This window comes from Tenacibaculum sp. Bg11-29 (genome assembly GCF_002836595.1).
Taxonomy (GTDB): domain Bacteria; phylum Bacteroidota; class Bacteroidia; order Flavobacteriales; family Flavobacteriaceae; genus Polaribacter.
Genome location: NZ_PJBB01000003.1, coordinates 4,052,843 through 4,110,513, shown reverse-complemented (window position 1 = coordinate 4,110,513; position 57,671 = coordinate 4,052,843). Strand labels below are relative to the sequence as shown.

General features: G+C 29.0%; 50 protein-coding genes (2 of these 50 running past the window's edge). 16 read left to right on the top strand and 34 right to left on the bottom strand.

Going from position 1 to position 57,671, the window contains the following annotated elements; all coding sequences use genetic code 11:
• Window positions 1-964, top strand: partial view of a ribosomal protection-like ABC-F family protein gene (gene abc-f / locus CXF68_RS18505; protein WP_101046593.1) — the 3' portion only. It extends 668 nt beyond the left edge of the window; only the last 964 of its 1,632 coding nucleotides appear in the window; its start codon lies beyond the left edge, outside the window; the stop codon is at window positions 962-964.
• A 79-nt stretch (window positions 965-1,043) separates the two neighbouring features.
• On the opposite strand, the gene CXF68_RS18500 is transcribed toward abc-f, so the two are convergent.
• From CXF68_RS18500 to CXF68_RS18485, 4 genes are all read right to left on the bottom strand, one after another.
• Window positions 1,044-2,264 (bottom strand): glycosyl hydrolase family 18 protein, encoded by a 1,221-nt coding sequence (locus CXF68_RS18500; RefSeq protein ID WP_101046591.1) that lies wholly within the window; start codon window positions 2,262-2,264, stop codon window positions 1,044-1,046.
• 61 nt (window positions 2,265-2,325) lie between these two features.
• Window positions 2,326-3,198, bottom strand: coding sequence for a zinc-dependent peptidase (locus CXF68_RS18495; RefSeq protein ID WP_101046589.1), 873 nt, complete (start codon window positions 3,196-3,198; stop codon window positions 2,326-2,328).
• An 18-nt stretch (window positions 3,199-3,216) separates the two neighbouring features.
• The gene (locus CXF68_RS18490) at window positions 3,217-3,783 is read right to left on the bottom strand and encodes a nucleotidyltransferase family protein (RefSeq protein WP_101046587.1); all 567 of its coding nucleotides are present in this window, start codon (window positions 3,781-3,783) and stop codon (window positions 3,217-3,219) included.
• A 96-nt stretch (window positions 3,784-3,879) separates the two neighbouring features.
• A complete protein-coding gene (locus CXF68_RS18485) occupies window positions 3,880-5,019 on the bottom strand; it encodes a geranylgeranyl reductase family protein (protein WP_101046585.1) in 1,140 nt (379 codons plus the stop codon).
• A gap of 530 nt (window positions 5,020-5,549) precedes the next feature.
• On the opposite strand from CXF68_RS18485, the gene CXF68_RS18480 reads away from it, so the two are divergent.
• From CXF68_RS18480 to CXF68_RS18475, 3 genes are read left to right on the top strand one after another with little or no spacing between them, the layout of a single operon-like run.
• Window positions 5,550-7,997 (top strand): GNAT family N-acetyltransferase, encoded by a 2,448-nt coding sequence (locus tag CXF68_RS18480; protein WP_101046583.1) that lies wholly within the window; start codon window positions 5,550-5,552, stop codon window positions 7,995-7,997.
• A gap of 2 nt (window positions 7,998-7,999) precedes the next feature.
• Complete coding sequence (locus CXF68_RS21065) at window positions 8,000-8,107, top strand: lysine N(6)-hydroxylase/L-ornithine N(5)-oxygenase family protein (RefSeq protein WP_232771684.1); 108 nt, start codon at window positions 8,000-8,002, stop codon at window positions 8,105-8,107.
• Window positions 8,100-9,320, top strand: a complete 1,221-nt coding sequence (locus CXF68_RS18475) for an MFS transporter (protein WP_101046581.1) — start codon at window positions 8,100-8,102, stop codon at window positions 9,318-9,320. The genes CXF68_RS21065 and CXF68_RS18475 overlap by 8 nt, the downstream gene beginning before the upstream one ends.
• A 160-nt stretch (window positions 9,321-9,480) precedes the next feature.
• On the opposite strand, the gene CXF68_RS18470 is transcribed toward CXF68_RS18475, so the two are convergent.
• From CXF68_RS18470 to CXF68_RS18440, 7 genes are all read right to left on the bottom strand, one after another.
• A complete protein-coding gene (locus CXF68_RS18470; RefSeq protein ID WP_101046579.1) occupies window positions 9,481-10,494 on the bottom strand; it encodes an endonuclease/exonuclease/phosphatase family protein in 1,014 nt (337 codons plus the stop codon).
• Window positions 10,495-10,498: 4 nt separating this feature from the next.
• Window positions 10,499-11,371 carry a rhomboid family intramembrane serine protease gene (locus CXF68_RS18465; RefSeq protein WP_101046577.1) on the bottom strand — a complete coding sequence of 291 codons (873 nt, stop codon included), beginning with the start codon at window positions 11,369-11,371 and terminating at the stop codon, window positions 10,499-10,501.
• Between the two features lie 20 nt (window positions 11,372-11,391).
• On the bottom strand, window positions 11,392-12,117 hold the full coding sequence (locus CXF68_RS18460; RefSeq protein ID WP_101046575.1) for a rhomboid family intramembrane serine protease: 726 nt from the start codon (window positions 12,115-12,117) through the stop codon (window positions 11,392-11,394).
• An 8-nt stretch (window positions 12,118-12,125) separates the two neighbouring features.
• The gene (mutL, locus tag CXF68_RS18455) at window positions 12,126-13,970 is read right to left on the bottom strand and encodes a DNA mismatch repair endonuclease MutL (RefSeq protein ID WP_101046573.1); all 1,845 of its coding nucleotides are present in this window, start codon (window positions 13,968-13,970) and stop codon (window positions 12,126-12,128) included.
• Window positions 13,970-14,254: a riboflavin synthase subunit beta gene (locus CXF68_RS18450; RefSeq protein WP_101046571.1), complete on the bottom strand. Its 285-nt coding sequence runs from the start codon at window positions 14,252-14,254 to the stop codon at window positions 13,970-13,972. Before CXF68_RS18450 ends, mutL begins: the two co-directional genes overlap by 1 nt.
• 179 nt (window positions 14,255-14,433) lie before the next feature.
• A complete protein-coding gene (gene ribH, locus CXF68_RS18445) occupies window positions 14,434-14,940 on the bottom strand; it encodes a 6,7-dimethyl-8-ribityllumazine synthase (protein ID WP_101046569.1) in 507 nt (168 codons plus the stop codon).
• Window positions 14,941-15,033: 93 nt separating this feature from the next.
• Window positions 15,034-15,819, bottom strand: coding sequence for a tetratricopeptide repeat protein (locus CXF68_RS18440; RefSeq protein WP_101046568.1), 786 nt, complete (start codon window positions 15,817-15,819; stop codon window positions 15,034-15,036).
• 114 nt (window positions 15,820-15,933) lie between these two features.
• Between CXF68_RS18440 and CXF68_RS18435 the strand changes: the two genes are divergently transcribed.
• Window positions 15,934-17,013 carry a DNA replication/repair protein RecF gene (locus tag CXF68_RS18435; RefSeq protein WP_101046567.1) on the top strand — a complete coding sequence of 360 codons (1,080 nt, stop codon included), beginning with the start codon at window positions 15,934-15,936 and terminating at the stop codon, window positions 17,011-17,013.
• 80 nt (window positions 17,014-17,093) lie between these two features.
• Complete coding sequence (locus tag CXF68_RS18430) at window positions 17,094-17,390, top strand: DUF721 domain-containing protein (protein ID WP_101046566.1); 297 nt, start codon at window positions 17,094-17,096, stop codon at window positions 17,388-17,390.
• Window positions 17,391-17,863: 473 nt separating this feature from the next.
• On the opposite strand, the gene CXF68_RS18425 is transcribed toward CXF68_RS18430, so the two are convergent.
• The 5 genes from CXF68_RS18425 to CXF68_RS18405 form a co-directional block, all read right to left on the bottom strand.
• Window positions 17,864-20,032 (bottom strand): PepSY domain-containing protein, encoded by a 2,169-nt coding sequence (locus CXF68_RS18425; RefSeq protein ID WP_101046565.1) that lies wholly within the window; start codon window positions 20,030-20,032, stop codon window positions 17,864-17,866.
• A gap of 132 nt (window positions 20,033-20,164) precedes the next feature.
• Window positions 20,165-20,638, bottom strand: a complete 474-nt coding sequence (locus CXF68_RS18420; RefSeq protein WP_101046564.1) for a DUF2271 domain-containing protein — start codon at window positions 20,636-20,638, stop codon at window positions 20,165-20,167.
• A 78-nt stretch (window positions 20,639-20,716) separates the two neighbouring features.
• Window positions 20,717-22,201 (bottom strand): ankyrin repeat domain-containing protein, encoded by a 1,485-nt coding sequence (locus CXF68_RS18415; protein WP_101046563.1) that lies wholly within the window; start codon window positions 22,199-22,201, stop codon window positions 20,717-20,719.
• Between the two features lie 4 nt (window positions 22,202-22,205).
• Window positions 22,206-24,629, bottom strand: coding sequence for a TonB-dependent receptor (locus CXF68_RS18410; RefSeq protein ID WP_101046562.1), 2,424 nt, complete (start codon window positions 24,627-24,629; stop codon window positions 22,206-22,208).
• A gap of 29 nt (window positions 24,630-24,658) precedes the next feature.
• A complete protein-coding gene (locus CXF68_RS18405; RefSeq protein ID WP_101046561.1) occupies window positions 24,659-25,555 on the bottom strand; it encodes a DUF6607 family protein in 897 nt (298 codons plus the stop codon).
• A 99-nt stretch (window positions 25,556-25,654) separates the two neighbouring features.
• On the opposite strand from CXF68_RS18405, the gene CXF68_RS18400 reads away from it, so the two are divergent.
• Together CXF68_RS18400 and CXF68_RS18395 are read left to right on the top strand one after the other, a co-directional pair.
• Window positions 25,655-27,781: a TonB-dependent siderophore receptor gene (locus tag CXF68_RS18400; RefSeq protein WP_101046560.1), complete on the top strand. Its 2,127-nt coding sequence runs from the start codon at window positions 25,655-25,657 to the stop codon at window positions 27,779-27,781.
• Window position 27,782: 1 nt separating this feature from the next.
• Entirely contained in the window at window positions 27,783-28,862 is a 1,080-nt protein-coding gene (locus CXF68_RS18395; RefSeq protein WP_101046559.1) for an HmuY family protein, read from the top strand.
• Between the two features lie 125 nt (window positions 28,863-28,987).
• On the opposite strand, the gene uvrA is transcribed toward CXF68_RS18395, so the two are convergent.
• Window positions 28,988-31,774, bottom strand: a complete 2,787-nt coding sequence (gene uvrA, locus CXF68_RS18390) for an excinuclease ABC subunit UvrA (RefSeq protein WP_101046558.1) — start codon at window positions 31,772-31,774, stop codon at window positions 28,988-28,990.
• Between the two features lie 370 nt (window positions 31,775-32,144).
• Between uvrA and CXF68_RS18385 the strand changes: the two genes are divergently transcribed.
• Window positions 32,145-33,371, top strand: a complete 1,227-nt coding sequence (locus CXF68_RS18385) for a glycoside hydrolase family 5 protein (RefSeq protein WP_101046557.1) — start codon at window positions 32,145-32,147, stop codon at window positions 33,369-33,371.
• 123 nt (window positions 33,372-33,494) lie between these two features.
• Here CXF68_RS18385 and CXF68_RS18380 read toward each other — a convergent pair whose 3' ends face one another.
• Entirely contained in the window at window positions 33,495-34,355 is an 861-nt protein-coding gene (locus CXF68_RS18380; RefSeq protein WP_101046556.1) for an AraC family transcriptional regulator, read from the bottom strand.
• A 374-nt stretch (window positions 34,356-34,729) separates the two neighbouring features.
• Between CXF68_RS18380 and CXF68_RS18375 the strand changes: the two genes are divergently transcribed.
• The 6 genes from CXF68_RS18375 (at window position 34,730) to CXF68_RS18350 (ending at window position 40,752) form a co-directional block, all read left to right on the top strand.
• Complete coding sequence (locus CXF68_RS18375) at window positions 34,730-35,767, top strand: SMP-30/gluconolactonase/LRE family protein (protein WP_101046555.1); 1,038 nt, start codon at window positions 34,730-34,732, stop codon at window positions 35,765-35,767.
• A gap of 12 nt (window positions 35,768-35,779) precedes the next feature.
• Complete coding sequence (locus CXF68_RS18370; RefSeq protein ID WP_101046554.1) at window positions 35,780-36,232, top strand: GNAT family N-acetyltransferase; 453 nt, start codon at window positions 35,780-35,782, stop codon at window positions 36,230-36,232.
• Between the two features lie 288 nt (window positions 36,233-36,520).
• The gene (locus CXF68_RS18365; RefSeq protein WP_101046553.1) at window positions 36,521-37,567 is read left to right on the top strand and encodes an L-dopachrome tautomerase-related protein; all 1,047 of its coding nucleotides are present in this window, start codon (window positions 36,521-36,523) and stop codon (window positions 37,565-37,567) included.
• A 14-nt stretch (window positions 37,568-37,581) separates the two neighbouring features.
• Window positions 37,582-38,403, top strand: a complete 822-nt coding sequence (locus CXF68_RS18360; RefSeq protein ID WP_101046552.1) for an acetolactate decarboxylase — start codon at window positions 37,582-37,584, stop codon at window positions 38,401-38,403.
• Window positions 38,404-38,407: 4 nt separating this feature from the next.
• Window positions 38,408-39,712 carry a cupin domain-containing protein gene (locus tag CXF68_RS18355; RefSeq protein ID WP_101046551.1) on the top strand — a complete coding sequence of 435 codons (1,305 nt, stop codon included), beginning with the start codon at window positions 38,408-38,410 and terminating at the stop codon, window positions 39,710-39,712.
• 20 nt (window positions 39,713-39,732) lie between these two features.
• On the top strand, window positions 39,733-40,752 hold the full coding sequence (locus tag CXF68_RS18350) for an SMP-30/gluconolactonase/LRE family protein (protein ID WP_101046550.1): 1,020 nt from the start codon (window positions 39,733-39,735) through the stop codon (window positions 40,750-40,752).
• 84 nt (window positions 40,753-40,836) lie between these two features.
• On the opposite strand, the gene CXF68_RS18345 is transcribed toward CXF68_RS18350, so the two are convergent.
• The 15 genes from CXF68_RS18345 to CXF68_RS18275 all read right to left on the bottom strand — a co-directional run bounded on the left by CXF68_RS18345 (window position 40,837) and on the right by CXF68_RS18275 (window position 56,272).
• Window positions 40,837-41,730 carry an IS1595 family transposase gene (locus CXF68_RS18345; RefSeq protein ID WP_101043257.1) on the bottom strand — a complete coding sequence of 298 codons (894 nt, stop codon included), beginning with the start codon at window positions 41,728-41,730 and terminating at the stop codon, window positions 40,837-40,839.
• 86 nt (window positions 41,731-41,816) lie between these two features.
• Window positions 41,817-42,077, bottom strand: coding sequence for a hypothetical protein (locus tag CXF68_RS18340; protein WP_101046549.1), 261 nt, complete (start codon window positions 42,075-42,077; stop codon window positions 41,817-41,819).
• 525 nt (window positions 42,078-42,602) lie between these two features.
• The gene (locus CXF68_RS18335) at window positions 42,603-44,216 is read right to left on the bottom strand and encodes an alkaline phosphatase family protein (RefSeq protein ID WP_101046548.1); all 1,614 of its coding nucleotides are present in this window, start codon (window positions 44,214-44,216) and stop codon (window positions 42,603-42,605) included.
• Window positions 44,217-44,313: 97 nt separating this feature from the next.
• Window positions 44,314-44,667 (bottom strand): hypothetical protein, encoded by a 354-nt coding sequence (locus tag CXF68_RS18330; RefSeq protein ID WP_101046547.1) that lies wholly within the window; start codon window positions 44,665-44,667, stop codon window positions 44,314-44,316.
• A gap of 33 nt (window positions 44,668-44,700) precedes the next feature.
• Window positions 44,701-45,792, bottom strand: coding sequence for a linear amide C-N hydrolase (locus tag CXF68_RS18325; RefSeq protein WP_101046546.1), 1,092 nt, complete (start codon window positions 45,790-45,792; stop codon window positions 44,701-44,703).
• A 15-nt stretch (window positions 45,793-45,807) separates the two neighbouring features.
• A complete protein-coding gene (locus tag CXF68_RS18320) occupies window positions 45,808-46,338 on the bottom strand; it encodes a hypothetical protein (RefSeq protein WP_101046545.1) in 531 nt (176 codons plus the stop codon).
• Between the two features lie 345 nt (window positions 46,339-46,683).
• Window positions 46,684-47,073, bottom strand: coding sequence for a hypothetical protein (locus tag CXF68_RS18315; protein ID WP_101046544.1), 390 nt, complete (start codon window positions 47,071-47,073; stop codon window positions 46,684-46,686).
• A gap of 292 nt (window positions 47,074-47,365) precedes the next feature.
• Window positions 47,366-48,076, bottom strand: coding sequence for a hypothetical protein (locus CXF68_RS18310; RefSeq protein ID WP_101046543.1), 711 nt, complete (start codon window positions 48,074-48,076; stop codon window positions 47,366-47,368).
• Window positions 48,077-48,840: 764 nt separating this feature from the next.
• Window positions 48,841-49,344 (bottom strand): hypothetical protein, encoded by a 504-nt coding sequence (locus CXF68_RS18305; RefSeq protein WP_101046542.1) that lies wholly within the window; start codon window positions 49,342-49,344, stop codon window positions 48,841-48,843.
• Window positions 49,345-49,455: 111 nt separating this feature from the next.
• A complete protein-coding gene (locus CXF68_RS18300) occupies window positions 49,456-51,441 on the bottom strand; it encodes an amidohydrolase (RefSeq protein ID WP_101046541.1) in 1,986 nt (661 codons plus the stop codon).
• A 575-nt stretch (window positions 51,442-52,016) separates the two neighbouring features.
• Window positions 52,017-52,436 carry a hypothetical protein gene (locus tag CXF68_RS18295; RefSeq protein ID WP_101046540.1) on the bottom strand — a complete coding sequence of 140 codons (420 nt, stop codon included), beginning with the start codon at window positions 52,434-52,436 and terminating at the stop codon, window positions 52,017-52,019.
• Between the two features lie 176 nt (window positions 52,437-52,612).
• Entirely contained in the window at window positions 52,613-52,999 is a 387-nt protein-coding gene (locus CXF68_RS18290) for a hypothetical protein (protein WP_101046539.1), read from the bottom strand.
• 259 nt (window positions 53,000-53,258) lie between these two features.
• Window positions 53,259-54,005: a LytTR family DNA-binding domain-containing protein gene (locus CXF68_RS18285; protein WP_101046538.1), complete on the bottom strand. Its 747-nt coding sequence runs from the start codon at window positions 54,003-54,005 to the stop codon at window positions 53,259-53,261.
• A 2-nt stretch (window positions 54,006-54,007) separates the two neighbouring features.
• Window positions 54,008-55,468, bottom strand: a complete 1,461-nt coding sequence (locus CXF68_RS18280; RefSeq protein ID WP_232771683.1) for a HAMP domain-containing sensor histidine kinase — start codon at window positions 55,466-55,468, stop codon at window positions 54,008-54,010.
• Between the two features lie 300 nt (window positions 55,469-55,768).
• Window positions 55,769-56,272: a hypothetical protein gene (locus CXF68_RS18275; RefSeq protein WP_101046537.1), complete on the bottom strand. Its 504-nt coding sequence runs from the start codon at window positions 56,270-56,272 to the stop codon at window positions 55,769-55,771.
• Window positions 56,273-56,538: 266 nt separating this feature from the next.
• Between CXF68_RS18275 and CXF68_RS18270 the strand changes: the two genes are divergently transcribed.
• Window positions 56,539-57,126 (top strand): RNA polymerase sigma factor, encoded by a 588-nt coding sequence (locus CXF68_RS18270; protein ID WP_101046536.1) that lies wholly within the window; start codon window positions 56,539-56,541, stop codon window positions 57,124-57,126.
• 244 nt (window positions 57,127-57,370) lie between these two features.
• On the opposite strand, the gene nth is transcribed toward CXF68_RS18270, so the two are convergent.
• A protein-coding gene (gene nth, locus CXF68_RS18265; RefSeq protein ID WP_101046535.1) for an endonuclease III crosses the window boundary here: on the bottom strand, window positions 57,371-57,671 show its final stretch. 350 nt of this gene lie beyond the right edge of the window; the window shows 301 of its 651 coding nt (coding positions 351-651); its start codon lies off the right edge, out of view; the stop codon is at window positions 57,371-57,373.

The window sequence follows — 57,671 nt, the reverse complement described above, 5'->3', positions numbered from 1 at the left end:
TGATAATATTACCAATAGAACTGTTGAGGTTACTATGGGGACGATACATGATTATAAAGCGAATTATTCACATTATTTAGAGCTACGTAAAGAGCGTCGTTCGCATCAAATAAAAGCCTACCAAGAGCAACAAAAAACAATTGCTGATATTAAAGGGTTTATAGAGCGTTTTAAAGGAACATATTCAAAAACAAACCAAGTAGCATCGCGTGTTCGAATGTTAGAGAAAATTGTACCTATTGAAATAGATGAGGTGGATACTACTTCTTTAAAATTGCGTTTTCCACCATCGCCACGTTCTGGTGATTATCCTGTAAAAGTGGAGGGTTTAACCAAAAAATACGGAGACTTAACAGTATTTGAAGATGCTAGTTTTTCAATTGCTCGTGGAGAAAAAGTATCGTTTGTAGGACGTAACGGAGAAGGGAAATCGACCATGATAAAAGCTATTATGGGGGAAATAGATTTTGATGGCGAATGTGGTTTAGGGCATAATGCCAAGGTTGGGTATTTTGCACAGAATCAGGCGTCATTATTAGATCCTGAATTAACTGTTTTTCAAACGGTAGATGAGGTTGCTGAAGGTGATGTTCGTACGCAAATTAAAAATATTTTAGGTCGTTTTATGTTTGCTGGTGATGATATTGAAAAGAAAGTAAAAGTACTTTCTGGTGGAGAGAAAACACGTTTAGCAATGGTTAAATTATTATTAGAACCTGTAAATGTGTTGATTTTAGATGAGCCTACAAATCACTTAGATTTACGATCGAAAGATGTAATTAAAGAAGCTTTATTACATTTTGACGGAACGTTAATTTTAGTATCTCACGATCGTGATTTCTTACAAGGTTTATCAGAAAAAGTATTCGAATTTAAAGAGCAACGTGTTATTGAACACTTTGAAACGATTGATGCATTCTTAGAAAGAAATAAAATTAAAGCATTAAAAGAAATCGACTTATAAATGTCCGTTTGAGTGCAGTCGATAACTACTGGTTGTCAAAAACAATCTCGACTGTACTCAACCAGATATAATTGGTTATTTATTCTGAAAACTTATCAGCTAAAAGATTCCATAATTCAAGATAGCCATCATCGTAACCTAAAGCCCAAATACCAACACCGCCAATATTGTTCTTTTTTATCCAATCGTATTTTATGGCTAAAGATTTGCTGTCTTCAAACCAAATTTCTTTATATGCGTTACCGTCTTTAAAACTAAGATAAGTTGAGGCACTTTCTATATCAAACTGTAACGGTATTTTTAAAGAGTCGATGTAAATTCTTTTAATAGTTTTATAAGCTGGGTGAGATTTAAACTTTTTTACTTTTGAAGGTGTTTTTTCATTAGAGGTATACCATTCCGCCCCATAATAAGGCAATCCAATAATTAGCTTTTGTGCTTTTACACCTTTTTTTAAGTAATTATTTACTGAATTTTCTAATCCGTTACCAAATTTTTTGCTGTTTTTTAATGGTGTTACAGGACCCGCATGAGAGCTAAAACTTCCATAATAATCATAGCCCATTAAAGTGTAAAAATCAATGAAAGGGTTCAGTTTTTTAATATTAAAAACTTTATTCCAGTCATTGGCATACAAACACAAAGAAACCATATAAGTAGGATTCGCTTTTTTTAGTCTTTTTGAAATTAGAGAAACAAAGGAGCTAAGTTGTTTTCTGTCTTTTCTAGCAATACCTTCAAAATCAATATTAATTCCATCAGCTTTTCTGTAAGCTAGTAAATCAATTAAGTTATTTATTAAAGTTTCTTGAGATTTTATATTATTTAAAAAAGTACTGTTATTTTTTCTTCCGAAGTTAGACACCGAAAGAAAAACTTTGCAGTTGTGTACTTTTGCACTATCAATTAACGCAGTCGTTTTCCATTGATGAATGTTTTTATAACCACCAGTCTCTGGCTTAACAACATATGAGAAATATGAAATTCCCCAAAGTATTTTAAAATTATAGTTTTTATAAGAAGAACCATTTGAGTAAAGATGCCAACCAAAGGTTTTGTATTTTGAATTTAGCTTTCCTTTTTTATGTATCGTCTTTTTGTTAGAAATGTGATTAAGACTGTCCCATTTAGTTTCACTAAAGCTCTTCGTGTTTTTAAAATGTAAACTTCGTGAACTGGTTATATTTATATGCTCTTTTTGATATTCACAGCTAAGTAATAGATTAAATAATAGCAATATAATTGCTGTTTTATTTACTAAAACTATATTTCTTTTAAGATTGAAAGTGTTTAGATACATTTAATGATAATATAGTTTCTGTAAATATATAAGATTTATGTTCGTTTAATAGTAGTACTGTTTAATTAAGGCTACAACATTTTTTATATTTAAGTCCGCTGTTGCAAGGGCAGGGATCGTTTCTAGAAGCATCAACTCGTTTTAAATGTAAGTTTTTATCATCCATATCTTGCTTAAATATTTTTTCTAAAAGAAGATATAATTCAGGGTGTTTTCTTGCTAACAATTTAGGACGTTCAAAAAAATATTCACTAGTTACTGAAAAAAATTCTGCTTTATTAGTACCGCCATAAGGATTAATGTCAGAAGTTTCATTGTAAATTTCTTCCATTTTTTTGTTTATTAGATCTATCCAGGGAATAGTATATTGTTTTTCTAACAATACGTTCGGTACGCCATCTATGTTACCATCGAGCTTATCGATTAAATGTACAAATTCATGAATGGCTGTGTTTTTTTTATCTGATTCATTGTCAAAACCTAAATGTAAAGCTGGTTTCGATAAAATCATTTTTCCCTCTAAATAACCATTACCAACCATTCCTAAGACCCTACGGTTGTCTCCTTCGGTTTCAAGTTGTTCGTTAAACATTGTTGGGTATAGTATAACTTCTGTAATATTTGGATATCTCCATTCAGGAAAGTTAAAAATCGGAATTACTGCGCTCGAGGCTATTAAAAGTTTGTCAGTAATTGTAACGGAGGTATCTACACCAACAATATTACAGTTTAGTATAAATTCATGTACTTTATATTCAAACAGTTTTTTTTCATTAACAGACAACGCATTATAAAAAGCAACTTTGTTAGTTAAAGTAATTGTCCATTCATTAGAAAAGGAAGCACTTGGTATTGTGTGCTTAGGAGTTTTTTTGTTGTTTTTTGTAATTAAAAAAATAATTATAACAAGTAGTAAAAAGGAAAATAAGATCATTTATAAAGCGTGCAATTTTTAATTTATTATTTTGTAATCGGTATTTATTTTTAAATTAGGCCATTTAGCAATCCAATTTTTATTTTCAATTCTAGTTTTGTAAACGGCTAAGTTAAAATTAGGTGTTGGTATAACCAAAAGGTTAAATAAATTGTCTAAACCATAAGGAGCAATATATTCAATTTTATTTTCTGAATTTAATCTTACTGCTATTGCAGTTGCCGTTTCTGGCCAAAAATAAATAGCATCATTACAATTTAGATATTGCTTGTGTTTGTTTCTTACGTGCATTCTAGCTTGATTCTTTACAGACCAATTTAGATTAGGACTCTTTTTTTTTAAGATGTTTTGAAGTGTTATATCGTACGTTTTGATAATGTTATTTTTGTTAAAGTGTATAACATCTATATCATTAAGTATTGTTCTGGGTTTTTGGTGTTTTTCGTCCCAAACCTTATTTCTAACAAAACCAGCACCAATCCAACAATCATTAAGGTTTAAATTACTAACAGTTTTTAAAACGGCAAGCATCCATTCATCACTTTTAATAATTTGTATAAGCTTGTTTTCTAATAGCTGATTCATTTCTTTTAGACAACGGTGGTTTGTATTTTTAATTGACAGATAAATTAGGTTCAAAGTAAAAAAACAATTTAGATGGACTAAATTGTTTTTTATTTTTTATGAGACTAGTGATTTTATTTTGTTTGCTAAAGATTTTTTTATGTCTTTAGGGTATGAACGTTTACCATGAAAAACATCAGCCATAGCTTCACTAAAGTGCTGTCCATATTTTTTTAAGACCATGTTACGAAGCGTTTTTTGTTCGTAAAACCATTTAGATAAAAATAGCCCTGTTTCTAATTCTGGTACTAATTTTTCATTTAGTTTTTCTAAGTACAATTCTTCTGCTTTTGCACTATCTAAATTAGCTTCAACAATTGCATCTGCAACTAATTTACCACTGTAAATAGCATTCGAAATACCTTCTGCAGTAATAGGATCTGCAAATCCAGCTGCATCACCAATTAAAAAGACGTTATTTTTTACAAAACCATCTGTTCTTGGCGATACAGGTATTTGAAAACCGTGTTGTGATTCACTAAGAATAGTTGTAATTCCTATTGTTTTTAAATATTCGTTATAATATTCTTTTAAATTTATTTTTGTTCTACGAGCAGAAGCAACACCAACCGATAAGTGATTTTTCTTAGGGAAGTTCCAAGCATATCCATAAGGAATTGCATCAATATCAAAACGAACTTCGTCTTTTAAACGGTTAAAATCTTCTTCAGGTACTTCTACTTCATATTCTAAAGCAGGTATTAGTTTACGAGTGTCTTCTTTCCATCCTGCCATTTTTGCGGTAGGACTTAAAGCACCGTCAGCTGCAATTACAAATTTAGCTGTAAGTTCTCCTTGAGAAGTTTCTAAGGTAATTTTATCATCAGAAAAATGAAGTTTTTTTAATTTGTGATCCTCTAATAAGGTAACTCCAAATTCCTTTGCTTTTTTTACGATTAAATGATCAAAAGAATCTCTCATAATCATAGTAACTGTAGGATCTTCTCTTTCAGTTTTAAAGTGTAGTTTATCTCCTAAGTAAATATCAATAGTGTGAAACTCTCTTTCAACAACAGAAGAAATATCAAAAGGTAAATCTTTACGACCTCTGTAAACAAAACCACCGCCACAAGTTTTATAACGAGGTAAAGTTTCTTTTTCTATTAGTACAGTTGATATTCCGTTTTTGGCTAAATGAAAAGCAGTTGAAGCCCCTGAAGGTCCACTACCAATAATTGCCACATCATAATGTTTCATGGTTAGTTGTTTGGAATTGCAATATAAGCATTACAAACAAAATACAATAGTATATAATAAGCGGCATAATGTTCAAATTGTAATTAGTTTATAAATAGGTCTATACCTTTTTTTTAAAATATTTTTTTAGTTGTTTAGGTAGTGTTAATCGTTTGTTTTACAGTGTTTAAGTTTCTTTTTTTTAAGTAAAATTTAATTAGCCTTAAAATTATATTATTAGTAAGTATTTATTATATATATTTGAAGTATACTTATTTAGATTTAATAAAAATAATAGAATAAAAATGATTTTAAACACTTATTAGGTGCTTGTCTAGGCAGTTTATATAAGAGAATATAGAGAAAGGAATTGTGTGTGTAAATGAGTTTCAAGAAGGTAAACCCCATGACTTAATTAGCAGATTAAACAAATACTGTTTTAGTAGTTAGAAGTGGGATAGCAAGTATCAAGATATCTGAAGTTTACCATGTTAAACCCCCGTTAACAATAGAAAATATTATTGAAATGATTATTTATAAAAGAAAATATTATGGAAAAACAAACTAATTACACGCATTTAGCTTCTAAGATGACCCAAACAGCTTTTTTAAACTGTTATATAAGAGATGTTAAGCAAAGTGGAGAAAAGTTTTTTAGAAAACCAAAACATGACTTAGTACTAGCTTCTTATTTTGAAGAAAGAGCACATACAAAGTGGTTGAAAATTGCATTAAATTTCTTAGAGCAAGATGTGTTTTGTGCTTTAAGTTATTATTCTTTAACAGGAAGACATCAGTATGAATTTCCTTGTATTGTTAAAGATAGAAATACTGGTGCTATTAAAGAGTTAGAATTTTTAGCTCTTTCTGAGTTATTAATAGAAGAACATAATTCTACTGTTTCTTCTAAATCAAATGCTGCTGTACAATTTGTTAAAAGTTTAGAAAATAGTAAAGCAAATACAGCAGCATTTTTAAAGTTTAGAAATGAAATAACGAATGATGTTTCAACTATTTTTAATAAAGAAATTTCATTTATTGATGCTGAGCAATCATTATTAACAGGGCATTCTATGCATCCAGTACCAAAAAGTAGGTCTAGAATGACAGATGAAGAATTGTTTAAGTATTCACCAGAAACCAAAGCAAGTTTTCAAATTGTTTATTTATTAGCTGATTCTAAATTTGTTTTAGAAAATAGTGCTAGAGAAAAGGATATTACAACGGAAATTAAAGAAGATTTAGAAGACCGAGGTTATATAACTTCTGAAATAGAAGTATTGTTTGATACTCATAAAGATTGGAAATTAGTGCCAATACATCCGTGGGAACTTTCTTATTTAAAGAAAAACAATACATCAGTTCAAAAATTAATTTCAGAAAATAAATTAATTCAATTAGGTGCTTTAGGACCTTTATATACACCAACTTCTTCTGTTAGAACTTTATACAATAAAGACAGTCGATTTATGGTTAAATTATCATTACACGTTAAAATAACAAATTCAGAACGTTGTAATTTATATCATGAATTATTAAGGGGATGTGAGGTTAGTGCATTGTTTAGAACAGAATTTGGAGCAAAGTTTAGAGCGTCAAATCCTAATTTTAAAATTATTGAAGATCCTGCTTATATTACATTACAAGATCATGAAGGTATTGTAATAAAAGGATTTAATACCAGTTTTAGAGATAATACAAAAGCTATTTTTAATGATAAAAAAGTAACAATGCTAGGTGAAATATGCCAAGATGGAGTTTTAGGGCATAGCAACCGGTTGTATAAAAATATAACACACATAGCAGCACTAGATGGTATTTCAATAAGTGAAGTCTCTAGAAAATGGTTTGATTTGTATTTAGAATTTTATTTGGAAGGAATTTTAGATGGCTATATTAATTTTGGTATGTTTTTCGAAGCGCATGGCCAGAATACTATGATCGAACTTGATGAAAAAGGATATCCTTGTAATGTGTATTTTAGAGATAGTCAAGGAATTATTTTTAGAGAAAATAAGTTAAAGTTAGCAGCTGCTTACATTCCTGATATTGCCTTAGAATCTCATTCTTTCCTTTCTGATGACGTACTCACACCTATCTATGTAAATTATATAATGATTAGTAACATTATAGGCTTGGTTAATACTTTTGGAAGTAACGGGCTAGAAGAGGAACATACTTTATTGAAAATGGTTACTAAGCGTCTTAACAAATGGAAAAATAAGGATGATTCAGGAATTATTGATTTCATTCTAAAAAGAAGAACATGGAAGGTGAAAAGTAATTTATTAACCCGATTAAGTGGAGAAGATGAGGCAATGAATCCTGTAGATGGAGTAATACATGTTGCTTATAAAAATCCTTTATTATATGCGCATTACGAAAATGAATTATTGCATCCTTCATCTATGGATTATTGTTATGAAAACTATTTTGATAAAGAAGGTGTAGTTATAAAAATTCGCCCTTTTAATATAAATAAAGATTTAAATATGGTTCATGATTGGTTTAATAGAGAACGAGCTTTAGCTTTTTGGAAGATGGATGGATCTATAAAAAAATTAGAGGCATTTTATATTTCTCTATTAGATATGGATTTTTCACATGCATATATAGGTGAAGTTAACGGAGAAACTTGTTTTACTTTTGAGCCTTACTGGGCAATGCGTGATGTTGTAGGTGGATGTTATGACGCTAAGCCTACCGATTATGGTTTTCATTTTTTAATAGCAACAGAAGAAAAAGAAAAGAGAGAAACAGTTGTTTGTTTAAAAGCGGTGGCAGACTATTTATTTAGTTTTCCGCAGGTAGAAAAGTGTATTCTAGAACCCGACATCGCTGCCAAAGCAATGGCTATTGTTTTAGAAAGAGCAGGTTTCTCTATAGATAAGGTAATTGAACAGCCTCATAAAACATCGAATCTTTTTTATAATACAAGATCAAATTTTTTTAAACAATTCCCCTCTTTAATAAAAAAAGAATTAGTACTAAATAAATAATTATGGACACTATTAAGATAATTGATTACATAGGTATTGGACTAGCGCTTTTTAATATTGGTTTGGCAGCTTTTAGTGAACCTCTTATTTTAAAAAGCGTAAATGTTTAAGAAGTTACTAACTACTTATGTTTCTTCATTTAAAGGACTCTCTAAAGAAGTTTGGTGTTTATCGATAGCAATGTTCATTAACAGAGCAGGTACTATGGTTATTCCTTTTATGTCTTTGTATTTAACATCACATTATAAATATTCGTTAACAGATGTGGCTTGGGTATTATCTTCTTTTGGATTAGGAGGTGTATTTGGTTCTTACATTGGAGGTATTTTATCAGATAAAAAAGGATTTTATCCGATACTATTAATAGGTTTTATAACACCAGGTTTATTTTTAATTCCGTTAGGTTATCTAACGGAATTTTATATGCTTTGCACAGGTATCTTTGTCATCGCAATGCTAGCTGAGTTTTCAAAACCAGCTGCTTTTGTGGCTATTTTTAATTATAGTAATGAAGAAAATAGAACAAGATCAGTATCATTATTAAGGCTTTCTATTCATTTAGGTTTATCATTAGGGCCGTTCTTGGGTGGATTTTTAATCGTATATACTACATATAAAAGTCTTTTTTTTATTGATGGAATTACCTGCATATTATCGGGGATTTTTGTTGTTCTATTTTTGAGAAAAAATGAAATAACAGCCAAACTAGAGAAAATTAAACCTAAAAAAGATTTAAAAATATCAAAGCTATTTTTTAGTTATATGATAGTTACATTTATTATGACTTTTGTTTATATACAATTGTTAGCTACTTTACCATTGTTTTACAAGCAAGTATATTTGTTTTCTGAAGTTGTCATAGGAATTATTATAGGGATAAATGGTTTTTTAATTTTTGTTTTTGAAATGCCATTAGTTCATTATCTAGAAAGAAAAGGTATTGCAAAACAACAAATTTTAAAATTTAGTTTAGTGTTGTTTAGTGCCAGTTTTGTACTACTAGCAATGCCAAGTCACATTGTATTTGTAATAGGATCTATTATATTATTTTCATTAGCACAGTCTATTGGTTTTCCTTTTCTAAACACATTAGTACTTAATGAAAGTTCTTCTGAAACTAAAGGAAGAGATATGGGGTATTTTACTATTTCTGTAGCAATAGGTAAACTAGTTGGGTTAAATGTAGGTTTACAGTTAGTTGATTATTTAGGGTATGCAAAAACCTGGGTTTTCATGATTATTTTACTTGTTATAGCCTTTGTTTTTGTGAAAAATAAGAATAATGAACTTAATAAAAAATCTCTTAAAAAAGGATACCAATAATAAAACTAAAAAAGATGGATAGGGGAAACCTTATCTATCTTTATTTCTTTTTAAGATCTTATAAATACTTATTTTACTACAACTAGATTGAATATAATAAAGTGAATTAACTATTAAAAAAGGTTATGCTTTAAAAATTAGTATTTTAAAGTATAAAAAACTACCAATGCAAACGAGTCATAATAGGGTAGTGATCTGATAATTTAACCATATGAAAAGTTTTATAATGATTTATGGTAGCTTCATTGTCAGTTAAAATAAAATCTATTCGCATTGGGTACACATACCTAAAAGATTTACCTAAACCAATACCGGCAGCTATAAAAGCATCTTTTTTATTTTTTATAAGCTGGTTATATACCCAAGAAAAGGAAGTGTTATTAAAGTCTCCACAAATAATTTTTTTACCTTTCCAACCTTTTTCATGCTGTAAGATAAGTTCCGTTTGGTCTACTTGTTTTACAAAACCTTTAGCTAAACGCTTAAATAAACGTTCAGAATCTTTTTCACCAAAATTCTCTTTATTAGGATTTACTTTTAATGATTCTAAATGAACATTATAAATTCTAATAGTGTCCTTTTTTTTAACAATGTCTATAAAAATAGCATTGTTAGCACTGTTTTTAAAGTCTAAAGAGCCTGAGTTTATAATTTTGTATTTAGAGTAAATTGCAAGACCAAATTTATTAGCTTTTGATTTGTATTTTTTGAATTTATAAGGAAGTTTTATGTCTAATGATTTAGATTGATAAAACTCTTGCATTGTTAGAATATCAGGATTTTCATTATTAATAAATTCATATATTTTTTGCTCGGTACTTTCATCTTCTAAATGTTTGTAATGATTAAATAAACGAACATTATAGCTCATTACTTTTACATCGTTATTTAAAATAAGTTCTTTTTTTGAAAATTTAATAAGTGGCGAAGAAATAAAAACACCAAGGGTTAAAATGAAAAAAGAAAGTAACGCGTTTTTATGAAGGTTAAATGCCCAGTATATAAAAAAAGCAAAATTCAAAACTATTAATAAAGGCACGAATAAGCTAAAAACAGCTACAGCCGGAATTACTTTAGGTGATACATATGGTAAGACATAAGAAAATAACAAAACAGTTGCAAGAACTGAATTGATAAAGAAAAGAAGCTTATGTAAAATTGAATATCTTTTCATTTAATTACTTTCCTTGTTTAAATAAAAAATCTTTTTCATTTTTAGTTAATGTATCATAACCCGATTTACCAATTTTATCTAAAATTTTATCTATTTCTTGTTGGTTTTTCGATTTATTAAAAGTTTCTTTAGGTGTTGTTTTTTTAGTCGGTTTTTTACCAGATTTGTAAACTGTTTTTAAAGGTTTTTCCTTCTTCTCAAAGAATTTTTTAAAAGGTTTAAAAATTTCTAATTCTTTATTGCTAGCACTAGCAACATATAAAAAACCAAATAAAGCACCTCCTATGTGTGCTAAATGTCCACCTGCATTTCCTGCAGGAATTTGAATAATGTCAATAGCTATCCAAATACAGGCAACTATCCATAATTTAACGAAGCCAATTAAAGGGAATTTTAATTCATAAGTAGGAATATAAGTAGCTATACCTATAAAAATAGCTGAAATACCAGCAGATGCTCCTAGTAATACACTGTTGTCTGCTACTCGTTGTAGTGCAGGAAAAAAACTATAACTAGCAATGAAAATAACTCCTCCGAAAAGTGTTCCTAAAATATAAAAATTAAGTAATTGTTTTGAAGTGAAATATTGTTTAAATAAATGACCTATATAAAATAAGGCAACTAAATTTAAGAGTATATGAAGAAATCCAGTGTGTAAAAAACCATAAGTTATAATTGTCCAAGGTTTTGATAAGAATTCATCGAAATTTGCAGGTAAAGCAAACCATTCAATAAGCAAGTTATTGCTAGATTGAAATAAAAAACCGAAAGTGTTGGTTATGAAAACTAATAGAAAAACAGCTAGATTAACATAGATAAGTTTCTCTATGATACCTGCATTTTTAAATCTATATTTTAAGTTATCTAATATGTTCATCAGTTCTTTACTTTAGTAAATTAGTAAGATTTAAGTTGTTTTTTTCTCCAATACCAAGCAATTATAAAACCAATTAGAGCTCCTCCAATATGTGCAAAATGTGCAACATTACCAATAGAGTATTTTGTAACTCCAAAAAATAAATCACTAGCAATCATTAATGGAATAAAGTACTTCGCGGCGATTGGTACTGGGAAAAAGATTAAGGCTAGTTTAGCATTCGGAAACGTTAAACCAAAAGCAACTAAAATACCATAAACAGCGCCAGATGCTCCAACAGCAGGGGTATGATATAAACTATAAAACTCACTCATTGTTTTATTAGAGAGTGTTATAATGTCATCATTGTACTGTCCTGTATTTAAAACGTTTTGTATTTCAGAAGGAGAAATTCCTAGAGTAACTAATTGTTCATATATTCCGTTAAACTGGTAGTAATTTACAAGTGTGTAAATTAAACCTGCACCTATACCTGCTGAGAAGTAAAAAAATAGAAATTTATTTCTACCCCACATTTGTTCTAAAGGTGTCCCAAAAGCCCATAAAGCATACATGTTAAAAAGTAAGTGCATTGTACTACCATGCATAAAAGTATGCGTAACATATTGCCAAACTCCAAAATGTTCGTTTTGCGGATAATGCAAAGCGAAAATATTTGTTAAATCTAAGTTTAAAAACTGTGGAGCAAAATACATAATCACGTTAATGATTATTAAATGCTTTATAGCGTCAGTTAATTTTCCCATATTTTGTTTTATTTATTAAAAATGGTATCAATTTCATTTAAAGTTAATGTCTTAAATGTTGGTTTACCAAATGGAGATGTGTTTGGCTCTTTGCACGAAAATAAGTCATCTACCAAATTTTCTTGTTCTTTAACCGACAATACTGTTCCTGTTTTTATAGCTAAAGATTTTGCGAAAGATTTTGCCATTACATCAAAATGACTAAAACTAGTATCGGGTACTTCTAATTTAATATCGTCTAACAATTGCTCCAAAATTAAAGTAATCTGACTTTCGGTTATAGAAGTAGGTATCCCGCCAATAGTAACACTTTCTTTAGTGAACTCATCAAACATAAAGCCAGCACTTTCTAAATCTGATTTTATGGTATATATCATTTCTATATCTGCTTTAGAAAAAGGAATGTTTACAGGAAATAATAATTGCTGACTGCTAGCTTCTTTAACTGTAATGTTTTCTAGAAACTCTTCGTATAAAATACGTTGATGTGCCAGAGATTGGTTAATTAAAACGACACCAGATTTAATAGAACTTAATAAATATTTTTTTTGAATTTGAAAAGTTTTACCTGTTTCCGTTTCTTGATGAGACTCAAAAAGTTGTTCTTGACTTGTTGTTTCTATAGGTTCGGTATTGGTGTATAAAGCTTCCCAATTTCCTGTATCTTTTTTAAAATTAGATTGAAAACTAACTGAACCTGAATTGTTAGAAACATTTGATGCTGGTTCGTAATTCGTTTCTGTTTTAAATGGATTAAATGTTGGGTCTACCGTAATTGGAGGTACCGAAGAAGAGCTGCTCTTACTGTAATCATAAGGAGTATCTAAGGTAGCGTCTCTATCAAAATCTAAGGCAGGTGCTACATTGTATTGTCCTAAACTATGTTTAACAGTTGCACGTAAAATGGCATACAATGCTTTTTCGTTATCAAACTTAATCTCTGTTTTTGTTGGGTGTATATTTATATCGATACTATTTGGTGGTACTTCTAAATATAAAAAGTAAGATGGATGTGATCCATATTCTAATAAACCTTCAAAAGCATTTATAACTGCATGGTTTAAGTAAGAGCTTTTTATAAAACGATTGTTTACAAAAAAGTATTGTTCACCACGTTTTTTCTTAGCAAATTCGGGCTTAGCAGTAAAACCATTTATAGTAATAATATCGGTTTGTTCAGAAATAGGAACTAATTTTTCATTCATTTTAGCACCAAAAATAGCTACGATTCTTTTACGTAAGTTACTTTTTTTTAAATGATAAACTTCGTTATTATTGTGATGTAATAAAAACGAAATATCAGGATGTGCTAAAGCTACTCTTTGAAATTCATCAACAATATGACGAGTTTCAATCGTATCTGATTTTAAAAAATTTCTCCGTGCAGGTATGTTGTAAAATAAGTTTTTAACAGCAATACTTGTTCCTTTAGCAGTCGAAATAGCTTCTTGAGTAACTATTTTACTTCCTTCTATTTTTATTTGAGAACCAAGTTCTTCGTTTTCTTGTTTCGTTTTTAACTCAACATGGGCAATAGCAGCAATCGAAGCTAATGCTTCTCCGCGAAATCCTTTGGTATTTAAGTTAAATAAATCTTGAGCATCTTTAATTTTTGAAGTAGCATGACGTTCAAAACTCAAACGAGCATCAGTAGCACTCATACCTTTACCGTCGTCAATTACTTGAATTAAAGTTTTTCCAGCATCTTTTATTAAAAGTTTAATAGAACTAGCACCTGCATCAATAGCATTTTCTACCAGTTCTTTTACTACAGAAGCAGGACGTTGTACTACCTCACCAGCAGCAATTTGATTTGCAACATGATCAGGAAGCAATTGTATAATATCTGACATTAGTTGTTTTTAGATAAAAATATAGAAAGGTCAAAATCGATAAATAATAAAAAGAAAAATATTAAAACAGCAATTATTATTAAAATTGTACTATTGAATCCACCATTTTCAGAACTTTTAAATTCATTTATAGCATCTGTAAACTTCCCTTTTAAACCTTTTGTTTTACCTACGGTTGTACGGAATTCATCAAATTTATGTTTTACTTGATACGGATTGCCTTCTCCTTTGTAATAAGTAGGCTTATAGTCAAATTTTTTATTTTCTCTTTTAATAAATCCCATAAAAATTGCTTGTTTAATGGTATAGTGTAACAAAAATCACACCAAATTAAGACGAAATTCAAAGTTACTGAATTATAGATAAGCGGTCAAAAATTATCAGTAAATTAAAGTTAAAAAAAGAATCAAAACAATAAGTGTTTTGATTCTTTTTTATAAATATAATATGTTATAGTTTATGTTTAGAAACCTAATGGTTTAGACGGAGTGTCAAGATTTTTAATAGCAGCCATTTTAATAGCAGCCACGGCACACTCAATACCTTTGTTTCCTAATTTACCTCCAGAACGATCTATTGATTGTTGCTTAGTATTGTCTGTTAATACACAGAAAATTACTGGAACATCGTATTTTATATTCAAATCTACAATTCCTTGAGTAACACCATCACAAACAAAATCGAAGTGTTTTGTTTCTCCTTGAATTACGTTTCCAATAGCTATAATTGCATCCACTTTTTGTGATTCAATCATTTTTTTGCAACCGTAAACTAATTCGAAGCTACCTGGTACATCCCAAGAAACAATATTGTTTTTTTCTGTTCCACAATCTAAAAGTGTTTCAATAGCACCTTTCTGTAGGTTTTTTGTGATTTCAGGATTCCATTCTGAAACAACAATCCCAAATCGAAAAGATTTCGCATTTGGGATTGAAGCTTTATCGTAATAAGATAAATTTGTTGTTGCCATATATCATTTTTATGTCATACTAATAAAAATGAGGTACTTTAAAAGTATTATTTCACCTCGTTATTTTTATTCTGAAATGACGAAATATTTTAATTATTGAGCATATTTAGCGCTATTGATATATTTATCAATATCTCTACCTTGGTCAGTATTTGCGTATTTTTGCTTAATCGTTGTAAATAATTTTTCAGCAGTACTATATTCTTCTAAAGACATTGCAGTTTGCCCTGCTTTAAATAAAAATAAAGGAGATGTAAAATCATTTTGTTTTTTATTAGCTGCTTTTTGATAGTAATCTAAAGCTTCTTTAGCTTGGTCAATATCAGCGAAAGCATCACCAATTGCACCTAAAGCTGTTGCTCCTAATAATTCATCATCAGAATTAAAATTACTCAAATACTCAATTGCTTCTTCGTATTTTTTCATTTTTAAGTAAGAAATACCAGCATAATAATTTGCTATGTTTCCTGCTTTAGTACCGCTAAATTCATCAGCAATATCTGTAAAACCATATTTTCCAGTACTACCACCAGTTAAACCAATGTTATATAAAGAGTCTGCTGCAACACCAGCTGACTTTTCAGCCTTATCGAAGAAAGTTCTTGGGAATGCTAATTCGTTAGAAGCTTCTTGTTGATTCGGTTCTGATATAAATTTAGTATACCCTAAATATCCAAGAATTATAACTGCTATAGCTATTAGTCCAAAAAATAAAGGTTTGCTATTTTTTTCAATCCACTGCTCAGATTTGTTTGCAGTTTCATCTAAAGTATTAAATACTTCGGCAGTAGTACTTTGAGATTCATCAAAGTTTTCTTCTACTTCTTGTGCAACTTTTTCTTTCTTAGGTTTGTATCCTCTTTTTTTATATGTAGCCATAATTGCTTGAAAATTAGTGGCGACAAAAATAGCTTTTTAAATTGGATTTTAAAAATCGATTATTCGTAAAAAAAACAATAATTTGCGCTTTCTTTTTTGAAACAATCCAAATTCATGTATTTACAGAAGATATCGCTAGTAAATTTTAAGAATATAGAGACTCAAACGTTTGATTTTCAGAAGAAAATAAATTGTTTTGTAGGAAGTAACGGAATTGGTAAAACCAACGTGCTTGATGCTATTTATTATTTATCTTTTGCTAAAAGTTATTTTAATTCGGTTGCAGGACAGAATATTCGTCATGGTGAAGATTTTTTTATGATTGAAGGAGATTACCTTTTAGGTGATAGAAATGAGAAAATTTTGTGCTCCTTAAAAAGAGGGCAGAAAAAAATGTTAAAGAGAAACGGAAAGGCTTATGAAAAGTTTTCTGAACATATTGGGCAGTTACCATTGGTTATTATTTCTCCTGCTGATAGAGATTTAATTGTAGAAGGTAGTGATACTCGTAGAAAATTTATTGATGGTGTTATTTCTCAGCAAGATAAAAACTATTTACAAGGATTAATTTCGTACAATAAAATCGTAAGTCAACGTAATGCATTGTTAAAATATTTTGTAGCCAATAGAACTTTTGATGCATTAAATTTAAAAGTATATGATGAGCAACTAGTTGAATACGGAAATGCTATTTATAATAAGAGAAAAGTTTTTTTAGAGGAATTTGTGCCTATTTTTAATGAAAAGCATCAAATTATATCAGGAGCCAAAGAAGTGGTGAATTTGGGTTATAAAAGTCAGTTGCACGATTCTTCGTTAGAAGAGTTGTTTGCAAAGAGTTTAGAAAAAGACAGAATGTTACAATATACATCGTCAGGAATTCATAAAGATGATTTAAGTTTTGAGATTGGCGAGTATCCGATTAAAAAATTTGGATCTCAAGGACAGCAAAAATCGTATTTAATAGCCTTAAAATTGGCGCAATTTGAGTTTATTAAAAAGCAATCAAAAGTAACTCCTATTTTATTGTTAGATGATATTTTTGATAAATTAGATGAGAATAGAGTAAAACAAATTGTAGATTTAGTAAATAATGATGCCTTTGGGCAAATTTTTATTACTGATACACATTTTGATCGTACAGAAAGCGTCATAAAAAAGAGTAACCAAGAATATCAGATTTTTAAAATGTAATGTTATTACAATAAAGAATGGCAGCGTAATTTTAATTGCGAGGTTTTGTTCGCAATAAAATACTATTAGCACACTTAATTATGGCAAAAAGAGAGAATGATAGTTTTTCTATAAAAGATTTATTAGGAACTTATATAAAAGAGGGAAGCTTAAATAAAGGTTTTCAGAAAATTCACATAGACGAAGCTTGGGGTAAAATGATGGGGCCTGGTGTCGTTTCTTATACTCAGGAAGTTAAATTACAAAATAAAACATTGATTGTTCGTTTGTCTTCTTCGGCATTAAGAGAGCAATTAAGTTACGGTAAAGAAAAAATTATAAGAATGATTAATGAAGAAATGGGAGAGGAGGTAGTAAAAAAGCTAATGTTAGTATAATTTTTATAAAAAATATGCTATTGGATTTTTAATCTAGTTTAAATATTTATTGAGTAGATTGAAGTTTATTTATTCTTCTATTTGGTCTAAATATTAAAATAAAAAAGAAAGAAACCATTACAGCTTCTTTCTTATTTAAAATTAAATCCCCCGAAATAATTATGGCTGCAAAATTATAAATTTAATAGAGATGTTAATATTTTTTTTGATAGATAAAACTTATATCAAAATAGATTTAAGTTTTAGAAGTTGCTGTTGATCATAAATGGAAATATAATGTGTTTAGGTATAGATATATAATTTAGATTAAGTTAATTTAGTCTATCTTAAAAACATAACAAAAACCTTGAAAATTTAATGTTTTGGATGTTTTATACCTAATTTACTTTCATTTTTAATGATAGAGTATGTCAGTAATAGATCAATTCCCTCTTAATTTCTTATATACTTATTTATAAATTTAGGGTGTTTTTTTAATAACAATCTGTTTTAATTTTATTTGTTTTTTGAAATGTATTTAACGGGGTGTTTAATTGAGTTAAGGTGATTTCTTCTAATACAGTTAAAACACCATTCATCATACTAATAGAACCACAAATCATAATTGTACCATCATTCTTTAATATTGAGGCAATTAATTCTTTTTCTTTTAAAACAATATCTTGTATATATTGGTTGTTTTGTTCTTTGGAATAAGCAATATGAATATTGTTAGTGCTTAAACTATTTAAATAAGGAGTATATATTTTTAAAGACTGTTCAGTTCTTCCTCCCCAAAACAAATGAGTTGTAGATGGAGTGTTTAGCATCCCTAAATACGGAGCAATTCCTGTTCCGTTAGCTATTAAAATATTGTTTTTTGATTTTTTTTGAAAATGAAATTCGTTGTTTTTTTGAATTCTGGCAAATAACGTTTCATTTATGTTAAGGTTTAAAAGTAGATTAGAACAGATACCTAATTCATGCTTTTTAATACTTAATAAAATATCATTATCAATTTTACCTATAGAATATAATCGCTCAATATTGTCTTGTTTTGGTGTGATCGCTAATAAATCGCCTGAAGTAAATTGTAGGTTTTTAATAGGTCTTAATCGAATTAAAAAAGAATTATCTATGTTTATATCAGTTTTACTTACTACCAAAAAAGGTTGTTGTTTTTTTGGTTTAAATTGTTTTTGTTTTAATTGTAATTCAATGTTTGTTTTATCACTCCATTGTAAGCCCCAGTTTTTAAAGTCAGTGAAATTTTGATTATTTATTTTATAAATAGGTAGCGTGCTTCTAAAATTATCATTTGTGGTTAATGCATTATCAACATCAATAGCAAATTTACAATAGTGTGAATATGCTAAAGAGCCAAAACCTATTACAGCAAAGTTTATTTTGTTTTGTTGTTTGGTGTTTTTTAAAAGAGCTAAAAAATTAGCAGCATTTATAGGAGGTTCACCATTACCATAAGTTGATGTTAAGACGATTAATTGGGTTGCTTTTTTATAAGTACTATATTTATTAAGGTGTGTTATATAAACAGGTTGATTGCTAGAATTTAAAGAATTAAACAAAGATGAAGCAATGCTAAAAGTATTACCAGTTTCTGAGCCTACAAGGATAATAATTTTAGCAGTGTCTTTTTTAAATTTATTCTTTGGAAGTAAATTTTTACGTTTTCTTTCTAAAGTCATAGCAAAACCGGAGTATATGAAAAATAAAATAGCGATGCACGAAAGAATGAGGATTATTGACCAAATAATAGTACCACGACCTGTATGTAAAAATAAACTCCAGTCGGATAAAATATGAACCCATGATAAATTTTTGTCGCTAATTATTTGACCAGAATATTGATGAATAATAAGCTCCTTTGTTTTTAACTTTAAGAAAAAATAATCTTCAATATCATCAGAAAAAGGAAATTCAATACTTTTAACTTCATCTAATTTGATGTTTTTAAAGATTGAGAACTCTTCAATTGGAGTTTTTTTATCAGATGGAATAGAAGAAAAATCAAAAGTATGTTTGATTTTAGTTTCTGGTAAAAGGGAAAATTTTTCTAAAGATAGGTATACTCCTGTTAGTGTAATTATAATGATAGGGATTAATGTATAACGACCTATAATTACATGGTAATATTGTTTGAAATTTTCATTAATAACTTTTGTAAAAAACTGAATAACTCCACCTTGTCTTTTTATAATTAAAATACTTCCTGTTAGGGTAATCAAAAAGAGTAAGAAAGAGAAGAGTCCAACTAAAAAACGACCAGTAGATTTTAAAAATAAAGAACGATGTAAGTTCGTAGTCCATTTGAAAAGAGGTGATTTAGAAGTAATGCGACTAATTTTTTTACCTGTAGTGGGATTTATGTAAAATGTTTCGCTTTTTCCTTCTTTGGTAATTACTGAAGCAGTAACAAAATTATGTTGGTTAACGTTTAAGATAATTACTTCTTCGTATTCTTTTTTTAATGAAGAAATTGTTTGTGAAAGTGTAATTTCATCGGTTTGTATTGCATATGGTTTTAGCTGATTAGATATTGGTTCAAAAGCTAAAATTATACCTGTAATAGCGGCAATAACTATAAATAAGAAAGAAGATATAGCCAATGTTAAATGGCTATATCTCCAAATTGAAATGGTCATTTTTAATACTTTAATGTATGTTAGATCGAGCGAAGTTGAGATTTATTATTCATTTTTTATCTAAACTATGCTTTTTTCATTTTAAAAGATATTTCATCTTCAAGTACTACTCTTGTAGCATATTTATTTTACTTATTGAGGTATCATTCTAATGTAGCGTATAAAACCTTTTCCTTCGATTTTACTTTTTACATTTTCAGATGTTAGTTCAAATTCAATATCGTCTTTGTAGTATTCTTGATCTTCAACAGCACTTTCAAAACGAATTTTATACCCTTTATTTAATTTATCAGTTGGAATCTGAATAACTGTAATCGCTCTATTTCCTCCACTTATCGTAGCTCCAGTTATAGCGTCAATATTAGTACGTGTTTTTCCTTGAAATTGCCACCATTCAGTAATGTCAGAATACCATTCTTCATCATCGCCTTGCACATATAATGTTTTTTCATATTCACCTTTTTGGTTTAATAAAGAAACAGTTATATAGGCTCCTTCACCAGTATAATTCTTCATTTGAATCATACATTTATACTTAGCTTCATTAGTAGTTGTAAAAGCCATGATACTTAAGGCTACTAGTAAAATTGCAACTATTTTTTTCATATTATATTGTTTAAAGTTAAATCGAGCACAAATAAAACTATGTTGTTTTTTGTTTGTATTCGATTTAATTAAGTGTGTTTATTTTAAAAAGCTAATATCTATATTTTTTAGCGCTTCGTTTTCTTTTGCTAGGTCATAAAGAGTTTCATCAAAATCTGTTTTAACACTTTTGTTTGCTCCTTTAGTAATTAGGTACTTTATAATAGTACTATTTTTAGCAGTTAAAACAGCTTCTTGTATAGCTGATAAACCTTTTTTGTTTTTAGCATTAATATCAATTTTATATTTATTAATAAAATCTAACATAGCAATACTTTGTCTTTCAACAGCTAAATGGTATAATGTATTTCCGTTTTTTTGAGTTTTTTTAACATAAAACCCTTTTCCTTTTAAAAGATTAAGTTTTTCTTTAAACTCATCTTTTTGTTTAGCGTTAAAGGTTTTAAACAAATAATAGTTCAAGTTATTTCCTTTAGTATCAACAATAGAAACATCAGCGCCTTTTTTTAATAAAAAATCTATTACTTTAGGGCTGTTTTTTAAAGCATTTGTAAGTGCAGATTTACCATCTTTATTTGTGTGGTTTATACTTTTAGTTTTTGAGGCTAATAACTGTATAATTTCTAAAGAATTTCTTCTAGTAGATTTTATTAAAGGATTGTCTCCATTGTTGTCAATTTGATTAGCATTAACTCCTTTTTTTAGAAAGTAATTAAAAACCTCAATATTTTTATTATTGTATGCTATATTATGAAGTGGGGTTATACCATCTTTATTGGTAATGTTAGGATTAATACCTATACTTTCTAAGTATTTAATAAAACTTAAAGGATTGTAACCACTACGGGAACCTATGGTTGAAGCTAATATAGCATTGTCTCCATTTGAACTATTTTTTTTATATGGTACCCCTTTTTTTATTAACAACTCTAGCATTGCTTTATTACCCTTATAAGCAGTGTAATTGAAAGCACCATTTCCGTGGTTATCTGTGCTGTTAAGTTTTAATCCTTTATTTGTAAAATAATCTACTAATTTAAAATCTTTTAAATGACCAATTAATAATAACAAAGCATTAGCACCCTTTTCATCTACATCTTTTTTAATATCGATGCCATTTTTTATAAATAGATCATATATTTCTGTATTAGTTTGTCCTGCAACAGCTGCAAAAGTTAAAGGAGAAAAATTATGAGAATCTTTTAAGTCTAATCGAGCATTACTATTGATTAGATGTTTAACTAATTCTAAATTTCCTTTATAAGCTGCCCAAAAAATATAGGTTCTTTTATCGTGTGTAAGTTTATTAACATCATTACCTTTTATGTTTAGTAAGTATTTAATAACTGTATTTGGTGCTTTTGCTAAGACAGCATAAGTAACTGCATCAAACCCGTTAGGGTTTAATGCAGTAGCACTATTGTTCTCTTTTATTTTTTGATCTATTATTGCTATTGTAGGAGTTGTTTCCCAAAAAGCCCTATCAAAGAATATATTTTTTGTCTGTGCTTGTAATGCACTAGCAAACAAAATAAGTACGAATGTTAATTGTATTTTTTTCATTTTTTTAAAATTTATAACGTAAGGTAGTTCCGTAACTAGCTGGTTGAATTCTATTCAAATATACTGTACGATATGCATTATAGCCTACTTCATTAAGAATATTATTTCCATACACATCTATACTTATTTTTTCATTGAATTTATATGAAGCTTGTAAATTTACGGTTGTATATGCTTTTAAATTAAAAGGTTTTACATTTGGTTCAACACCAACATGTGTGTACTTTCTAGACCATACGTTATGTGGACGTTCACCTAAAAAGTACGCTCCAGCTGCTAATGATAATCCATCTAAAGAATTATTGAATGCATATCTCGCCCAGAAATTAGCGGTATGTTTTGGTGTGTTTATTGGGCTTGAGTTGTAATAATAATCTACATGGTCTTTATATTTTGCATCTAAATATGAATATCCACCAATAATTTGTAGGTTAGGTAATACACGACCAATTAATTCTACTTCTACACCGTTTCTTGTATCTTCACCACCTTTAGTGTAATAACCTAAGCTGTTTCCAGAAGTATCTAACACTTCTAAATTTAAGTTTTTACTACTTGTGAAAAATGTAGTAACGTTGAAACGTAAAGCATTATTAAACCAAGTAGATTTTATACCTGTTTCAATTTGATCCCATCGTTCTGTACCTAATTCGTTACCGTTAATATCTGTGTAAAAAGAAGTCATCGGATTAGAACTACTAGCATACGAACCAAATAAAACAATGTTTTCATTAGGTTTAATATTAAAACCAACTAATGGATTGAAAGCATTATCACGTTTAGAGCCAACAAGTGTTCTACCTATAAAGTTTCCCTTAGTTCTTTCTAAAGAACTATAGCGTAAACCTAAAAATACATCTGCCCAAGAGTTAAGGCTAATTTTATCTTGAATCGTAAAACCATATGATTTTGTTTTAGATCCTGAAGCTTTAGCAGAGTTTATTACAACGCTCATACCGGAAGGTAATTTATTATTAATAGGTCCAGTAAGGTCTATGATATCTATATAAGGATCTGCTGTAGGATAATTTGTCGTGTATGCGGTATTGTCAAACTCATTAGTTCTATAATCTATTCCTATTTGAAAAGTATGTTTTAATGAACCCGTTTCTACATCTTTACCTATTAAATCTAACTGCAATACACTATTGTTATCATCTCTTCCGTTCGCATAATAATTCCTATAACGTTGATTTTTAGGTAATGGAGTTAAACCATTTCTAGGGCTTGCCTGAAAAGCCCAAGAACTTTCGGTATATGTATTTAAATTAGAAGTAAAATAACCTGCTTTTAGGGTTAGTTTATCATTAATCTCTCTATCAAAACGAATTGCATAAGTTGTATTGAGAGTGTTACTTCTATCAGATTCAAATCCCATAAAACGATTGTTAGATAATTTATAAATGTTGTTAACATCATAGCTGCCTAAATTTATGGTTCCCTGGTCAGGTGTACGGCTATCATCCATATAATCCATTTCTAAAATAATAGATGTTTTATCATTTGGTTTCCATGCTAACGATGGGTTAATATATAAACGTTCTGAACTTACATTTGCACGATAACTATCAGCTTTATCATAGGCACCAGCAACTCTAAAAGCTACTGTTTTTTTCTTATCTAATGGGCCATAAAAATCAAAAGTAGGACGTAGTTTGCCATAGCTACCTGCTCTTAAACTAATTTCACCACCTTCATAAAATTTTGGAGTTTTGGTTACTACGTTAATTACACCACCTGCAGAACCTAAATCACCACCTAAACCTTGACTAATTGCAGAAATACCTTTTAGTACCTGAATATTATCTACACCAGCCATATCGGTAATAACACCTGTTCCTCTAAAATCTGAGTTAATACGAACCCCATTTTTAAGTATCGGAATTCCTCTATACCCTCTTAAAGACATACTTTCTTTTGTGTTACCATACGTAGCAAAAGTATAAACACCAGCTACGTTTTTGGTAACATCACTAAGACTTAATGCATTTTGTTGGTCGATAAGTTTATGTGATAATACCGAAATACTTTGTAATTGCTCGTTAGGAGCAAGTGGTAATCGTGTAAGTGTTTCTAGTTTTTCAGCTCTTTTATTTCGTGAACCGAAAAGTTCAACCTCATCTAATTGCGTATCAGATTTTAATATAAATACTAAGTTATTCATATCTCCGATTACCTTTATTTTTTGAGATAAAGAAGAAAAACCTACAGCACTTGCTGTTAGTGTATATGTTGAAAGAGGAATGTTTTTTAAAATAAAACTTCCGTCTTCTTTTGTTTCGCTACCAGTTTTAGTTCCTTTTATATAAATATTAGCATAAGGGATTGCTTTATTACTTTCTGACTTTACAATTCCTTTTAAGGTCGCTTGACCATACATTGTTTGAATACAACTACATATAAGTAGTACTATTGTGAAAATTCTCATTTCTTTTATATTGAGAGGTTTATGAAAAATTATTTTTTAACGAAAGATTCAATCGTTTTATCAATTTCTTTTTGTTCAGTTACTTTATCAGAAAACAAGTGTTTATATAAAGGTTTGTTTTGTACCTTTTTCTTTAAAGTTAGGTTGGTATTTCTTTTATATATTTCGTCCCACTTATTTCTAACTAATTGCCATTTACTAGCATTCTTTTTCCACCAGTCTATTGAAGCTTTACAGCGAGTATCAGCAACTTTTACATAAGTGTTATAACCTTTTTCGTAAGCTATAATAACATCCTTTTTATCAGCTTTTCTTATTACTTTTTTATTATCCTGGTCATGTACCCAACCATAATTTGTTATTTCATGGCGGTTACCTCTTTCTGTAATATTGTAATCACTTCTTTTAGTATATTCTCTACGGGGTAAAGGAGCATTAGTGGTACTTTCCCAGTAGCTTTTTCCATCTATATGTACCCAAGACCCTGAACCTTCGTAACGAGGGCTATCGTCAACTTGATAAACTTTTTGACTCCACTGTTTTTTTACCTCAGTTTTAGTTTTTTGTTCATATAGCCAATTGTTGTCTCCGTTGTACATATAAAAATCTTTATTTTGATATGTCCAGTCTTGTCTCCAATGCTTTATTATATAAGGTTTGTCTGGATTACCTACTTGTAATAAATGTTGAATTGAAATTTTGTTTTTGCTGTCTTCTATTAACCCAGCCCATTCTAAAGCTTTGTCTTTTTTTGTTTTAGAAGGTTTGTATAAAGAATCTTTACTATTACTAAAAGTTTCAGCAAAATTGAAGGTGACTTCATAGCATCCGCACATTTTTTTAATAGCGGCTTTGTCCTTTTTTTTCTGAGCTTTAACTGTAAAGGCTGACAGTAGTATGGCAGTTACTAAAATTAGTTTTTTCATTTTTATGATTTTTATGGGTTGTAAATTTTTTTGCAAAAATATAAATTTTATTTAGATTGATTAAGAATAAGAGTATATATTTGCCGAAATTTATTAAGAATGTTTCTATATAATAAAGTTGCAATATTGTTTTTTTTTATAACACTGTCTGTATTTAGTCAGGAGAAAGAACTAGACTCTATAACTTCGGTTAAACTAGATGAAGTGGTTGTTACTGGACAGTATAGTCCTCAGTCAATTAAAAAATCTGTTTACAATGTAACTGTAATCAAAAGGGAACAGATAGATAAACAGGCTGCTAATAATTTAGCTGATTTACTTAATTTTAATTTAAACCTAACAATTATACCTAGCTCTAAAACAGGAAAGTCAACAATTTCTTTTTTTGGTTTAGATTCTCAATACTTTAATATTCTTATAGATAATATACCTTTAGTTAGTGATAATGGTTTGGGGAATAATATTGATTTAACGCAGATTAATTTAGATGATATTGAGCGAATAGAAATTGTAGAAGGGGCAATGGGGGTAGAGTATGGGGCAAATGCTGTTTCTGGTGTAATTAATGTAATTACTAAAAAATCGATAAATAGTAAATGGAATATTAAAGCATCTTTACAAGAAGAAACAGTGAGTAATGAGTATGCTTTGTTTGATAAAGGTAGACATATACAAGGGTTTAATGTTTCTCATAACTTTAATGAAAATTGGTTTGTAAGAACAGGTTTTAACCGTAATCAATTTGCAGGATTTTATAATAATAAACAAGGTAGAGATTATTATAAAGATGATGGTTTAAGAGGTTACGAATGGTTACCTAAAACGCAACTAAATACAAATGCTTTAGTTAGCTACAAAAATAAAAATTTCAAATTACTATATAAATTTGAATATTTTAATGAGTTGATAAATTACTATGACTTATCTGTTGATGAAAATATAGATATAAAATCGCAAACAAGTAATCCGTTTTCAGTCGATAAAATTTTTACAACTGATAGATTTATAAATAACTTAAATATAAATGGACAATTAAATTCTGGTGCAAATTATAATGTTTCATTGTCTTACCAAACGCAAAAGCGTTATTTAAATAAGTTTAATTATTATATTCTTGGAGGGAGAAAATCACACGGAAGTGATGAATTACAGCAGTCGAGTAAAGTTTTCTTTTCTAAAGGAGCTATAAATAATATTTTTAAAAACAAATCTTATAGTTTTCAACTAGGTTATGAAACTCGTTTTATAAGTGGTTTTGATACCCAAGCATCAAGTGATATTACGTATCAAAATAAAGAAAGGAAGCAAAACAGTTATGCTGCATTTGGATCATCTGAAATAAACGTTTCTGATAGTTTCATGTTGAGACCAGGTGTACGATATGAATACAGTTCATTATTTAATTCTAAGCTATTAACATCTTTAAGTGCTAGGTATTTAATGAAAAAAGGTTTTGAATTACGAGGTAATATTGGTACGTCATATAGGGCTCCAAATTTTGAAGAATTGTACTATTATTTTGTAGATTCTAATCATGATGTTAGAGGTAATGAAAGCTTAAAGCCTGAAAACGGGTATACAGCTTCTATAAATTTAAAAAAGAGTAGTTGGTTTAATGATTTTTCTTTATCAAATGCTATAAAGTTAAGTTATATAGATATAAATGATAAAATAGACTTAGCAATTGTAAATAGCTTACCTCTAAAATATCAATACATAAATATTGATGCATATAAGCTGTGGGGATTTACAACTGAGAATAGCATTAAAAAAAATAATTGGATTTTTAATTTAGGAGGAACATTACAAGGTATTTCAAGAGTTGCAAATAACGAAGTGAATGCAAAAAATGACTATTTATATTCTTTTCAGTTAAATACAAGTGCTACTTACCAGATAGAAAAATTTAAAACAGCAATTACAGTATTGCTAAAACACAATGGTAAACAACAAAATTATGTTACTTCTGGAACTGATGCTGAAGGGAACTCAATATTTGAAAAATCAACTGCAAACGCTTACCAATGGTTAGATGCTTCTATAAAAAAATCATTTTTTAACAATACCATACAAACCACGTTAGGGGCAAGAAATTTACTAGATATAACTAACGTAAATATTAGTAATTCAGGAGCAGGAGTACATTCATCTAATAGTAATTCTCTTTTACTGGGCTACGGAAGATCTTATTACTTAAAACTTTTATACAACCTTAATTTTAAATAACATGAGAAATAAATTTTTAACATTAATTATATGTATTGCGGCATTCAATTTTATAAGCTGTAGTGATGGTAATTTACCGTCAGAACCAATAAAGATAGTAAAAGAAGGAGCTTCTATATCACCAGATCTTGGTGGTCCAAATGAGCAAAATCAAGTTTATGTAGATTTAAGTACAAATACTACTACACCTGTAAAAAGAGATTCTTGGGATTTAGGTTTTTATTCTGGAGATGATTTTAGAGTTACAATTAATGGCGCTATTGCTATGGCTACGGCACAACTATCTACAGCAAATATTGATGCAATAACATCAGCAGATGAAGAAGTGAAAGATTTACAAGGGAAAGTAGTTGTAGGTTCGGCAGGTTCTAATATTTATGTTGATTCTCCTGATGGAAATATAAAAGAAACTGCGATGAACGAAGTTTCTATAAATGATTCAGAAAACAAGGTGTATTTAGTAAATCTTGGATTTAATGTTGGTACCGATGTGCCAGCTACAGGTAGTATTAATATTTCTGGAGACTCAAGAGGATGGAAAAAAGTTAGAGTAACAAGAAGAGGGGATAACTATGTTTTACAGTATGCTGATTTAGATGCAACAACACATAAAGAAAAGGTTATATCTAAAAAAAATGGTTTCAATTTTACTTTTTTTAGCTTTGATAAAGAGATTGTTGTAGATGTTGAGCCAGAAAAAACTGATTGGGATTTAAACTTTACCGTTTCTAATAAAGTATTAGATTTTGGTGGAGGTGTGCTAGGGGCGTATTCATTTTCAGATTTTGTAACAAGTAATACAAAATCGAATGTAGGTATTTATATGATAAATACTGATGATGAAAAAGAATTGTCTTATGATGCATTTAACTTAAGTAACGTAGTAGATGCTAATTTTGTTTATAACGATCAGAATATAATAGGTAGTAGCTGGAGAAATGTTTTTTCTAAAAAAGTTAAATCTAATTTATTTTATATCGTAAACGATACAGATGGAAATATTTATAAATTACAGTTTCTAGCTTTGTTAAATGAAGCAGGGGAGCGCGGTTCACCTGAATTTGTATATAGTTTATTATAGAAAAAACACTTTTAATTTTAGATAAACAATAAATTTATTTAAAAGATTAAAAAATTTTGTTAGTTTTTGTACAGTTGAAACTGCTTAACTTGAGAGGGTTAGGCAGTTTCTTATATGTAATGTTTTTATAGTTTTTCAGCTAAATAACTAGCGGTATAAGAATCTTTGTTCTTAGCTAATTCTTCAGGTGTTCCTGTAAAAATAAGATTTCCTCCATTCTTACCACCTTCTAAACCAAGGTCAATAATATAATCGGCACATTTTATTAATTCAATATTATGTTCAATAACAACGATTGAATGTCCTTTTTCAATCAAAGCATTAAAAGATGCCAATAGTTTTTTAATATCATGAAAATGTAAACCTGTTGTAGGTTCATCAAAAATAAATAAAGCTTTATCTTTTGTGTTTCCTTTTACTAAAAATGAAGCAAGTTTTATACGTTGCGCTTCTCCACCAGATAGGGTTGAAGAAGATTGTCCTAGTTGTACATACCCTAAACCAACATCTTGTAAAGGTTTTAATTTTCGTGCAATCTTAGGTTGTTCATTATCTGTAAAAAAAGCAACAGCATCATCAATAGTAAGATTTAAAATATCATCAATTGATTTTCTTTCAAAATTTACTTCTAAGACTTCTTTTTTAAAGCGTTTCCCATTACATGTATCACATTGTAAATGTACATCAGCCATAAATTGCATTTCAATAGTAACTTCACCTTCACCTTTACAAACCTCACAACGACCACCTTCAACATTAAAAGAAAAGTGTTTCGGTTGGTAGTTTCTTATTTTTGATAATTTTTGATCAGATAACAATTTTCGAATATCATCATAAGCTTTTATATAAGTAACAGGGTTAGATCTAGATGAACGACCAATCGGGTTTTGATCAATAAACTCAATATGTTTTAAACTGTCATAACTTCCTGTTATATCTGTGTACTGTCCAACCTTATCACCATATCCTATTAGCTTTTTTTGCATTGCAGGATATAAAATTTTCTTAACCAATGTGCTTTTTCCACTACCAGAAACTCCTGTAATAACAGTTAAATTATTTAAAGGAAAAGAAACATCAATGTTTTTAAGATTATTTTCACGTGCCCCAATAATATTAATAGTATTTTTAGAATCTTTACGAACCTTAGGAACTTCAATTTTTAATTTTTCAGATAAATATTTTGCTGTTAACGAATCTGATTTCATAATTTCATTAAAAGTACCTTCGGCAACAACATGACCACCATAAGTACCAGCTTCGGGACCAATATCAATAATATAATCAGCCTCTTTCATGATATCTTCATCGTGTTCAACAACAATTACAGTATTTCCTAAATCTCGTAAATCTTTAAGGACATCAATTAATTTTTCGGTATCCTTAGGGTGTAAACCAATACTCGGTTCATCTAATATATACATTGAGCCAACAAGTGAACTACCAAGTGAAGTAGCTAAGTTTATTCGTTGGCTTTCTCCTCCTGAAAGTGTATTTGATGTTCTATTTAATGTTAAATAATTTAAACCAACATTAGTTAAAAATAGTAAACGGTTATTAATTTCAGTAAGTAAACGTTTACCGATATCTTGCTCGTACTTATTTAGTTTTATATTATTAAAAAATATTGCTAATTCATCTAAAGGAAGTGTTACTAGTTCAGAAATTATTTTGCCATGAACATAAACGAAACTTGCTTCTTTACGTAAACGTTGCCCGTTACAATCGGTACATTTTGTTTTTCCTCTGTAACGAGAAAGCATTACTCTGTTCTGAATTTTGTAACTTTTTTCTTCTAGTTTTTTAAATAAGTCATTTATACCTTGAAAACTTTTAGTTCCGTTCCAAATAAATTCTTTTTGGTCTTCAGAAAGTTCAAACCAAGGTTTATGAATAGGAATATTGAAAGCTTCAGCATTTAGAATTAACTCCTCTTTGTATATTTTGTAAGAATCCGTTTTAAAAGGGAATATAGCATCTTCAAATATTGATAAACCAGTATTAGGTATTACCAAATCATTATCGATACCTATTACGCTACCATAACCTTCACAAGTTGGGCATGCTCCATAAGGATTATTAAAACTAAATAAATGTGTGTTTGGTTCAAGAAATGTAATTCCGTCTAACTCAAATTTATTACTAAATTCAGTAACTGTCTTATCATTTAAGCTTTCAATGAAGCAGATGCCTTTTCCTTCAAAAAAAGCAGTTTGTATTGCATCACCTAATCGATTATAAAAATCTTCTTCATTTTTAGTAACAATTCTATCAACGACTAAAAATAATTCTTCATTTTTATATGATTCAATAGGAAAATCATCAATTCTAAAAATTTCATTATTGTATTTTATACGTGCATAACCTTGTTGTGTTAAAACTTGTAAAACAGTTTTAAGGTCACGGTTTTCATTAATGATAATAGGAGCAAGTAATAATAGTTTAGTGCGTTCTTCAAAAGTTTTTACAAAATTAAGAACATCAGAAACAGTATGTTTTTTTACTTCATTACCAGATGTAGGCGAAATTGTTTTACCAATACGAGCATATAGTAATTTTATATAATCATAAATTTCTGTTGAGGTACCAACTGTTGAACGTGGATTTGTAGAGTTTACTTTTTGTTCAATAGCAATGGCAGGAGAAATACCTTTTATATAATCTACCTTAGGTTTGTGTAATTTACCTAAAAACTGACGAGCATAAGAAGATAAACTTTCTACATAGCGTCTTTGTCCTTCGGCATACAAAGTATCAAAAGCCAAAGAAGATTTTCCAGAACCAGAAAGCCCAGTTATTACAACTAGTTTATTACGTGGAATAACAACATCAATGTTTTTTAAATTATGCAAACTAGCACCCTTTATAATGATGTTTTCTTTAGGACTTATGGTAGAAAGATCTCTTTTCATTTACTTAAAAAATAAGCTATAAAAGTACATATTTTCTGAATTAGAAAAGAAATAAAGAAGGATTAAAATTATAAATTGTTAAATGAAGGCATATACTATAAAAATTAGTAACTGATTCTTTTTTGTGTCATAGAAAATATTTGAATAACAGCATATAGTAATATTGATAAAGAAAATGATTTTGATATAAGGTAATCTTCTTTTTTTACTTTTAAATGTGAATAATGACCTTTGTTTTTACAAGAAAAACCAATAATTATTCCCTTTTCTTTAAAATTAAATAAAGTAATTTTGAAAAGAATAAGCTTTATAGAAAAAGAACGAATACTATCTTTATTATTTTAAATTAAACTATCTTTTTTGTATCTAAATGAAAGTAAATCTAAGATTATTAGCCATATTATTGCTGTTATTATCATGCGTGAAAGAGAAAAAAAATAATAATCAAAAATTATATAGAAAAGATAATAGCAGTTTGATTTCTTATTGGAATAAGCAAAGAAAAGGAGCAAATTATTTTAATAAAACTCCTACAAAAGAATGGTTTAACGCTGCTAAACAAGCAAATATTAAATTTGTAAGATTAACCTATGAAAAATGGAAAGGAGAACAGAGAGATTTTTTATTAGGAAGTGTTGATGACTATAAAGGTATTATAGAAAATGATTTTAAAATATTAAAATATTTTTTAGATTATGCCAATGAGCAGAATATAAAAATTGTTTTAACACCACTAAGCCTTCCTGGAGCTAGGTATAGTCAAACGAATAATAATATTCGTGATTATAGGTTATGGAAAGATTCTAAATTCAGAAAACAAGCATCTAAATTTTGGAAAGATTTGGCTTTTCGTTTAAAAGATCATCCAGCGATCGTAGGTTATAATTTAATTAATGAGCCTTATCCTGAATTAGCTTATAAAAAGAATACATTTTGGGATAAAGGATTTACAAAATGGTATGAAAATGTAAAAGGTGGAGCTGGGGATCTTAATTTATTTAATGAAAAAATGACGGAAGCTATTCGGTCTGTAGATCAAAATATTCCTATTATTATTGAATCAGGATTATATGGAACTCCATGGGCTTTTGAATATCTAAAGCCTTTAAAGGATGATAAGGTAATTTATTCTTTTCATATGTATGAACCGTATGATTTTACAACTAAAAACATCAATAAAGGTAAATTTAGTTATCCAAGTACTATGTATATAAAGGATTTAAAATCTAATTTTGAATTAAATAAAGAAGGTTTAAATAATTTTTTTAAACCTATTATTAAATGGCAAAAAACAAATAAAATTTCATCAAATAGAGTATGGGTAGGAGAATTTGGTTGTAGTAGAAGTGTTAATGGAGCTGAAGAATATTTAAGTGACTTGATTTCTATTTTTAATAAAAATAAATGGCATTGGTCATTTTATTCTTATAGAGAAGATGTTTGGGAGGCTATGGATTATGAACTAGGTACAGGGAAAGTTTTTTATAAGTACTGGGAGTATCAAGATTCAGATAATCTATCTTTAAATTATGATAACGTATATAAAAAGATGAAAAATAATACGTTATGGAGAGTTTTTAAAACCGAATTCAAGTAGATAATTGAGTTTAAAAAGTTTCTATGAAGTTATTTTTTTTATTTTGAGTAAAGAGTAAAATCTTTGATTTTTATAATAAAATTACTGGTTTTATCAGAACGAGTTTTAAATTCACTTAAGGTTTTAAACTATTTTTAAAAGACAGTAATCTCCTTTGTTCCTAAATTCAGAAATAGTTAAACCAGTATGTTTTTTAAAAGTTCTAGTAAGGTGACTAGCGTCTGAAAAACCAAGTTCATCTGCTATTTGATTTAGATTAAAATCAGAATTTAATAAGCGAACTTCAACCAGCTTTAATCTCGATTTTATAATGTAACTTTTTAATGTATTACCAGATGTTTTCTTGAAAAATTCACTGATGTAGTTTGGTGAAATATGAAATTTTTCAGCAATATTTTCTGTTTTTAAAAGTTCAGGATTAGAAATGTTTTCTTGAATGTAATTAATTATTTCAATAAATTTAGAATCTTTATTAATAGTCCCAATTAAATCTCTATTAATTATTTTTACATTACGCATAACTATATGTAGAATACTAACCATAATTATTCGAATGACTTCTTCTGAAGAAGGATCACCATTTTTGAGTTCATGAGAGATGATATTTGTTAATTGAATAATATGTTTTTTATCATAAACACTCTTAATAATATCACCAGGTTTTTGGTTATAGTTGGTTAAGATAAAAGAAGCTTCTTTATACCAGTTTTCAAAATTAGATGATTTAGTATTTTGTTGTTTAAAAAAGGATTGAGTAAAACGTAAAAAAACAAAATCAGTTGGTTCTTCTAGAAGAAAAGAATGACACTTAAGGGGCGGAAGTAAAAATATGTTGCCTTTTTTATAAGGGTAATAATTATAATTTATGCATTGTTTTCCTTTTCCTTCCTTAATATAAACAAGTTCAAAAAAATTATTAGTACTTCTTCTTTTCCATTCTTGAAGCCTTACTTCCTCATAAAAAACATTATTACCTGTATTCATTAAGTCTGTTTTATGGTTTAAAACAAATGTAATTAGTTTAATGGTTAAAATAATCAGAAGCCTTGATATTTACAATAAAAACCAATATTTGTTCATGTTATATATTAAAATAGTTTTGAATAAAAGAACCAGTTATTATATTGATAGAATATTTTTTACAGAAAGATAGGAGGGGTATGTTTGAGATTTCATAAAACATCTAATTTTAAAGTAAAACTGGTATATAAATATTAAGCAAGAGAAAGTACAACCTCAAAAGAAACCTTTAAAAATACATAAACAACCAAATTTTGTACATGCGAAATTCTTTTCATAGCTACTAATTTTGCCATTCTATAATATTTATAGGTGATTATAATTAAATAGATATAAAGATGAAAAAAATAGTTTTTACAAGAATTTTATTATTAACTACATTAGGAATGTTCTTTGCTTGTAGTAGTGCAGATGAACTAGATACAAATCCAAATCCAAGTCCAAGTGCTTTTCTTGATGTTATTACCATACAAGAAGAAGGTTTGTTTCCTGAGAGTGTAGATTTTGATGAAACTAGTGGTCAGTTTATAGTAGGTTCATTTAGAAAAGGAGAAATAGGTAAAGTAAATCCTCAAACAGGAGAATATAAGACATTTATAAATGGGTATGATTTACATGCTGTAACAGGTGTTTATACCGATGAAAAAAGAAATAGATTAATAGTTGCAACTAGCGATATTGAAGGAGCTATTAAAACAGGTCCAAGTTATAAAGCTAATTGGGATAGAATTGTAATCTATAATTTAAAAACAGGAGAAAAACAAAAGGTAATTAGATATAGATTAGATATAGGTGGTTGGTATAAATCTATTTCTCTTTTTCCTAATGATATAGCAGTAGATGATGATGGTAATATTTTTATAACGAATTCAATAGGAGCTATGTCTATTTATAAAATAGATAAAGATTTAAAAGCTAGTATATATGCTAAAATACCTAATGATAATGTAACAGATAGTTTTGGTTTAAATGGAATTGTATATCATTCAAAAACAAAACAATTAATTGTATCAAGAACTAATGCAGGAAAAATTTATTCAATTAGAAATGTAAATGGTAAGCCAACAACTTTAGCATTAAATTATCATAGTGTAGAAGGAGTGGATGGATTGGAAATAGATAGTGAAGGAGACTTAGTTATGGCAATAAATGGACAAAGTAAAGTTATTGTGGCAAGAATAGATGTGGTAAGCCCAAATGATGCTATATCAATTGTACGTAAAAAAGAGTATGCTACAGAATTGGGAGTGTTTCCAACTTCAGTAGTATCTGTTAAAAATAAAGGAACTTTTGTTTTATACAGTAATTTACCTTTATTTTTTCAAAAAGACTATACTCATAATGATTTTAAAATTGTTAATATTGAGAGCCTATAAATTAGTATAAAAATGATAATAGAACATTATACAGAGAAATATTATGAAGAGTTTAAAGAGTTATCATACTCTTGGTTAAAAGAGTATGATTTATTAGAAGAGTCTGATGAAATTATGCTTAATAATCCAGAATTAATTATAAATAACGGAGGGTATATCTTTATAGCACTTCATGATAATACTCTTATAGGTACTATTAGCTTAGAGAAAATAAATAACAAAGAGTATGAGATATTAAAACTTGGAGTTAGTAAAGAGCATCAAGGAAAAGGAATTGGAAAAAAATTAATGGAATATGTAATTCAATTAGGAAAAGAAAAAGAAATTCTAAAATTAATATTACATAGCAATAGAAAATTAACAAGTGCTATTTCTTTATATACTAAATTAGGGTTTGAGGAAATAAACTTGGTAGAAAATAAATTTTTAACTGCAGATATTAAAATGGAATTAAAGATGTTATAAAAAGTAACTTATTGCTTAATTATTTGAAAAAAGAAGTTCTCTAAATAGAGAGCTTCTTTTTTGTTTATATCAGATGAACTTATTAAAACCTTTTTTTATACAAGAATCACCTATTTATCTTCATGTAAATAAAGGAGCGATCCATTTAGCTTTGTAATGGAAATATAATTAAAAACGAATATAAATGTATTCGGTTAAAGTCTACTTTTTTCTTTAAAGAGAAATTACTTTTTATAAAAAAAGAAAGCCTAATTATGATAGCATTTATAATAAAAAAATAATAAAAAAATGAAATTTAAACTAATGTGCTTTGTGTTAAGTATCATAGCTACACAAACAATTAATACACAAGTAAAAACAAAGGTTAAGGTAGTCGCAGAACTAGATATTAGACCAGGAAATGTAGCTATTAGTAAAAATAATAGAGTATTTATGACAGTACATCCTCTAGGAAGCCCTAAAGTTCAGTTAATTGAAATAACAGGTAAAAAAACATACACTGTTTTTCCTAATAAAGAATTACAAAATAATACAGGTAAACCGAACGATAGCAAATTTGATACTCCTTTAGGACTTAGAATAGATAAAGATAACGTGTTGTGGGTTATTGATATGGGATTGCATTTAGGAAAAACAAGACTATGGGCATTTGATATAAATACAGGAAAAGAAGTTTATAAATATGAGTTTACTAAAGAAATAGCACCAAAAGGAAGTTTTATTCAAGATTTAGCAATTGATAAAGAAAATGGATGGGTATACCTAGCGGATATTGCTAACCCTGGAATTATAGCATTCAACATTAAAAATAAAACAGCTCGTAGATTTAGTGATCTAACTGTACAGTCTGAAAACATTGATATGGTTATAGATAAAAAAACTATAAATTTTGGAGGAAAACCAGCGCGTGTAGCTGTTAATCCAATCACTTTAAGTTACGATAATAAAACACTTTATTATGGAGCTATGAATGGTACTACTTGGTATCAAATACCTTCAAAACTTTTTAGAGAAGGAGCTACCGATTTAGTAATTTCTAAAGCAATAAAAGTTAAAGGACCAAAACCAATATCTGATGGTGTTGCTACTGATAAAAAAGGAAACCATTACATGACAAACCTTCAACACGGAGGTATCGATGTACTTACGAGTACTGGAGAGTTAAAACCTATTCTTAGAAATTCTAAAATTGATTGGGCAGATAATGTTGCTCTTAACAATAATGGATGGATATATATTGCGGTTAATCAATTATATAAAACACCTGCTTTTACAGGAGGGGAGGATACAGGTAAAGCACCATATTATATTTTAAAATCTTTTGTAGGTAACTAAAAAATAGATTTTTCATGAAAATAATAGGAGTTTTATTAATTCAAATTATGATACTATCATCTTGCCAAAATAAAGAAAACATAAAAGGTAATGAGGGGCAAGAGGTTATAAAAAAGAGTGTACATAATCATAGCAAACGTATAGATAAAATAATACATTATTCTACAATAGACGCTATGAGGAATGGAGTTTATAAAGGTAGTTTAACTGTAAAAGAGTTAAAAATAAATGGCGGTTTTGGTTTAGGCACATATAATCGTTTAGATGGTGAAATGGTAGTGTTAAATGGTGTTTTTTACAGAGTTAAAAGCAACGGAGAAGTTGTTATAGCAAAAGAGAGTAAAAAAACACCATTTAATAGTCTTACGTTTTTTGATACTGACTTTAAGAATAAAATAGAAGCAACAGATTTATTGAGTTTTAACAAATCGATATTAGAAATCCTTCCTTCAAAAAATAAGATATATGCTATTAAAGCAAAAGTGTCTTTGAATTACATAAAACTGGGAGGAGCAGAGAAGATAGAGAGTAATGATTATAGAGCTATTGGTGAGATACTTGAAAATAGACCTATTTATACTCATAGCAATGTAAAAGGAACCATTGTAGGTTTTTATTATCCAAATACTTTTAGAGATATTGATTTACATCCTTTTCATTTCCATTTTATTTCAGATAGTAAAAATATAGGAGGTCATATAATGGAAGCAAAATTTAAAAATGTAGAGTTGTTTTTTGATGAAAAAGAAAGTATTGAAGTACGAATTCCTAATACCAAAGAATATAATAGAGATTGGGAAAAAGTAGAAGAAATAAAATTAAAAAGTAAATATTAATATAATGAAACAAATACTAATAGTAGTAATAGCTTTAATTGCCAAAATTACCGTGGCTCAAAATCAAATAAATTTTAAAACCCCAGATGGTGTTTATCCTGAAGGAATAGCATATTATGCTGCTGAAGATTCTTTTTTGATAAGCTCTATAACGAATGGAGATATTGGAATTGTAAATAAAAAAGGGGTATATAAGAAGTTTATTAGTAATGAAAACTTCTTTTCAACTGTTGGCTTAAAAATTAAAGGAGATAAATTATACGTAGCAGTAGGAGATCTTGGTTTATCCAAAAAATCAAACAAAAAAAGTCCTAAAACAATAGCAAGACTATTAATTTTTAATTTAAAAACAAAAAGACTACTAAGTAAAATAGATTTACATGATTTGCATAAAGGGAATCATTGGGCAAACGACTTATCGGTAGCAAATAATGGTGATGTTTATATAACTGATAGTTTTTCACCTGTTATTTATAAAGTAACAGCAAAAGGTAAAGCAAGTGTTTTTATTGAAGATGATAAATTTCTAGGAAAGGGGATTAATCTTAATGGTATTCTAGTTCATCCAAAAGGTTATCTATTAGTAGCAAAAAATAGTGATGGTAAGTTATTTAAGATTGATTTAGCTTCTAAAAAAATTAAAGAAGTAATACTTTCTAAAGCTATTGTTGGAATAGATGGATTGTTGTTATTACCTAATGGAGATGTACTCGTTGGTCAAAATACTAATTTTGAAGCATATCATAAATTGGTAAGTAATGATGATTTCAGTACAGCATATATAAAGTCATCAGACGCTAAAGGTTTAGATTTTGCAACTACTGCAACTTTAGTAAATGGAGAGGCATATTTTTTAAACTCTTACATATCTGATTTGTTTAAAGGAGAAAACACAAGAACTACTTATTTTATTAGAAAATATACGGCTATTTATCCAAGTGAAAACATTGTACAAGAGCTAAATTTTAAGAATATAAAAGAAGAAACTTTCGGTAATAAAATTTCAAGAAAAGTTATTCCTTCTAATGAAGGTACTTTGGCAATATATACTTTAGAAAAAGGAGCTCATATACCAAAACATAGTCATCCACAGCAGCAAACTACTTACATACGTTCAGGGAAAGTAAAGATAATTATAAATGGTAATGAGGAGCGTATTCTTAAAGCTGGAGATGTCATTGTAATTCCAGGTAATATATCTCATGAATTTTTTGTATTAGAAAAAACAGAAGACATAGATGTTTTTTCACCCAAAAGAGAACCTGATTGGATTTTAGGTAAATCTAAATTTTTGAAAGAATCAAAATAATAAACTAAATAATAAATAATATGAAAATAATAAAAACAAGTGTAATAGTATTAACAGCAGCCTTATTATTAGGAGCATGTACTAGTAATGAAGATGATGTACAAGAAGTGATAAAGAATAATGGAGCAGAGTTTAAAGAAAATTTAAGTATTACCGAAGCAGGTTTTTATCCAGAGGGAATAGATTATGATCATACAAATAATTTATTTGTAGTAGGGTCTTTTTACAAAGGAGAGATCGCTAAATTAAATCCTACTACAGGAGAGCTTAAAACATTTATAAATGATAAAGATTTAATAGCTGTAACTGGTGTATATACCGATGAATTAAGAAACCGTTTAATAGTTGCTATAGCAGATGCAGGAGCCTCTTTAAAATCAACGTCAGTAACTAGAGGAGTAACAGCAAAAGTTGCTATTTACAATTTAACAACTGGTGAAAAAGAAGCTTTAATTTCTCTTGAAAGTTTAACTACAGGTACAGGTAATTTTGCTAATGATATTGCAGTAGATGATAAAGGGAATATTTATGTAACCAATTCATTTGGAAATGCAGATATTTATAAAATAGATATTAATAATAAAGCTAGTTTATTTTATACTATAATAGGAGCAGAGACTACTAATAATGATTTTGGATTGAATGGTGTTGTTTTTTATGCGCCTACAAATCAATTAATTATATCGCATACAGCGAATAGTTATATGTATACGTTAACTTTAGATAAATCACCTATTATTGAAACTTTTGATACTCCAATATCTTTTATAGATGGCTTAGAAATAGATGAACAAGGAAGGTTAATACAGATAGGGAATTCAAATGACGATATTGCTGTAAGTTCTATAATAGTCAAAAATAAAAAAATTGAAAACCTACGTGTCGAATATGAACGCGCAACCGAAACAGGATCTTTCCCTACAACCGCAACTTCAATAAAAGGTAAGGGAACTTTTATTTTAGAAAGTCACTTAACAAAGTTGTTCAATAATAATAAAACATTTAATTCTTTTAAAATTGTAGAACTGTCTAAGCTATAAAAAGCTTTCAATATATAAAATAGCAGAAACTTTAATTAAATAAGACTTCTGCTGTTTTATATATAATCTGATAGAGGTCAGTAGTTATCTACATATAATTTGTTCGTGATGTACTTTACCCTTTTCAACCATTTTTCTTATTAAGTTATTGAATATTGTTTCTTTGCTTTGTGAGCTATTAATTCTGAAACAAAATTCATTAAAATATCTGTTTATGTTAAAGTCACTTACCCAAGAGTAAGTTGTTCTTATCCAAGATTTCACTTGATGAATCATTGTATGAAGAGCTTTAAAGTTCATACCTCCATTACTTTCAATTTGGGTAATATCATAGGCTTTAGCAATAGGTCTGTAGCCTCTCCATTTATCAGTTATCACTTTAGCTTCTCGACTGATATGATTCACGAAAATATATTGTAAAGAAGTAGCTGAAAAATCTTCGATTCTCATTGCATACATTCTTTTTACTTTTCCATCTTCAGTTAGCTCAACAGCAGTTATAGCCTTCTTTTTCTTTGCTTTATAACTTCTGCCCACTTTATCTTTTTCACGACCACCTAGAACAAACTCATCAACATGAACAATCCCAGTCATAGGATTATTTCCACTACTTTTCATAGCCTCTCTAATTTTAAGCATAAATAAACGTGCTGTCTTTTCTGTGACACTAAAACGAACTGAAACATAGCTTGCAGAAAGACTTTTTGTACTTGTACTCATTTCAAAAACAATGAAAAAAGCTTTTCTAACTCCAAATTTAACTTTGTGGAAAAGTGTGTTTGACGTTGCAGATTCCTGATGAGAACAAATATTGCAAGTACGTGAGAAATCCTTTCTTATTTGAGCCTTTTTATGACCACATTTAACACATTGAAAACAATTTTTCCATTTAATATCTGCCAAATATTCCTTGCAATCTTCATTAGTTTTGAACCGATCAGCAAACTCTAGAAGGTTTTGGCCTTTAAAAATATTCATAATAACATTATATTCGTTGACTTTAAAGATATGAACTTATATACTGACCTCTATAATCTGAAATCATATTTAGTATGTAAACTTCTTTAAAAGGAATATTTATTTTGAATATTAAGTTTTTGTATCTCCTTGTAATAGATGTTTATAGTTTGTAATTTTTTTAAAAATAGTTGTTTTTGAATGTTATTTATTACCGTAAATGGATTAGTAGTTTCTATAAAGGTTTCATTTTGAAAACCATAGAACGGCTTGTTTATGAATGTAAATTCTCCTTTTTCTTTAATTTCTGGTATTATAGTAAGTTTTGAAACAGAAAAAGGAAATAAATCTACTTGTTTTAAATCCATCCAAATATCACCAATAGTATACTCCCTTTTGCTCCTTGATATTTAATACCAAGTTGTTTTGTTTTTGGAGGAATCGAATATGAGCCTTTTTCGATTTTGCCATAGTCTATATTTGTAGAGGTAATAGCGTACGCATTTGTTTGATTATCGACATTAATAATTGATTTAACATTCTCAGAAATAATATTAGTTTTTAATTTACCTACTTATAAGGTTGTTATAAAAGATATCTCGTTTTTTTATAGTAGTATTTGAATTCTACTTTGATTAATTTTTGAAAACTAATGTACAGCGCTATTTATTTTCTATTATAAAATTACCTCTAAAGCACTTAGAAATTAAGCTAATGTTGTGAATGCGTTTTTTTATGTTGCTAGTAAAGTGAAAAATGAAAATAAAAGATAACGATGCTGCATATTACTAAAAAAAAATTCCAAATATAATATTTGGAATTTATATCAATTAATGTACTTTTTTATATTCTAAATTCATGTATTACTATATAAATGAGATCAAAATTTAACATTATATATCCATCCCATCAATAATCAACTTTAATATGCTCATATATTCTTTTGCTTTTTTTACAGTATCTATATCTTTAATATTTACTAATTTATCTGAATTTAGATTCTTTTCCCTAAGGGAATGTAAAACACATAAATGTAAATTTTTTATAATTGTTTTCTGTAATCCATTGAGTTTATCATCGTCATACTCTTTTTCATTTATATCCGTTATTTGAGGTTCTGGAATATCAGGGAAATCAATTCTTTTTTTATTAGAGAAAACAGGAGCAAATGATTTTGCAGCTTTATCTCTATTTGTTAAACCTTCCATTCCCCATTTTTCACACATTGTTTTTATGAAAGAAGTATGGTCATGAGTATCATTCACAATAGTGTTTTTTTCTATGAAAGAAGAAATCATAACCATAGGAACCCGAACACCTAAACGATCAAATGAAAATCCCAAGCTTGTATCTTCTGTTTCATTATTTCTAGAAAAATTCATAGATTTCGATTTGTTCTTTGGCGTAGGAGGTATACCAACTCCAGGAGCAACGTGATCAAAACACCCCCCGTGTTCATCGTGTGTTATAATTAGTAGTATTTCGTCACGCTCGGGACTGTTTTTAACAGCATTATAAACATCCCATATGAGTTTTTCTCCTAATAATACGGTTCCTTCTTTGGTATATGTTTCACTTTTAGGTATTACATTTTTTTTTTGAAGCTTCTTTTCCTTTGAAGGGCCAGAGGTAGAATAGGCAGAAGGATGTTGATCATTATGCTGCCCATAAAATTTAGGTTCTATAAAGGAGTAATTTGGTAATTTTCCTTTTAAGGCATCTTCTTTAAATTTATTAAGACCTCCAAATTCTGTCTGCTTACAATATTTAATACCATTAACAAGGGCTGTAATGGGATAGTCTTCTGTGTAAATGGTAAAGGATTTTTTATTTTCAGATAATCTATCAAATAGAGTAGGTTGTGACCAAACATCGTTTATCCATTGTTCAGCGGTTTCTAAGTTATTTGGGTTGATTACTTTTCCTCCTGATGTACCAGCATGCCAAAAAGATCGATTACACCAAGTTTGACTTGGAACTGAACAAAACCAATGGTCAAAAACGGCGAACTCTTTAGCAAGTGTTGTAAGCACAGGTATTTTATCAGGAGTAAAACATTGCATGATTTTGCGATACTCTTCCTCTGTCGTTTTATAACCAGATAATGCCTCTAAAGTATTGATGTAATCGTTAACAAAACCGTTCATTGAAGGAGTAGAAGGTGTGGTTTTAGGAATGTTATATGGAGGTTTCATTTTACTAGCCGAGATACCTATATTCTCAGGAGATATATAATTGTATAATTGAGTATTTACATGTTGATACTCTTCTCCAGGGTCTGGATAAGGTTGATGATAATTTTCTGCTTTACTTACTTCAATAACCTTGTTCTTTTCAGAGCCTTCGGCTCTTTTTGGTATTGGATTGCTTATTGTTTTTTCCTGTAAACCTTCAAATTTTTTACCTTCAGGAACCCCATCTTTATAAAGGAAGCCTAAGAGATTATCGAAAGATCGGTTCTCTAACATAAGGACAACAACCTTTTTAAAAGAATCTAATTTTTCCATGTTCTTTGTGATCTATTGTTTAATTTCATAATATGAGTATTATAATTGCTTTCACCTATTACTAGGTAAATTGGTGATAGGAGTAATCCTGTTACTGTTATTTTCCAGTTAAGCTAAATTCTAACAATTTATAAATAGCACTTTCTAAGTCTTTAGGTTGTTCCCATAAATTATGGTTGTATAGCCAGTTAGTGTTTTTTCCAATTGAAAATAATCCTAAACTCGGATATTCTGATTTTTCTTGAACAGAAACTTCTTTTCTCGCAAAAATGATAGCAACTTCACTGTAAGTTAATTCCCATTTTGTAGCATTTAAGCCATTAAGTTTGAAATTAAATACAGGGTCCTCTATTTGAGAATGTGAGTTATATGTTGCATTCAAACTTGCTTCTTGATTGTTAGTTTTTAATACTTGAATAGTTTCAGTTTTTATGTTTTCTAAAGTTTTCACGATGTTAAATTTTTTGATTATTAAAGCAGTTTTTTATAAATTGATAGAAAAAGGATCTGATGTCTCTTTAAAGTTTTCATTTTGAAAACCGTACAATGATTTATTTTCAAAAGTTAAATCTTGGTTCTCGTTAACTACGATAAGTTGTGAAACAGAAGAAGGAAATAATTCCATTTGATTAAGGTCCATCCAAATATTTCCAATTGTACGAGCATTACAGAAATAATATGTTAATTCATTATGACTTGCAACAGTGGTCCAAAGTGTTTGTGCAATATTAGGATGTTTTTTAAGTTTTGAATTAAAATTTACAGGAACAGAAGCATTCATAACTACAGATTTAGATTGTGTTAAAGAGTCGGAAATACTAACAGGTTCATATAAATGATTTAAATAATAAGATGCTCTAGCAAATCTATCAGAAGGAAATGGACCTCCGGGGAGTGTATTACTTGGGAAATTATTTTGATTACTCCATTGCCATTCCCAAAATTGATTTAATTCAATTTGTCTAGCATAAGAAGGTTCATTGGTCATTACTCTGAATTTTTCGTTTTGATAAATTCTAAATTGACCTTGATTAACTTCTATAATTGCAGAATCTCCAAGTACATCAGAAATGGCTAAATGTAATGAAGCCTCACTTTCTGAACCAGGTACTTTTCCTCCAATAAGTTGAATTTGTACAGAGGCATCTTTATTGAATTTATTAACTACTTCTTCTACAGAACAGCAAGTATCTAAAACAAATTGTACCCAACGTAATACATCTAAATTTTTGCATGAACTTCCATTACTACGATGATATGTAGCGTTACTATCATATAGTAAATTTGCTACTAGTCCCACCGAGTTTATACCGTCAGAAGCACCAAAAATGGTTTCTTCTTTCTCTTTTGAATTATCTGTAGTAACTTTAGATTCTATCATGGTAACTATACTATCATATTGAGCAGTCCAAACCAATGTTTTTTCATTTCTTATAGAAGTTCCTGATTTAACCATAGGTTGGTCATTATCTATTTTAAAAGCAAAAATGGTAGTAGCCATTTGAGTAGCCCAGTCCATATTTCTGGCTGTTGTTAAAAAACTATTATTGAAATTATTAAATATTCTTGTACACATAATTTTTGGTTTTTATTAAATTGAAATAGTATTCAGACCCATTGAAGAAACATCGCCTACAGAAATAGTAAAGGTTACCTTAGCTTTTAGAAATTTACCTTGATTGAAGTTTTGAGCTATAATAGAAAGGATACCTACAGGAAGGTCGGTAAGTGTAGACATATTTGTACCTCCAATCCACCAATTATTTCTGAAGGCAGCAGTGTGTCCTTGCCCAATTACAATATCTTTGCCTATGTAAGAATTTCCGTTATGAGAAAAACTCATAGTTCCTTTAAAAGCAAAGTTTAGTTTTGAAGGAAGTTTATCAATCGTTTGGCAACCGATAGCAGAGCCATTAATTATATTTTTTTTAAACCAGTCTGCAGTTTCTTTTGAACCTTTTCTACCTGCTTTTGCAGTGATCATAGCCCCTTTTTGATTAGAAGAAGTGCTAATACCATCCCAAGGTTGTTCTTTAGTAATAAAGTAATCGGTTACCGTAAAATTAAAATCAGATAAACCAATCATTTTTAAATCGAAATTATTATCGTGTAGTGTAGACATTTTATTTTTTTTAATGAGTTGTTTTTATAAAGTTTATTGAGTTCGTTTTGTTATTGTAATGTTGTATTAGCTCATCTATTTTTTGAAACAGTTGAGTTAATTAGTTATATTGATTATTTTCTATGTAAAACTATATTTTTAGGAGCGTGAATTTATAATGTATGTTGTGAGTGTGCTTTTTTATGTTGTAATAAGAGAATAAACGGTCAGTAAGTTTTTAGTATTGGTTTCTAGGTGTTTTTTGAAATAAAAAAACCTGTTCCTTAATTGAATGTTTAAGGAGCAGGTAAACTACTAAGTTATTTAATTGTATTTGATAATGAATATTATTTAAAGAGTCTTTGATTAAGAAGTTGGACCAACTTTTGTAACAACAACATACTTACCAAGTTCAAAATCCCATGCTACATAAGCGGCAGTCCAGTTTGAACCATATTGCTTTTCTGTATTAAACGTTCCTTGACTATCAGTTACCCATTGCCAATTACTATAACCTGTATTAGGGTCAGAAGGCACATAGCCTTCATATAATGCAACAAAATCGAACTTTCCTATTGGACCATTGTTTCTCCAACGAATTTGCACTGATCCAAACTCTTGAAATAAATCAATAGATATTGTATATGTATTAGAATTGTGGATATATTCTTTTTTTGAAGGAAGTTGATCTTCTGATAAAAATGATGGTTCTGTAGGTCGCTTAATTATTGTTTTAGATTTTAATACGTTTGACATTTTTATAACTTTTATTTTTCTTACTCATGAGGCTTTTCAGATTTCGCCTAGTTTTTTATAGTAGTTTCTGAACTCTACTTTGTATGGAGAAGAACGTTTAAAAACTTGATGTTTTACAGTTATTCTAATTTTTATGGTATAGGAGTTCCTAATTGCTTGTAACTATTGAGCTAAAGCCCGTTTTAATGGGCTTTAAGATATGGTTAGATGACGATATCTTGTTAACATGCATATCAGGAATAGGTGTTTGTTGTTATTCCCTGTTTGATATCCTATATTTACCTGATTTTTATTACACATTGAATGCGATAGCTGAAGCACTTCCGCCCCATTTGTTATCAGCAAAATATTGAATGAGGTAGGTTTCGTTTGGTTGCATTAATACGGAACTTATATCTACTAATTGATGCCCCAAAGCCTCTTTATTAGAGATAAACGCACTGGCTATATTAACCCCTTGGATCTGCGGTTCATTCTTTTTGTATAAGCATATTACGTCACGACGTAGTGAGGGGTTAATGAGAGGGGGTACTGAATAACTTACATTGATCGCTCTTTCAGTCATACTAGTGATTGATACAGAGGTGCCATGATAATTTCCACCTTTTCCATTGGTAAGTGTACATGTCGCAATCAAGGTGTTGATATTGTCTGAGGCAAAAAGACCGATTGTGTAAATCCCGTTTTGTAGGTCGATTCCTCCTTTTGTGATCTCTATATTTTGATTAACATAATCCCCTGTACTACTTTCTGCTGTCAGTCTCGACTGTCCTACAAGATCAGTCATCGAGTTAAGAGGGCCAGTTCCTATCCATATTCCAAGGAATGCATGATTACTTTCCTCGTTATAGCCTTTGATAAGAAGAGTACTGATCTGAACGGACAACCTATCCAGTACTAACGCATTATTCAGGTTACTAGAAAAAAGTTTTTGCCCCGATCCCTTAAGGATAAGTCTATTAAGTGTTTGTTTCACAACTGCTTGTTGATTAAAATCATTCATAATATATCTCTTTTTAATTTATTTAGTGTTATAGGCTTTCTTCATTGCCTATAACATGCCACTAAACCTATAGTGGTCTTTATTTTTACTGTGTTTTTATTATTTAGTGGCTCTTTATCATCCAATAGAACTGTTATTGAACCACTCTTTTTGTTTTAATGATTTTATGTTTTTTAAACCAAAATCACTTTTCATTTATGGACACCTGCTTTCTTTGTTTATGGTTTAATTATATTATAGGCCACCATACTTTCCAGTAGTCTTTATTTTGACTGTATTATTAAGTGATCTAATAACACCTAAATAGGATGTTAATGAACTACTATACTTATGTTGTAAGTTATTTGCAATGGTGAATATTTTTCCCTGCTTCTACAATAGGTATTATACTAATTCATTAATGAACAATTTGATTTTATTCCTTCGTCCAAATTCAGACTTCATTTACAAAGCATGATTTGTAGTGCTGTTAACCAGTACATTATTGTTTTTTACTAACGGAAAATATTTTTGCAGCCTTCTTCTGTTCTTTTTACTTACTGTTTTTAATATGAATATTCTATAATAACACAGATAGTGTGGTACGAGACAATAGTATTGGAGTTTTGTAAAAAAACTCCTATCAAAGTATTTTTAGAAGCTGCTCAATTGTGGTTTCCAATTCTTCTGGAATAGTGTGCCATTAGACCTTATAATAACAGATTAGTTGTATAAGTTATAACTGAGTTTTGATTTAAAGGGAGAAAAAATATCTCCCTTTAAAGTTATTTTACTTCTTCTACAGTCATTTCAAACGGATTCATGCGTGCACTTGCATACATTAAAACCGAATCTTTTTCTCCACATATTGGTAGTTCTCCAAATTTTTTTCCTATGAGTGCCTGTAATTTCTTGTCCTTGTATTGCCAAATAGCTATGTCTTTTTCAATCCAAGAATGAGATTCTGCAAAGATTTCTCCTGAGCCTGTATGATAGTCTAGCCAATTTCCTTTGTAGGGATTGTCCTTTAGTTCATAAGTGAAGTGATCTTTTTTTGTGTACTTCGTAGTTTTTATATTAAAAATAGCAGCATCTTTTTCTGACACATCACAGATAAAGTGGTTCCCGTTATTTTTTTTATTTAGTCCCATGTAACCCCGATCTGCATTACCTAATTTTAATTTAAACTTAATTGTTTTAATTGTTTTTTCTGCTGCCAATGCCTCTATCGCTAATTGACTTAGAATTTCTCTACCCAAAGTGTGTTTTTTCTCTGTTAAATTCTCCATGATTTATTAGATTTATTTGTTCCTACTCGTAAGGCTTTTCAGATTACTCCCTTGCTTTTTCTGTGCAAGTCAGTTCGTTTATTAAAGTGGGTTCTGATCCACTGATAAATTCTATATAACTCCTTCTTTCGTCCTAGCTCTCAATGAGGGGTTTTGAAGCAATAGTGCTTTAATTTCATCAGCAGTACTATATCTCTTTATTCCTCCTTTCCAGGTTTCTAATACAGGAATGTTTCGCATCCCTTTAGCGGAATAAACTCCTTCTTCACAGCTATAAGTAAGTGGGTTCTCTTCTAATAAGACAAAGTCAGCACATTTACCAACTTCCAGAGATCCAACCCATTGGTTGGCATGACATTGCCAGGCAGCATCATACGTCATTGCCTTAAGTGCTTGAAACCTAGTAATACGTTCTGCTTTATTCAATACTTGAATATTTAATTCTTTAGGAGCACCTTCCATTATTCGAGTAATAGATTGTTCCATCATACGTAACGGACCTAATGGAGTAACACTATAGTCACTATGAAGCGTTATTCTCATGTTATAGTCATGAATGGCTGAGTGACATCTGTCTAAATGATTACTTCTTTCTTGGCCTAATATAGTCTGTTGAAATACCCATCCCCAGTAACCCACATGACCAATTAGAAAGCTTGGTGATATTCCTAATTTTTGCATATCTGTCATATTTTGATCAGATAATAAAGAGGCGTGTTCTATTCTGTCTCTTCGGGCTTCTATAGTTGATTTATTAATACCAGATAATTTGAATGCCTTGATTGTACGGTCTAAGGCATGATCACCATTGGCATGTACCATTATGGGCCAATCATTATCAACAGCTTTGCTAATCATAGTATCGAACTCTAAAGGATACCCATAGTTAAAGATGCCTTCATTGGTTTGTTCTGCAATGTTTTTAGCATTGTCACTACCATAAAGATTGTAATTTTCATCACAATCGTAAGGTGTATATTGATAACCTGTCATTCCTTGATTGGAACCATCGGAGATTACTTTTATGTACGCTAGGTTGAACTTGTCATCCCCTTGGTTTGGATGGTATCGACCTTCTATTTTACTATTGAAATCATTTAATGTAACAGCAACTAAGGCACCACCTATTCGTACAGGACAATCGTTATTAGCCTTTGCTTCGAGGTAGTCAGGCTGATTTAATGGAGAATCTTTAGAGAAAGGTTCCACTGCAGCATCAAAAACATAAGTGACTCCTCTCTGACTAGCTTCTGTGAAAATAGTATCCACTTCAGTAGAAAGTCTTTTTTTAAGGGCAATAGGGTCTATGCTTTTAATGATAAGCGGTAAAACAAGTTGCATCTCAGCAATCTCTTTCAAAACACCACTGGCAGGCAGTATTATATTTTCATTTTTTGCCAACTTAATAGCTGCAGTATTCACATAGGCCAAATGTACAGATGAGTTCATTAAAAAAACAGGTTGAACATCTGATATTTTATCCAGTACTTCGGCGTTAAATTCTTTACTTTCATCAATAAGTAAAGAAGGGTCTACATTTCTACCAAAAATCCAAGTTGTTTCTTTTTCTTTCTTCGATGCTGATTCAGCTAATGATAGATCTCGTAGCGTTCTTATCACCCAATTTTTACTGTATTTTTTTTCTTCTGTAAGCGCTATATTAGTTCTTAAGTATTGTCCTATAAAAGGACCTACATCTGTAGCCATATTGAAAACGGCACTTGGTAAAATATGTATATGTGGTTCAATAAATCCTGGTAGAAGTGTTTGCCTGCCATATATAATTTGCTCAGTGGTATCTACTGGCATATTGGCCTTTACATATTCATGCGAACCTGTCACAATAATATGACCATCCTGAATACCAACAGCTTCTACCATGACATCCTTACCGCCAGCCATGGTTTGAATGTAGCCGACTCTTTTATCGTCTTTCTCCGCAGGATTACTACCCGTGCGAAAGATGAGTGTTTCCGAGTGTTCAGCGTCTTCATTATTCTTTCCCTCTTCTAATTCAATATTAGGAAGTAATGACTTCCACATGGGATTGCAGCACGAACAGTGTAATCCTTCTGGGTGATTGTGTGTATGACTCATGGTTTTGTTTTTTAAGTTTATTTAGTTTTTATTCTTACTCACAAAACTTTTCAGATTCCGCCCTATTTTTATAGTAGCTACTGAACTCTACTTTGGTTATTTTTAGAGAATTATAAATAGTGTTGGTTTTTAATTTCTGATATAAAACTACTTTTTAAATGGCTTAAAAATTAAGCTAATGTTGTGAATACAATTTTTTATGTTGTGAATATGGTAAAAAGGGGAATGTGTTATTTTTTAGAATTTATTTAAAGTTAAGAAGCGTTGTGAATAATTAGGATATATGTGTAGATCAGTTGGTGTTTAGTGTTATAACAGTTGGTTTTGTTGTTAGATGATAGGGTAGAAGGAAGGTTTATGAAAAAACATTGTATATGTTCCATATATTAATTTTTTAGACTAGTTGTTTCGAGGCTACCAAAATTGACTGTTATATCAGAATTTTTTTGTAAAAACAGAACAACCTACACAACAATTAAAATGTCGTATAGGTTGTTGTTATCCGCTATTGTTTTGTAGTTGATTGGTTATATAGCTAAGAAGGTGAAAAATGTTGTTTTTAAGTTACTTAGTGATTATTCGATAACCCAATATAATTCTGTATCAGAACTATTGTATTCACGTAGTCCAATTCCAGTATGGTTTTTAGAATTTCCATAAACATAAAGTGTTCCTCTATTTTTTGTTTCACAACTTATAAAATAGACGTTAGAATTTTCACCTGATACATTTTTAATTTGAAAAACTTGGTCGCTGTTGTTGGGATGGTTATTAGAGGTTTCTAAACAATTAGAGTTAGGATAACATTCAGCCACTTTCGTACCTTGATTTTTAGTGTTAATTGTTATTTTATTATTTATAAGCGTCCATTTTTGATCTTTGTTCTTGCTATCAAAATCATTCAATGCTATCTCGTCATTTGAACTGTTTGGAAAAGCTTCCCAACAATATGTAGTGTTGTTAAATAACTTAATTGCTATGTTCTTTGTATTCATTTTATTTAATTTTTATAACTCAAATTCGATTTTAAGTGATTTTGTTTTTAAAAAGAATGTACTTGACACAATCTTTGATTGTTTTCAATGTAAAATCGAATTTGGGTTACTATTTTTTTTAAAGTTAGTGTTATGGTAAAATGAGCACTAAGAGAAGCTCATATACCTGTAAACTATTAACAGCTTCCGTATGGTACGTTATTGTTATGATTGGAATCTCCATTTGTCCAATCGGCATTATTCTCCTCTCCTAAATTAAAAGTGAAAGTAGCGGGAGTACCGTGTTTTTTATAGGTTTGTAGCCCCGATAAAGTATCATATCCACAGGCTGAATTAGTGGATTTTTTTGGGCAGGTCATGGCCATATAGAATACAGCTCCAGCTTCTTTATTTTTCCAAGTTAAAAAAAGTCTATCATTAGTGTCAGCATTAAACGATATGCTTGAACCACTCTTTACAACTTGTCCGACTTCTAGGTTATTCCAAGTCTTACAGCTTATGTCTGTGCAAGTAACATCTCCGTTAGTATTGTTTACAAGATTTAAAATGACTCTACTACTCATAATTTTTATGTTTAAATTCCCTACTCATTTGGCTTTTCAGATTTCGCCTCGTTTCTTTATAGTAGTTTCTGAACTCTACTTTGTTTAGTTATCTGAAATTACAAATAGCGCTATTCTTAATTTCTGGTATAAAATTAGCTTTTAAATAGCGTGAAATTATAAGCGATGTTACGAGCACACTTTTTAATGTTGTGGATCATAAAAAACGAGGCATATAAATATGCCTCGTATGTTTGGTCTAAAAAATAGAATAGAAATGTTATTTTAAAACAGAAAAACTATTAAAAAGATCTTTATGTTTAGTGCTAAAGGGAATCTTGTACTTATTTTTAAGAAGCAGTAAATTATCACTAGTAATTATTTGTTCGATGTTATTTATGTTTACCACATATTTACGATGAATTTGCATAAAAATCGAAAGATTCAGATAAGTGAGTATTTTGCTTAAAGATATTTGAATTAAGAATTTTTCGCTTTCTGTAATAATATTACAGTATCTGTTTTCTACTTCGATAAAGATGATACTAGAAAGCGTTACTTTTTTTAAAACATTTTTCTTTTTGATAAACAAATATTCATTTCCAATAACGGTATCTTCATGCGTACTTGCAAATACATTTATTTGACCATAAAACTTTTCAATAGCCATTTCAATGGCGTATAAAATTTCTAGTTCATTAAATGGTTTTAGGATAAAACGATATGGTTTGGTAAGTTTGGCACGCTCAAAAATTTCTCGGTCTTTTGAGCCGGTTAAAAATATAAAAGGTTTTAATGAGTTTGGTACTGTTGATATTGTCTCAGCAAATGTTATTCCTTCTGGGTTATCTCCTAAAAAAACATCAATAATTACCAAGTCTACAGGTAGTTTGTAAAATAATGTAAGCGCTTCTTGATAATTTTCAGCAATTCCTATAACAGTATATCCGTTTTTATCTAATGTGTTTTCAAGATCTGAAGCCACTTCACTGTTGTCTTCAATAATTAAAATATTTATAGTCTCCATTATTAAATAGATTTTGGGAATGTAATAATCATTTTAGTTCCTTTATTTATAGTACTCTCAATTTCAAGTGTAGCATGATTTTTTAATATAAGTGTTTTACATAATTGAATACCCAAACCAGTTCCAATATCTTCTTGATTATTCTTTTTACTTAGTAAAGAGGTTTTTTTTAATAATTCCTTAATAATTCCTGGACTCATTCCTATGCCAGAATCCTCAACAACGAAACATTCATGTTTAGTACCTTTAGGGTAGTTGTATACAGAAATAAAACCTTCTACTTTGTTGAATTTGATGCTATTATCTAATAAATTACGAATAATAATTTTAAGAGAGTCTAAATCTGCTAAAATAAAAGAGGCAGGTGTTATTTTATTTTTAAAAGTTATTTTTTTATTATCAAATAAGGGTTGATAGTTGAATGCAGTTTGTTGCATTGCAGAAAATAAATCAATAGATTCTATATGAAAATATAATTGCTTAGTTTGTAACGTAGCCCAATGTAATAGGTTTTCTAATAAATTATAAGAGCTATTGGCAATAGCTGCATTTTTAGTAACTATAGTATCTAAAGCATCATAATTACGAACTTGTATTTGATGTAAAAGCGTTGAATTACTTTTTTGAAGTAAGTTAACCGAAGATCGTAAGTCGTGACTAACAATAGAGAAAAGTTTGTCTTTAGTTTTGTTTAAGTTATTTAATTCTTCTTTTTGAAAAGTAATAATCTTAGTTACTTTTTTTTGCTGGGAATAAATATATACGCCAGCTAGTATTATTAGTAGTAGTAAAAAAGAAAATAGAATAAAACTATTTCTTTCAAGTATTTTTACCTTATTTTCAGATTCTAAAAAGTTTATTTCTTTTTGTTTTTGAGTTATTGCTAGTCGTTTTTCAATTTGTGCTATGCCCCAAATTTTTTGTTGGTTATTTAGTGAATCTTTCCATTTTTCGAACTCTTTTCTATAAACCAAAGCTTTCGTCAAATTTTTTCTATTCTCTTCAACGATAGCCATGTTTAATGAAGCCTTTCTTTTTGCAGAAAAAGAGTTTGTTTTTTTAGAGAGTTGATAGGCTTTTTCATAATAAGGAATAGCTAAATCATCTTTATACTGCTCATAATATACATTAGCAACATCCATATACGAGCCTATTAACAGAACAGTGTCTTTTTCTTCTTTTTGAAGTGAAAGGCTTCTTAATAAAAGTTCTTCAGCTTTCTTAAATTTGGATAGGTGAAAATAACTAATACCTAAATCATGAATAACAGAGCTTTTTTTAAAATCATATACACTATCTTTTGAAAGATTATTTAATACGTTAAAATATTTAACGGCTTTTTTAAATTTGCTTTGTTCTATAGCAATACCCCCCAAATTTCTAATTATCTTATAGTAAAAAATGAAATCATTAGAAATTAGCCCATATTCTTTTTGGGCTTCATTAAATAACTTTTTTTTCATAAAACCATAGCCTCTCATGTAATGACAATAGTTTAAAAGTCTTTTGTTTTTATTAAAAACTAAAGTTTTAGAGGAGTAAACTAATACCGAATCCCAGTTTTGTAATGAGAAAAAATGAATTGTTTTATTGAAATTTATTTCAGATGTACTTAGTTTTTTTATTTTTTTAAAAAATAATTCATGTTTAGTTATCTTACTTTTTTGTGAGAAAACAAAAGAATAAGTAAATATGAACGTTAAAAAAATAAACGTTTTAATTAAATGCATTTGGGGGACATTTTTAGTATTTAAAATGAGTGATTAATCTGTTGTTTGTACAGTTGTTTCAGTACCTCTAGATGTTTTTGGGTCGATATCCCAAACAAAGGTTTGCACTGTTTTTATGTCTTTTAAAGAAATACCTTCAGGTAAAGGAGTTTCGAGATTGGTAGAAAACTCAATAGTATAAGCTTCATAATTACAATATTCTCTTTTTTTAGCTAACTCTTTAGCTGTTTCTTTAGATGTATAAATAAAAAATTGTAGTTTACAATTACCAAAATTACTAATAGAAAACAGCTGATTTACATTAACGGAGTTAAGTTTAAAAGTAGAATTTACTAAAATTAGAGCTTTAACATTAATACTATTGATATTATCTTTTTTATTGAAAGTTGCTTCAACTAAAGATGGCAAAGGTTGATTAAAATTGTTTTCAAAGGTTATTTTTCCAGCAGGATTTATTCTTTTTATACATTCTTTAGGTAAGCAAATTCCTGGAGGGTAAATTATACTATTACCTGTTGATAGATTGGTATTCTTCATTGTCTTGGGGGTTATTAAATTTTATATGCTTTTATATTAATAAATATAAAAATACCGTTTTTGTGTATAAATGAAGAGTATTAAGAATTATTTTTTTTATGTTTTTAATATAAAGGTTAATGAATATTTGTATTTGTTAATAAAAAAAACAATATTTGTAACTAGTTACTAATCAATAAATAGAAGCCTATAGCTAAATAATTACTTTTTTATTTTATACCCCTTAACAAGAGAGTGTTTAAAACATTCTTAAAAAGAAAGTAATTATGAAGCATAAAGATGTTGTAACCGACGGTGATTTAGTACGAGATTACATTAATGGAAAAGAGTTGGCGATAGAGTTATTAATTAAACGCCATCAACAAAGATTGTATAGCTTTATCTATAGCAAAATACAAAATAGAGATACTACAGAAGATATTTTTCAAGACACTTTTATAAAAGTGATAAAGACATTAAAGAGAGGTAATTATAACGAAGAAGGTAAGTTTTTACCTTGGGTTATGAGAATTTCCCATAATTTAATAATTGATTTCTTTAGAAAAAGTAATAGGATGCCTACGTTTAATAATACTGATGATTTTGATATTTTTTCAGTTTTAAGTGATGGAACCTTAAATGCGGAAAATAAAATTATTAATGAGCAAATCTTATGTGATGTAAGAGAGCTAGTTGAAGGATTGCCAGAAGAGCAGAAAGAAGTCTTAAAAATGCGTATTTATAACGATATGAGTTTTAATGAAATTTCAGAAAATACTGGAGTGAGTATCAATACGGCTTTGGGAAGAATGAGGTATGCTTTAATTAATTTAAGAAAAATAATAGAAAAAAATAAAATAATTTTAGTGAATTAAACAATATTAGTAAAAAAGCTTCGTTAAATACTTGAAAACAAAATATATAAAGAAATTATATGAAGCAAATTTACTCAAAGAAATTATCTAATTTTAAAATGAAACCTAAAAAAGAAACAATTCAATTTTTGATTAACTTTTCTAAATCATTACAAATAGTTAAAATTAAATCAAATTATCTCATTGAATTGAATTTGAATTAAGAGAGGAAAAGCTTCAACGTTTGTTGAAGCTTTTTTTATATTTATTTTTTATAATATTCATCTAAAACAGATTTCCTTCCAATTGTTTTTGTGATAATATCATTCTCTAAATTCCATCCACGAGCAGGTGAATATTCTCTACCATACCAAATTATTTGTAAATGAAGATCATTCCAAACTTCTTTAGGGAATAAACGTTTAGCATCTTTTTCAGTTTGCGTTACATTTTTTCCATTGGTTAAATTCCATCGATATAATAATCGATGTATATGTGTATCTATAGGGAATGCAGGAACACCGAAAGCTTGACTCATAACAACACCTGCCGTTTTATGTCCTACA

What these genes read in the sequence shown, in the direction of transcription:
- CXF68_RS18500 (WP_101046591.1), bottom strand. Translation starts at nt 2,264, where the DNA reads ATGTATCTAAACACTTTCAATCTTAAAAGAAATATAGTTTTAGTAAAT.
- CXF68_RS18495 (WP_101046589.1), bottom strand. Translation starts at nt 3,198, where the DNA reads ATGATCTTATTTTCCTTTTTACTACTTGTTATAATTATTTTTTTAATT.
- CXF68_RS18490 (WP_101046587.1), bottom strand. Translation starts at nt 3,783, where the DNA reads ATGAATCAGCTATTAGAAAACAAGCTTATACAAATTATTAAAAGTGAT.
- CXF68_RS18485 (WP_101046585.1), bottom strand. Translation starts at nt 5,019, where the DNA reads ATGAAACATTATGATGTGGCAATTATTGGTAGTGGACCTTCAGGGGCT.
- CXF68_RS18480 (WP_101046583.1), top strand. Translation starts at nt 5,550, where the DNA reads ATGGAAAAACAAACTAATTACACGCATTTAGCTTCTAAGATGACCCAA.
- CXF68_RS21065 (WP_232771684.1), top strand. Translation starts at nt 8,000, where the DNA reads ATGGACACTATTAAGATAATTGATTACATAGGTATTGGACTAGCGCTT.
- CXF68_RS18475 (WP_101046581.1), top strand. Translation starts at nt 8,100, where the DNA reads ATGTTTAAGAAGTTACTAACTACTTATGTTTCTTCATTTAAAGGACTC.
- CXF68_RS18470 (WP_101046579.1), bottom strand. Translation starts at nt 10,494, where the DNA reads ATGAAAAGATATTCAATTTTACATAAGCTTCTTTTCTTTATCAATTCA.
- CXF68_RS18465 (WP_101046577.1), bottom strand. Translation starts at nt 11,371, where the DNA reads ATGAACATATTAGATAACTTAAAATATAGATTTAAAAATGCAGGTATC.
- CXF68_RS18460 (WP_101046575.1), bottom strand. Translation starts at nt 12,117, where the DNA reads ATGGGAAAATTAACTGACGCTATAAAGCATTTAATAATCATTAACGTG.
- mutL (WP_101046573.1), bottom strand. Translation starts at nt 13,970, where the DNA reads ATGTCAGATATTATACAATTGCTTCCTGATCATGTTGCAAATCAAATT.
- CXF68_RS18450 (WP_101046571.1), bottom strand. Translation starts at nt 14,254, where the DNA reads ATGGGATTTATTAAAAGAGAAAATAAAAAATTTGACTATAAGCCTACT.
- ribH (WP_101046569.1), bottom strand. Translation starts at nt 14,940, where the DNA reads ATGGCAACAACAAATTTATCTTATTACGATAAAGCTTCAATCCCAAAT.
- CXF68_RS18440 (WP_101046568.1), bottom strand. Translation starts at nt 15,819, where the DNA reads ATGGCTACATATAAAAAAAGAGGATACAAACCTAAGAAAGAAAAAGTT.
- CXF68_RS18435 (WP_101046567.1), top strand. Translation starts at nt 15,934, where the DNA reads ATGTATTTACAGAAGATATCGCTAGTAAATTTTAAGAATATAGAGACT.
- CXF68_RS18430 (WP_101046566.1), top strand. Translation starts at nt 17,094, where the DNA reads ATGGCAAAAAGAGAGAATGATAGTTTTTCTATAAAAGATTTATTAGGA.
- CXF68_RS18425 (WP_101046565.1), bottom strand. Translation starts at nt 20,032, where the DNA reads ATGACCATTTCAATTTGGAGATATAGCCATTTAACATTGGCTATATCT.
- CXF68_RS18420 (WP_101046564.1), bottom strand. Translation starts at nt 20,638, where the DNA reads ATGAAAAAAATAGTTGCAATTTTACTAGTAGCCTTAAGTATCATGGCT.
- CXF68_RS18415 (WP_101046563.1), bottom strand. Translation starts at nt 22,201, where the DNA reads ATGAAAAAAATACAATTAACATTCGTACTTATTTTGTTTGCTAGTGCA.
- CXF68_RS18410 (WP_101046562.1), bottom strand. Translation starts at nt 24,629, where the DNA reads ATGAGAATTTTCACAATAGTACTACTTATATGTAGTTGTATTCAAACA.
- CXF68_RS18405 (WP_101046561.1), bottom strand. Translation starts at nt 25,555, where the DNA reads ATGAAAAAACTAATTTTAGTAACTGCCATACTACTGTCAGCCTTTACA.
- CXF68_RS18400 (WP_101046560.1), top strand. Translation starts at nt 25,655, where the DNA reads ATGTTTCTATATAATAAAGTTGCAATATTGTTTTTTTTTATAACACTG.
- CXF68_RS18395 (WP_101046559.1), top strand. Translation starts at nt 27,783, where the DNA reads ATGAGAAATAAATTTTTAACATTAATTATATGTATTGCGGCATTCAAT.
- uvrA (WP_101046558.1), bottom strand. Translation starts at nt 31,774, where the DNA reads ATGAAAAGAGATCTTTCTACCATAAGTCCTAAAGAAAACATCATTATA.
- CXF68_RS18385 (WP_101046557.1), top strand. Translation starts at nt 32,145, where the DNA reads ATGAAAGTAAATCTAAGATTATTAGCCATATTATTGCTGTTATTATCA.
- CXF68_RS18380 (WP_101046556.1), bottom strand. Translation starts at nt 34,355, where the DNA reads ATGAATACAGGTAATAATGTTTTTTATGAGGAAGTAAGGCTTCAAGAA.
- CXF68_RS18375 (WP_101046555.1), top strand. Translation starts at nt 34,730, where the DNA reads ATGAAAAAAATAGTTTTTACAAGAATTTTATTATTAACTACATTAGGA.
- CXF68_RS18370 (WP_101046554.1), top strand. Translation starts at nt 35,780, where the DNA reads ATGATAATAGAACATTATACAGAGAAATATTATGAAGAGTTTAAAGAG.
- CXF68_RS18365 (WP_101046553.1), top strand. Translation starts at nt 36,521, where the DNA reads ATGAAATTTAAACTAATGTGCTTTGTGTTAAGTATCATAGCTACACAA.
- CXF68_RS18360 (WP_101046552.1), top strand. Translation starts at nt 37,582, where the DNA reads ATGAAAATAATAGGAGTTTTATTAATTCAAATTATGATACTATCATCT.
- CXF68_RS18355 (WP_101046551.1), top strand. Translation starts at nt 38,408, where the DNA reads ATGAAACAAATACTAATAGTAGTAATAGCTTTAATTGCCAAAATTACC.
- CXF68_RS18350 (WP_101046550.1), top strand. Translation starts at nt 39,733, where the DNA reads ATGAAAATAATAAAAACAAGTGTAATAGTATTAACAGCAGCCTTATTA.
- CXF68_RS18345 (WP_101043257.1), bottom strand. Translation starts at nt 41,730, where the DNA reads ATGAATATTTTTAAAGGCCAAAACCTTCTAGAGTTTGCTGATCGGTTC.
- CXF68_RS18340 (WP_101046549.1), bottom strand. Translation starts at nt 42,077, where the DNA reads ATGGATTTAAAACAAGTAGATTTATTTCCTTTTTCTGTTTCAAAACTT.
- CXF68_RS18335 (WP_101046548.1), bottom strand. Translation starts at nt 44,216, where the DNA reads ATGGAAAAATTAGATTCTTTTAAAAAGGTTGTTGTCCTTATGTTAGAG.
- CXF68_RS18325 (WP_101046546.1), bottom strand. Translation starts at nt 45,792, where the DNA reads ATGTGTACAAGAATATTTAATAATTTCAATAATAGTTTTTTAACAACA.
- CXF68_RS18320 (WP_101046545.1), bottom strand. Translation starts at nt 46,338, where the DNA reads ATGTCTACACTACACGATAATAATTTCGATTTAAAAATGATTGGTTTA.
- CXF68_RS18315 (WP_101046544.1), bottom strand. Translation starts at nt 47,073, where the DNA reads ATGTCAAACGTATTAAAATCTAAAACAATAATTAAGCGACCTACAGAA.
- CXF68_RS18310 (WP_101046543.1), bottom strand. Translation starts at nt 48,076, where the DNA reads ATGAATGATTTTAATCAACAAGCAGTTGTGAAACAAACACTTAATAGA.
- CXF68_RS18305 (WP_101046542.1), bottom strand. Translation starts at nt 49,344, where the DNA reads ATGGAGAATTTAACAGAGAAAAAACACACTTTGGGTAGAGAAATTCTA.
- CXF68_RS18300 (WP_101046541.1), bottom strand. Translation starts at nt 51,441, where the DNA reads ATGAGTCATACACACAATCACCCAGAAGGATTACACTGTTCGTGCTGC.
- CXF68_RS18295 (WP_101046540.1), bottom strand. Translation starts at nt 52,436, where the DNA reads ATGAATACAAAGAACATAGCAATTAAGTTATTTAACAACACTACATAT.
- CXF68_RS18290 (WP_101046539.1), bottom strand. Translation starts at nt 52,999, where the DNA reads ATGAGTAGTAGAGTCATTTTAAATCTTGTAAACAATACTAACGGAGAT.
- CXF68_RS18285 (WP_101046538.1), bottom strand. Translation starts at nt 54,005, where the DNA reads ATGGAGACTATAAATATTTTAATTATTGAAGACAACAGTGAAGTGGCT.
- CXF68_RS18280 (WP_232771683.1), bottom strand. Translation starts at nt 55,468, where the DNA reads ATGAAAAAAAAGTTATTTAATGAAGCCCAAAAAGAATATGGGCTAATT.
- CXF68_RS18275 (WP_101046537.1), bottom strand. Translation starts at nt 56,272, where the DNA reads ATGAAGAATACCAATCTATCAACAGGTAATAGTATAATTTACCCTCCA.
- CXF68_RS18270 (WP_101046536.1), top strand. Translation starts at nt 56,539, where the DNA reads ATGAAGCATAAAGATGTTGTAACCGACGGTGATTTAGTACGAGATTAC.